We start from the raw sequence: 55,721 nt of genomic DNA, 5'->3' as shown, positions 1-55,721 counted from the left end.
AGGGCCCGGCGCCCGGGGACGGGCCCTGCCTACGGGAACCGCCCCCTTGACGGGGGCGTCCCCGGGGCAAATGGACGGAGCAGGCGGTTGCGGGGCGTGACACGCCCGCTCCGGCAGGTGTGCGGAAGGGGGACGGGCGGGCGACCGCCCGCATACGATGAGCCGCATGGGTGATGTGCTGGCCGGTTTTCATGCCGTCTGGGAGTTCGACACCGACTCCGTACTCATCCGCTTCGAACGGGGGATCCGCAGGCCGAAGCTGTTCCAGGCGCTCGGCGAGCGACGCATTCCGTACGAGGCGCTGAGCGCTGTCGAGGTGACCGAGGGCAGACGGGGCACGGTGGTGCTGCACGCCGTGCCCCGACACGGCGCCGATCCGCTGATGGAGGCGGCGGCCGGGCAGCTCAAGGAGGACGTCGACCCGTACCGGCTGGTGCTGCCGGCCGAGCGCGAGACGCTCGCCGAGTACTACGCCGACGAGCTGCGCACGGCGCTCGGCCCCGACGCCAAGGAGCCCGCCGACCGCCATCTGGTGGCCGCGCCGGCGCCTCCGCTGCACTTCAAGGCGTACGACGGCAAGGCGTCCTTCGACGGCCGCTCGGTCGCCTTCCGCTGGTTTTGGACGGGGGCGTCGTCGGCGAAGTGGAAGTGCGGCGACCAGACCTTCACCGTCGGCGCGCTGGCCGGTGTGGAGTGGCGTTCGCCGGAGATCTTCAACGGCCATCTGCGGCTGCTGGAGCGCGGGGCCCGCGATCCGGGGGCGGGCGCGGCGGACCAGGACCCGGCCGCCGTGGTGTTCGGCCTGGGGTACGGCCCCGTCCATGAGTCGCTGCCGTTCGCGGCCGCGGTGCTGCAGGCCGTACGCGCCGTCGAACCGGCGCAGGAGACGGCGGACGGCGAGCCGGTGCGCCGGCGGGCCGGGGACGCGGGCCGGGATCCGGCGGACATCGCGGACCGGATACGGCACCTCGGGGAGCTGCACGACGCCGGGCTGCTGACGGACGCGGAGTTCAGCGCGAAGAAGGCCGAGCTGCTGGCGGAGCTGTGAGGCCGGGCCGCCGGCCCGCTCCGGGCGGCGGCCCGCGCCGGTGCCGGCCACCGGAACTCATACCGTGGTACGGGGCGAAAGCCCGCACCACGGTATGACGCCCCGGCCCCCGCGCTCCGCTTACATTGGCTCCGCGATGAACGGACGACCCCTGCCCCCACCCCCCGAACCGGCCCGCGGCGCCGAGCCCGAGCCGCTGCGCGCGAGGGCGCTGCGCACCGCGCGGCAGGCGCTGCGCGTCCTCGCCACCGAACTCGGCACACCGACCGAGCCCGGCACCCCGCTCTTCGGCAGCGTCCAGAACCGCTGGCTGCGCCGCGTCCCGTACCTCGTGGCGTTCGTGTTCATGGTGTCGCTGCTGCCGACGACCATCCAGGTCCTCGGCAACGACTACGGCATGAACAGCGGTCTGGCCGGCGCGCTCGCCACCGCGCAGACCGTGCCGCTGCTGCTCGCGGTCAGCCGGCCGCTGCAGGCATGGTGGGTGATCTTCGCGGCGGACGTGGCGGGCGCCCTGGCCCTGGCGGTCACCGACGGCGTCGGCGGCCGCGCCTGGCCCTGGCCGCCGACGGTGATCGTCGGCTATCTCGTGCTGATGCTGGCGCTGTCGCTGCGTGAGCGCCGCCGCACCCTGATCGCCGTCTGGCTGACGACCGGCGCGGTGGGCATCCTCTTCGAGCCGACCGCCCCCGACGGCGTCCAGAGCACCTGGGTGCTGCTGTTCGTGCTCACCGGCGTGATGCTGCTGATGGGCGCCACGCTGCGGGAACGGGGCGACGCCCAGCGGAAGTTGATCGAGCAGGAGACCATCAGCGAGGCCGAGCGCGCCCGCCGCACCCTGCTGGAGGAACGCACCCGGATCGCCCGGGAACTGCACGATGTCGTCGCCCACCACATGTCGGTGATCACGGTCCAGGCCGACAGCGCCCCGTACCGCATCGGCGGGATCCCGCAGGACGCCCAGGAGGAGTTCGCCTCGATCGCGGCCACCGCCCGGGAGTCGCTGGCGGAGATGCGCCGGCTGCTCGGAGTGCTGCGCAGCGAGGAGACCGAGCGGCAGGGCGGCCCGGAGAAGGCCCCGCAGCCCGGTATCGGCATGCTGCCCAGGCTGGTCGAGGCGACCGTACGGGCCGGTGTGCCGGTGGAGTTGACGCTGCCGGCGGAGCCGATGGCGCCCGAACCGGCGGTGGATCTGTCGGCGTACCGCATCGTGCAGGAGGCGCTGGCCAATGTGGTGCGGCATGCGCCGGGCGCGCGGACCCGGGTGTCGGTGACGACCACCGGGGACGGCTCGCGGCTGACGCTGCTGGTCGTCAACTCCGCACCGCCCGCGCCGTCCGCGCCGCTGGAGACCACCGGAACCGGCCACGGCCTGGTCGGTATGCGCGAGCGGGTGCGCCTGGTGGGCGGCTCGCTCGACACCGGTCCGCTGCCCGACGGCGGCTTCCGGGTCGCCGCCCAGCTCCCGCTCTCGCCGCCCTCCTCGACCGCCCCTCTCCCAGCGAAGGATGCCGACTCCGTATGACCACCCGCGTGATCATCGTCGACGACCAGGCCATGGTGCGCGCGGGGTTCGCCGCGCTGCTCGCGGCGCAGAGCGACATCGATGTGGTGGGCGACGCGCCGGACGGTGCGCAGGGGGTGGAGCTGAGCCGCCGGACGCACCCCGATGTGGTGCTGATGGACGTCCGGATGCCGGAGATGGACGGGCTGGAGGCGGCCCGCCGGCTGCTCGATCCGCCCCTCGGCGTCACCCATCGCCCGAAGGTGCTGATGCTGACCACCTTCGACGTCGACGACTACGTCTACGAAGCGCTGCGCGCGGGCGCCTCGGGGTTTCTGCTCAAGGACGCCCCGCCGGCCGATCTGATCTCCGCGGTCCGGGTCGTGGCGGCCGGTGAGGCGCTGCTCGCACCGTCCGTGACCCGGCGGCTGATCGCCGACTTCGCCCGGCGGCCGGCGCCCCGCAAGGACCGGGCCTCGCTCCGGCTGAACGGCCTGACGCCGCGGGAGACCGAGGTGCTGGAGCTGATCGCCCGGGGACTGTCGAACCAGGAGATCGCCGAGGCGCTGATCCTCGCCGAGCAGACCGTGAAGACCCATATCGGCCGGGTGCTCGCCAAGTTGGAGCTGCGGGACCGGGCGCAGGCCGTGATCTTCGCCTACGAGTCGGGGCTGGTGGCCCCCGGGGAGCGGTAACGGCGCCCTCCTCCCTGAGGACGAGGCGCCGCCCGCACCCCCTACCCCGGTATCACCCGGGAGTTGGCGCCCCGGTGTGACGCCGCGTCATACACCTGCTTCCTACGTTTCCCTCCGCCACACCAACGGAAGAGGGAGACACCACCATGTCCGTGCTGCGCACCGCCGTTCGACGCAGCAGGCGCGCGCTCATCGGCGCCGCGCTCGCGGTGGCCGTGGCCGCCGGCACCGGCGGCTGGGCGGCCGGTTCCGCGCAGACCGCCGTCACCGGCCCCGCGCCCGGCGCCGCCGCCTGGCGCGCCGACCACGCCCTCGGCGTCCGGCTGCCGGACCCGGCGAGCGCGCGGCCGGCCGAGGTCGCCCGCTTCTTCGCCTCGCTGACCGGCGCCCAGCAGCGCGCCCTCGCCGCCCGGCACCCGCTCACCGTGGGCAACCTCGACGGTGCGCCCCTCGCCCTGCGGTACGAGGCCAACTCGCTGGCCCTGAAGGCGGAGCGGGGCCGCCAGCTGGCCCGCAGCACCGACCCGGCCGGCACCCTGGAGGACCACCGGCAGGCCCGCAAGGCGGCCGAGCGCTGCGCCGCGCTGCTCGCCCCCGGCCGCCGGATCCTCGCCTTCGACCCGCGCGGCCGCGGCCAAGTGGCCGAGGTGCACGGCGACTTGGCGAGGGCCGAGCGCACCGCGGTGATCGTGCCGGGCTCGGACATCGACCTGGCCTCGTTCGACCGCGCGCGGGACCCGTACGGCACGCCCACCGGGATGGCCAGGTCGCTGCGGGCGCAACTGGCCGCCGACGCGCCCACCACGCGCACCGCGGTCATCGCCTGGGTCGGCTACACCACCCCGGTCGGCCTCGGTCCGGACGCCGCCACCGGGCGGCTCGCCGAGGCCGGTGCGCCGCGGCTGGCCCGCTTCCTGTCCGGGCTGGCCGCCGTCAAGGCCCCGGCCCCGGCCGTGCTGTGCCACAGCTACGGCTCGGTGGTCTGCGGGCTGGCGGCACCCCGTCCGGGCCGCGGTCCGATAGCCGATCTGATCGTGTTCGGCTCCCCCGGTATGCGCCAGGACAGCGTGGCGGAGCTGCGCGGCCCGGCACGGGTCTGGGCGGCGCGGGACGCCTCCGACTGGATCGGCGACGTCCCGCACGTACAGCTGCTGGGGCTGGGGCACGGCACGGACCCCACCGACCCCGCGTTCGGCGCCCGCCGGGTCTCGGCCGAACGGGCCGAGGGCCACACCGGCTATCTCGCGCCCGGTACCGACTCCCTGCAGAGCTTCGCGGCCATCGTGCTGGGCCGCTACGGCGACGTGCGCTGACACCGCGCCCGCGCCTCGGCCCCTTCCCCGCTCCTCACCTCACCGGTTCAAGGACCCAAGGACGCCTCATGGACACCGCATTCCCGGCAGCCCTCGGCGGCGCGGCCCGCAAGGCCGTCCGCGCGATCGAGGACCGCACCCCGGCGGACCGCGACCGGGCGATCGACGGGCTGCGCGCCCTGGCGCTGCTCGCCGTACCCACCGGCCACTGGCTGCTCGGCGGCTTCACCCGCGACGCCGACGGCGCGCTGCACAACGCCAGTCCGCTCTCCTCGCTCTCCTTTCTCGCGCCCGCCAGTTGGGTGCTGCAGATGCTCGGCATCTTCTTCCTGGTCGGCGGCTACGCCTCGGCGCTGTCCTTCAGGCGCGCCATGGCGCGGGGCGGGTCCGCCGGCGGCTGGCTGCGCGGCCGGCTGGTCCGGCTGGGGCGCCCGGTCCTCGGTGTGGCGGCCGTGTGGGCGACGCTGGCGCCGCTGCTGTACGCCCTGGGGGTGCCGGAGGCGACCCTGCGGACCGGGGCGACGCTGGTGATCCAGCCACTGTGGTTCGTCGGCGTCTACGCGGTGATCACCGCGCTGACGCCGTACTGCCTGCGCGCGGCGCAATGGACGGGCGCCTGGGCCGCGGCGCCGCTGGCGGCAGCCGTGGCGGTGGTGGACCTGCTGCGCTACGGGCCGGCGGCGCCGGACATGCCGTCCTGGCTGAGCCTGGTGAACCTGCTCCCCGGCTGGATGTTCGCCTACCAGCTCGGGGTCTGCTGGGGTGAGCGGCGGCTCGGCAGACGGGCCGCGTGGGCGCTACTGCTCGGCGGGGCCGCGCTGTTCGCGGTGCTGCTGCTGTGGTTCGGCTACCCGGCGAGCATGGTCGGCGTCCCCGGTCAGGACCGTACGAACTCCCATCCGCCGTCGCTGCTGGTCCTGGCCCTGGCCGCGGCCCAGTCGGGCGCCGCGATCCTGCTCCGCGACCGGCTCGCGCGGCTGCTGCGCCGGCCGGCCCTGTGGGCGCCGGTGGTGATCGTCAACCTCTCCGCGATGACGATCCTGTGCTGGCATCAGACGGCGCTGCTCTCGGCGGCCGTGCCCGCCTCCTTCCTGGGTCCGGTGCCGGGGCTGACCGTCGCGCCCGACACGCTCGGCTGGCTCCTGGCCCGGATCGCCTGGCTGCCGGTCTTCGCCGCGGCCCTCCTGGTGATCGCGCGGACGACCCGTCGCTTCGAGGCGCCCTGGACCGGCGTCACCCGGCTGCGCCGGGCCCTGGCCGCCGTACTGGCCGCCGGGTTCGCGGCCTTCGCGCTGGGGCTCGCGTGAGCGGCCATCGGGCTGCGGGCGGGCGTGCGCCGGGTCCGCGCCCCGATGGCCGTGCTCACAGCCGGCGGCCGTCGGCGGTCAGCCCCGCCCCGCCGAGGTGAACGACATGTCGGCGTAGCGCGGCCCCGCCACCTCCGCGGCGATCGGCTCCAGCGCGGCCAGCTCCTGCTCGGTCAGCCGGATGCCGGTCGCGGCGGTGTTCTCCTCGACGCGGGTGCGCTTGCGGGTACCGGGGATCGGGACGACGGCCAGGCCGTGCACCGCGGCCCGCTGCTGCACCCAGGCCAGCGCTATCTGGCCGAGTGTCGCGCCGCGGGCCTCGGCGATCTTGCGGATCGGCGCCAGCAGCGCGGCGTTGGCGGCCGCGTTGTCGCCGGTGAACCGCGGCTGGTGGCGGCGGAAGTCGTCCTGGCTCAGCTCCTTGTCGGCGCTGACGAACGCGCCGGTCAAAAAGCCCCGGCCGAGCGGCGAGTAAGGGACCAGGGCGACGCCGAGTTCGGCGGCCGCGGGCACCACCCCGTTCTCGATGTCCCGGCTGAACAGCGACCACTCGGACTGCAGCGCCGCGATCGGGTGCACGGCCTGCGCCGCGCGCAGCTCGGAGCCGGTCACCTCGCTCAGCCCGAGGTGCTTGACCTTGCCCTCGGCGACCAGCTCGGCCATCGCACCGACCGTCTCCTCGATGGGGACGCGCACATCGCGCCGGTGCATGTAGTACAGGTCGATCTCGTCCACGCCCAGGCGCTGAAGGCTGCCCTCGACGGACCGGCGGATGTAGGCCCGGTCGTTGCGGATGATCCGCTTGGTCGGGTCGTCCGGGTCGAGCGCTATCGCGAACTTGGTGGCGAGCACGATCTCGTCGCGGTGCGCCTGGACGAACGGGGCGATGAACTTCTCGTTCTCCCCCATGCCGTACATGTCGGCGGTGTCGTAGAGCGTCACGCCCAGCTCCAGCGCGCGCTCCAGCGTGGCCCGCGCCTCGTCGGCGTCCGTGGGGCCGTAGGCGAAGCTCATGCCCATGCAGCCGAGGCCCTGCACCCCGACCCGGGGGCCGCCGGTGCCCAGCTCGACCGTCTCGATCTTCTTGCTGCTCATGGGGCCTCAGAACCTCTCGGACGCCCGCCGGGCGTCGGCATAGATATCGATCTTGTAGTCGAGTACGTCCAGCGTGCTCTGCAGCTCCGCTATCCGCTGCCGTACGTCCTCGCGGTGCGCGGTCAGCAGGTGCTCGCGCTCGGCGAAGGTGGAGTCGCCGGCCCGCACCAGCTCGGCGTAGCGGACCATGTCCGCGACCGGCATACCGGTCAGCCGCAGCTTGGTGACCAGGCTCAGCCAGTCGAGATCGCGGTTGGTGAAGCGGCGCTGCCCGGTGTGCGTGCGGTCCACATGCGGCATCAGGCCGATCCGCTCGTACCACCGCAGGGTGTGGGCGCTGAGCCCGGTGTGCTCGGCCACCTCGCTGATCGTGTACCGGTCCCGGCCGGCCGGGCGCGGGTGCGGCGGCGCGGTGCCGCAGTCGCGCACCTTCGTCGGCAGTCCGCCGGCCGCACCGCTCGCGACCGGTTCGCTCTGCGTCACCGTCATGCCCCGTCTCCCCTGTTTTCGCCGGATCTCGCCCGGCTCTTTCGCCGGATCCTTCTCGACGTCCTCAACGCTAGAGACTTGGAGCGCACTCCAAGCAAGCGCCGATCACGCACAGACTTGACCGGAATTTGGGACCGTTAGGCTCGTGGGCATGCAGAGCCTCCGGATGATCGAGAACTGGCCGGTGCCCACCGCCGCGGCCGCCGTGGTACGAGCCGACGGGGTGGTGGCCGGCTCGTACGGGCCCCTGGAGCAGCGCTTCCCGCTCGCGTCGGTGACCAAGCTGCTGGCCGCGTACGCCGCGCTGCTGGCCGTCGAGGAGGGCGCGATCGAGCTGGACGAACCGGCCGGTCCCGAGGGCTCCACGGTGCGCCATCTGCTCGCGCACACCTCCGGGCTGGCCTTCGACGAGCAGCGCGCGATGGCCGAGCCGGGGACCCGCAGGATCTACTCCAACGCCGGTTTCGAGGCGCTGGGCGACCACATAGCCAAGGCGACCGACATCCCCTTCCCGCAGTATCTGCACGAGGCGGTGCTCGCACCGCTCGGCATGACCGCGACCGAGCTGGCCGGCTCGCCCGCCAAGGACGGCGTCTCCACGGTCGCCGACCTGGTCCGCTTCGCGGCCGAGCTCCAGGCGCCGCGGCTGCTCGCGCCCCAGACGCTCAGCGAGGCGACGCGGGTGGTCTTCCCCGGTCTGACCGGCGTGCTGCCGGCCTACGGCCATCAGAAGCCCAACGACTGGGGGCTGGGCTTCGAGATCCGCGACGGCAAGTCGCCGCACTGGACCGGCGCGCTGTCCTCTCCCCGCACGTTCGGGCACTTCGGGCAGTCCGGAACGTTCCTGTGGGTGGACCCGGACGCGCGAGCCGCCTGCGTGGCGCTGAGCGACCGGGCCTTCGGCCCGTGGGCGATCGAGGTCTGGCCGAAGCTGACCGACGCGGTGCTGACCGAGCTGGCCCGGCCGGCCTGACGGCCTCCTCGCGTCACCCCGTGCGGGCACCGGGCGTCCGGGGCCCGCAGGCCCGCCTCATCCGTACCGGGGCTCCGCCGCCATCTCCCACACCAGGCACTCCGACGCGGCCAGCCCCGTCAGCTCCAGGCCGGTCCCGTCGGTGATCCGCGCCGCGTCGCCCGCTTGCAGCTCCTGCCCGCCGAGCCGTACGGCGCCCCGCACCACCTGCACATAGGCCCGTGCGGCGTCCGGGACCGCGGTGCGCTCGCCGTCGGCCAGGCGGCGCAGATGCAGCATGGCGCCGGCCCGCGGGACCGCGTAGGGGGTGCCGTCGGCGATGCCGCGCACCACCTCGTAGGACGGCTCCCCGCCGAATTCGGTCGGCGCCAGCCACATCTGGACGAAGCGCAGCGGCCGGTCGGCCGTGTTGCGCTCCACATGCCGTACGCCGCCCGCCGAGCTGAGCCGCTGGAGATCGCCGGGGCGTACCGTGGTCTCGTGGCCGGCCGAGTCGCGGTGGGTCAGCTCGCCCTCGATCACCCAGGTCACGATCTCGGTATCGCGATGCGGATGCTCGTCGAAGCCCGCGCCGGCCGCCAGCCGCTCCTCGTTGCAGGCGATCAGCGCGCCGAAGCGCAGGTTGTCCGGGTCGAAGTGGGGCCCGAACGAGAACGCGTGCAGCGATTCGATCCCGGCGTCCGGATCGCCGCCGCGATAGCGTTCCGCGCCCCTGCGCACCTCAATCATCGGCCCACCGTAGCCCCACCCCCTCACCTCCCCGTCCCGATAGTGCAGGCTTGTCCCGTGTCTGAACCCGCATCGCGCGACGCGCACCCGCACTCCGCGACCCTCCGGCGCCTGGAGAACTCGTCCGGCAAACTGGCCGCCGCGGCCATCGCCCGCATGGACGCCACGCTGCCGTGGTACCGCGCGATGCCCCCGGAGAACCGCTCCTGGATCGGCCTGGTGGCCCAGGCCGGCATCGCCGCCTTCACCGAATGGTTCCGGCATCCGGAGACCCCGCAGGCGATCAGCACCGATGTCTTCGGTACGGCGCCGCGCGAGCTGACCCGGGCGATCACGCTGCGCCAGACCGTGGAGATGGTCCGCACGACCATCGAGGTCATGGAGGCGGCCATCGACGAGGTCGCCGCCCCGGGGGACGAGTCGGTACTGCGCGAGGCGCTGCTGGTCTACGCCCGGGAGATCGCCTTCGCCACCGCCCAGGTGTACGCCCAGGCGGCCGAGGCGCGCGGCGCGTGGGACGCCCGGCTGGAGTCGCTGGTGGTCAACGCGGTGCTGTCCGGGGAGGCCGACGAGGGCGCGGTCTCGCGGGCGGCGGCGCTGGGCTGGAACTCCCCGGAGCATGTGTGCGTGGTGCTGGGCACCGCCCCGGACGGCGACAGCGAGCTGACCGTGGAGGCGATCCGGCGGGCGGCCCGGCACGCCAAGCTCCAGGTCCTCACCGGTGTGCTGGGCTCCCGTCTGGTGGTGATCGCGGGCGGCTCGGACAACCCGCTCAAGGCGGCGAAGGCGCTGATCGGGCCGTATGCGGCCGGTCCGGTGGTGGCCGGTCCGGTGGTCTCGGACCTGCTGGCCGCGACCCGGTCCGCGCAGGCCGCGGCCGCCGGTCTGCGGGCCTGCGCCGCCTGGCCGGACGCCCCGCGCCCGGTCCTCGCGGACGATCTGCTGCCGGAGCGCGCGATGGCCTCGGACCCGGTGGCGCGGGACCAGCTGGTGGAGGAGATCTACAGACCGCTGGAGGAGGCGGGGTCCGCGCTCCTGGAGACGCTGAGCGTCTATCTGGAGCAGGCGAGCAGCCTGGAAGGCGCCGCCCGGATGCTCTTCGTCCACCCCAACACCGTGCGCTATCGGCTTCGACGTGTGACGGACGTCACCGGCTGGTCGCCCTCCGATGTGCGCTCGGCGTTCACACTCCGTATCGCGCTGATTCTGGGGCGTCTGGCTGACGGTGAGGCCCAACCCTAGACTTTTGTCGGAGACCAACAATTACCCCGATGGTTCTTCGTCCCTGTCCCCACGGGCGGGCGGAACCACCCACAAGAGAGAGTGTGAGGGTGCTCGTACTCGTCGCTCCCGGCCAAGGCGCTCAGTCGCCCGGCTTCCTGACTCCCTGGCTCGACCTCCCCGGTGTCGAAGACCGGCTCCGTGAGTGGTCGGCCGCCATCGACCTGGACCTGGTCCACTACGGCACGAAGGCCGGCGAGGAGGAGATCCGCGACACCGCGGTGGCGCAGCCGCTGCTGGTGGCCTCCGCCCTGATCTCCGCCCGTCAGCTGTTCGCGACGGCCGACGACTTCGCCGCGCAGGTCGGCGCGGCGGCCGGCCACAGCGTCGGTGAGCTCGCCGCCGCCGCGCTGACCGGCACGGTCTCCGACGAGGCCGCGATGACGCTGGTCCGCCGGCGCGGCCAGGCGATGGCCGAGGCCGCCGCCGTCACCGAGACCGGTATGGCCGCCCTGCTCGGCGGCGACGAGGCCGTCGTCATCCCGCATCTGGAGCAGCTGGGCCTGACCCCGGCGAATGTGAACGGCGCCGGCCAGATCGTCGCCGCGGGCACCGCCGAGCAGATCGCCGCGCTGGTCGAGAACAAGCCGGAAGGCACTCGCCGGGTCGTACCGCTGAAGGTCGCCGGCGCGTTCCATACTCACCACATGGCACCTGCCGTCTCGGCTCTGGAATCGGCGACCTCCCAGCTGTCGGTCGCCGATCCGCACACGCGTTACGTCTCCAACAAGGACGGGAAGCTGGTCTCCTCCGGTCAGGAACTGGTGCAGCGCCTGGTCGGCCAGGTGGCCAACCCCGTGCGCTGGGACCTGTGCATGGAGACCTTCAAGGAGCTCGGCGTCACCGCGCTCATCGAGGCCGCCCCCGGCGGTACGCTCACGGGTCTTGCCAAGCGTGCGCTGCCCGGAGTGCGGACCCTCGCCCTCAAGACGCCCGACGACCTCGACGCGGCCCGTGCGCTGATCGCCGAAGCGGGATCGGTCGTCTCCGCAGCAGGCTCTGCACCGGCCGAATAGGAGTCCGAAGCGCATGACCTCGAAGATCAAGCCCTCGAAGGGCGCCCCGTACGCGCGGATCATGGGTGTCGGCGGCTACCGCCCGACCCGTGTCGTGCCGAACGAGGAGATCCTCAAGCACATCGACTCGTCCGACGAGTGGATCCGTTCGCGGTCCGGTATCGCCACCCGCCACTGGGCGGGCCCGGACGAGACGGTCGCGACCATGTCGATCGAGGCGTCCGGCAAGGCGATCGCCGACGCCGGCATCACGCCCGAGCAGATCGGCGCCGTGATCGTCTCCACCGTCTCGCACTTCAAGCAGACCCCGGCCATCGCGACCGAGATCGCGCACCGCATCGGCGCCGGCAAGCCGGCCGCCTTCGACATCTCGGCGGGCTGTGCGGGCTTCGGCTACGCACTGACCCTGGCCAAGGGCCTGGTGACCGAGGGCAGCGCGGAGCACGTGCTGGTCATCGGTGTCGAGCGGCTCTCGGACCTGACCGACCTGGAGGACCGTGCGACGGCCTTCCTCTTCGGCGACGGCGCCGGCGCGGTGATCGTCGGCCCGGCCAAGGAGCCGGCGATCGGCCCGACGGTCTGGGGCTCGGAGGGCGACAAGTCCGAGACGATCAAGCAGACCCTCGGCTGGGACGTCTACCGCTCCACCCCGCTCCCCGGGGGCGACGGGCCCGAAGCGCGCCCCGCCCTGGAGGAGATCCGGTACCCCGCCATCACACAGGAGGGCCAAGCGGTCTTCCGGTGGGCGGTGTTCGAGATGGCGAAGATCGCCCAGCAGGCGCTGGACGCGGCCGGAGTCAACCCGGACGACCTGGACGTCTTCATCCCGCACCAGGCCAACATGCGGATCATCGACTCGATGGTGAAGACTCTGAAGCTGCCGGAGAGCGTGACGGTCGCCCGCGACGTGGAGACCACCGGCAACACCTCGGCAGCCTCCATTCCGCTCGCCATGGAGCGGCTGTTGGCGACCGGGCAGGCCAAGAGCGGTGACACCGCGCTGGTCATCGGCTTCGGGGCGGGTCTCGTCTACGCCGCGACGGTCGTTACCCTCCCCTAGGCGAGATCTGCGCAGCACCGCATGTCCTCGGACGTGTCGGCCGCCGCACGGACCTTCACCACAAGTAACGCAGTTTCCCCTTAAAATGACCGAAGGAGCGCCATCATGGCCGCCACTCAGGAAGAGATCGTCAAGGGTCTCGCCGAGATCGTGAACGAGATCGCCGGGATCCCGACCGAGGACGTCCAGGTGGACAAGTCCTTCACCGACGACCTGGACGTCGACTCGCTGTCCATGGTCGAGGTCGTCGTCGCCGCCGAGGAGCGCTTCGACGTGAAGATCCCCGACGACGACGTCAAGAACCTCAAGACGGTCGGCGACGCGACCGACTACATCCTCAAGCACCAGAGCTGATCCAGCTCCCGCGCATGTCGCCACCTGGCGGTGGCGCCGTCGATTCAGACCCCTCTACCCGTGGAGTAAGAATTCCCGTGAACGCGACCAATCGCACCGTGGTCGTCACCGGTATCGGCGCAACCACACCGCTGGGTGGCGACAGCGCTTCGACTTGGGAGGCCCTGCTCGCCGGACGCTCCGGTGTCAGCAACCTCGACCAGGACTGGGCCGCCGACATGCCCGTCCGCATCGCCGCGCAGGCGGCCGTCGACCCGTCGGAGGTCCTCCCCCGGGCGCAGGCCCGCAAGCTGGACCGCTCGGCGCAGTTCGCCCTGATCGCCGCCCGCGAAGCCTGGGCCGACGCCGGTTTCACCGCCAAGGCCGGTGAGCCCGACCCGGCCGCCGGTGCCGCCGGCTCGATCAACCCCGACCGGCTCGGCACCGTCATCGCCTCCGGCATCGGCGGTGTCACCACCCTGCTCGGCCAGTACGACGTGCTCAAGGAGAAGGGCGTACGCCGCGTCTCCCCGCACACGGTGCCGATGCTGATGCCCAACGGCCCGTCCGCCAACGTCGGCCTGGACGTGAACGCCCGCGCGGGTGTGCACACCCCGGTCAGCGCCTGTGCGTCCGGCTCCGAGGCGATCGGCTACGCCATCGAGATGATCCGTACGGGCCGTGCCGACATCGTCGTCGCGGGCGGTACGGAGGCGGCCATCCACCCGCTGCCGATCGCCGCGTTCGGCAACATGATGGCGATGTCGAAGTCGAACGACGACCCGCAGGGCGCCTCGCGCCCCTTCGACACCGGGCGCAACGGCTTCGTCATGGGTGAGGGCGCCGGCGTCATCGTCCTGGAGTCCGCCGAGCACGCCGCCAAGCGCGGCGCCAAGGTCTACGCCGAGGCGGTCGGCCAGGGCATCTCCGCCGACAGCCACGACATCGTGCAGCCCGAGCCGTCCGGCAACGGCATCGCGCACGCGCTGCAGAACCTCCTGGACAACACCGATCTCGATCCGGCGGAGATCATGCACGTCAACGCGCATGCCACCTCCACGCCGCAGGGCGACCTGGCCGAACTGAAGGCGCTGCGCAAGGTCTTCGGCGACGACACCGACCACATGGCGGTCTCCGCCACGAAGTCGATGACCGGTCACCTCCTGGGCGGTGCCGGCGGTATCGAGACGGTCGCCTCGATCCTGGCGCTGTACCACCGGACGGCCCCGCCGACGATCAACGTCGAGGAGCTCGACCCGGAGGCCGACGCGGACGTCGTCCGCGGCGAGGCCCGCAAGCTGCCCGCCGAGGGCCGGATCGCGGCCCTGAACGACTCGTTCGGCTTCGGCGGCCACAACGTCGTGCTCGCCTTCCGCACGGTCTGACGCGGACGACGCGCCGCACATACGCCGAAGGGCCCGCCCGGTGAACCACACCGGGCGGGCCCTTCGCATGCCCCTGGGACGTGCCCTTGGGGCCTGCCCTTAGGGCACGTCCTCCCCCGACCCGTGGGTAAGGCCCCGGTCGTCGAAGCTCGCGAAGTACGCGGCCGCGCCGTCCTCGTCACCGTGGCCCAGCTCCTCGGCCCGGCGAAAGCGCTCGGCGGCGGCCGCCGCCAGGTCCATCCGGACGCCGGCGTCCCGGGCGGCCCCGGTGATGAGCCGGGCGTCCTTGCGGGCCGCGGACACCGTGAAGCTCGCCGGGTAGTTCCCGGACAGGATCAGCTCGGATTTCAGCCGCAGATACGGCACATCGAGCGCCCCGCCGGCGACCGCGGCGAGGAAGTCGCGCGGGTCGACCCCGAGCCCCTCGGCGAGCGCGAGCGCCTCCCCGGTGCCGTTGATGAGGGTCAGCACCCAGCTGTTGACGACGAGCTTGAGGCGGCTGGCGGCCCCGCTCGCGGCGTCCTCGCCGACCCAGTGGGTGGCGCTCCCGACGATGCCGAAGACCCGCCCGGCGCGCTCGCGCACGTCCTGCGGACCGGCCGCCAGGATCGTCAACTCGCCTTTCTCCGCCGGTGCTTTGGTGCCCAGGACCGGGCAGTCCACGAGGCGCAGCCGGTGCTCGTCGGCGAACCGCGCGAGCGGGGCGACCCCTTGGAGGCCCACCGTGCTCGTCTGGAGCCAGACCGCACCGGGCCGGAGCGCCGGCGCCGCCTGCCGCAGCGCGTCGAGGACGGCGTCCCCGTCGTACAGCATGGTCAGGACCACCTCGGCGCCGTCCACCGCGTCGGCGGGGGTGTCGGCGATCCGGACCCCGTCGGCGGCCAGCGGCTCGGCCTTGGCGCGGGTGCGGTTCCAGGCGCGGACGTCGAGTCCGGCCCCGGCGAGGTTGCGGGCCATCGCCGTGCCCATGATTCCGGTGCCGAGCACCGCCACTGAGAGGGTGTCGGAAGAGTTGTTGTCGACCATGGCAGCACGCTAGGTCCTGGAGTGAACTCCAGGGCAAGCGCGACCGGCGTGTCGGAGGCCGGCCGAAGGGGCGTCAGACGACTTGGTGCAGCCGGCGCACGGGCGCCTGGCTCCTCAAACGACCTGGTGGAGCCAGCGCACCGGCGCCTGGCTCCTCAAACGACCTGGTGCAGCCAGCGCACCGGGGCGCCCTCGCCGGCGTACCGGAACGGCTCCAGCTCGTCGTCCCAGGGCTTGCCGAGGAGTTTGGCCACCTCGGCGGCCAGCTCGGTCTCGCCGCGGGCGGAGCGGGCGACCGCGGCGCGCAGCCGGTCCTCGGGGATCAGGATGTCGCCGTGGATGCCCGTGACGGCGTGGAAGATGCCCAGGTCGGGGGTGGAGCTGTAGCGCTCGCCCTCGGCGGTGGAGCAGGGTTCCGCGGTCACCTCGAAGCGCAGCAGATGCCAGCCGCGCAGCGCGGAGGCCAGCTTGGAGGCCGTACCGGCCTCGCCCTGCCAGGAGAACTCGGCTCTCCACGTGCCCGGGGACGCCGGCTGGCGGATCCAGTCGAGGTTGACGCGCACACCGAGGACGCCCGCCACTGCCCATTCGACGTGCGGGCACAGCGCGCGCGGAGCGGAGTGGACGTACAGAACTCCACGTGTCGTCACCGGGACCTCCAGTGCGGTTCGAGGTTCGCCTTCCCCAGCGGCCTCGTGCCCGTTCCGGTTGCGGCCGGGACAGTTGCCATTCTGCCCCAGTGATCACTTCGGCACCAGCATGCGAGGTGACCTACAGTAAACACCATTGGGCGGAATTTGCCGCAAAAGGGACAGGAAATGACGTGATGTAATTTGTCTGTGCCGACTGCACTTGCCACTTTGGGTCACCGCCCGGCAGGCACGGGGCAAAGCTACCGCGCAGTGCCAGGCGAAAGGGTGACGTACCGTCGGTACCCGAAGAGATATCACTCGCACGCCGGAGGGGACAGGGGATGACGCAGATCGATCGGCCCTTTCGCCCCCGGCGCAGCCGCGCAGGCCGCCGAATCTCACGCACCGTAGCCGCCGCTACCGCCCTGCTGATCACCCTGGCCGCCTGTAGTGCCGGCGGCGAGGCCGCCCCGCACTCCAGCGCATCGGGCAAGCAGCGGGCCGAGCAGGCGCCCACGTGGCGGACCGACCCCGGCTCGCTCGCGGCGCTCGGCGACTCGATCACCGTCGGCTTCGACGCCTGCACGGTGCTCTCCGACTGCCCCGAGGTCTCCTGGGCCACCGGCACCGACCCCAAGGTCGACAGCCTGGCCCGGCGGCTGGTCACCCACCCCGCCACCCAGAGCTGGAACTTCGCGAAGACCGGCGCGCTGATGAGCGACCTGCCCGACCAGGTCGCCTCGGCCGTCCGGCGCAAGCCCGAACTGGTCACGGTCCTGATCGGCGCGAATGACGCCTGTCGGCGCAGTGTGGGCGCGATGACCCCGGAGGCTTCCTTCCGTGCCGACTTCGCGCGGTCGCTGGCGTCCCTGCGGCGCGCCCTGCCGCACACCCAGGTGTATGTCGCGGCGGTGCCGGACCTGCTGCGGCTGTGGTCCGAGGGCCGTAAGAACCCGCTCGGCAAGGAAGTGTGGAAGCTGGGGATCTGCGGATCGATGCTGCGCGACCCGGACGATCTGACGAAGCCGGCGCAGGACCGGCGGGCGAAGGTCCGGGCGCGGGTGGTCGCGTACAACGCGGCGCTCGCGGAGGTGTGCGGCAAGGATCCGCTGTGCCGGTTCGACGGTTCGGTCTTCGACTACCGCTTCACCGACCGGCAGTTGAGCACCTGGGACTGGTTCCATCCGGGCGCCCGCGGCCAGAAGGAACTCGCGGAGCTGGCGTTCCGGGCGATCACCCGCCGACAGGCGTAGGGCGTGTCCGCAACGTCCCGCCCGGCCCGGTCGGGGCACGCCTCGGAGACGCCGCGGTAGCCGTCCGCGGTCCCCGGAGGGCACCGGACGGCCGCCCGGCATAGGCTCGCGGCCATGAGCACGCAGGTCGGCAGGGAACCCTTCGGCACGCTGGACGACGGCACCGGCGTCGACCGCTGGACCCTTCAGGCCGGCTCCGGGGCGGGCGCGCTACGGGTGGGCGTGCTGACGTACGGCGGGATCGTGCAGCGCGTCGAGGCCCCGGACCGGGACGGGACGACGGCGCAGCTGGCGCTCGGCTTCGCCGATCTCGGGTCGTACGTCGCGCACGGCGGGTCGTACTTCGGCGCGCTGGTCGGGCGGTACGCCAACCGGATCGCCGGGGCGCGGTTCGCGCTCGACGGCAGGACGTACCCGCTGACGCCGAACGACGGGCGCAACAGCCTGCACGGCGGGCCGGGCGGTTTCTCCCGGGTGGTGTGGGAGGCCCGGGAGGTCGAGGGCGGGGTGGAGCTGCACCGGATCAGCCCGGACGGTGAGGAGGGCTTCCCCGGCACCCTGGACGTGCGGGTGACATACACCGTCTCCTCCGGACCGGACGGTGCGGCGCTGCGGATCGCCTACCGCGCGCGGACCGACGCCCCGACGGTCGTCAGCCTCACCAACCACACCTATCTCAATCTGGGCGGGGACGGCAGCGGCGGCGCCACCGGGCACGAGCTGCGGCTGGCGGCCTCGCGGTACACGCCCGTCGACGGCACCGGCATTCCGCTGCCGGGGGCACCCGCCGAGGTCGCCGGCACCCGCTTCGACTTCCGGGCGGCACGGGCGGTGGACGGGGCCTACGACCACAACTTCGCGCTCGACGGCGGGGTGAGCGAGCAGCCGCGCAGGGTCGCCGAGCTGTACGACCCGCGCTCCGGCCGCGTACTGGAGCTGGCCACCACCGAGCCCGGCCTGCAGCTCTACACCGCCGGACATCTCGACGGCACCCTGATCGGCACCTCAGGGTCCCCCTACGGCCCGGCGGCCGGTCTCGCCCTGGAAACCCAAGCCTTCCCGGACTCCCCCAACCGCCCGGATTTCCCCGGGACGGTCCTGCGTCCCGGTGCCACCTACCGCTCGGAGACCGTGTACGGATTCTCGGTGCGGCCACGCCGGGCCGGCGCGGGGGCCGTCTGAGGGCGGGGGTCCCCTAGGGGAGTGTCATACCGTGCGGTGACGGCAAGGTCATACCGTGCGGCGACGACCGCGGGGCGGCGAGGGCCGAAGATGGGCTGTGATCGGTTCCGATCCGTTCCGACCATCGCCTGCCCCGGGAGAACTCGTCACCATGGCCCGCCTCCGCGTTCCTCATCTCGTCCTGTCCTGTGCGGCGTTGACCGCGCTGGTGACCGGCTGCTCGCTGTCGGGTTTCGGCCCGACGAAGGAGGCGGAGCGCACGTACTCGGTCGACGGCAAGGTCACCGCGCTGTCGGCGACCACGCACGGCGGGGACATCGAGGTGGTCCCGGTCGACGCCGGAGGGTCGGTCAAGGTGCGCGAGAAGTACCGCTACAACGACCGCAAGCCGACGCCGGAGCACGAGGTCAAGGACGGCCGGCTGACGCTGAAGGCCGAGGACTGCGGCATGGGCCGCAAGTGCGAGGTGGACTACCGGGTGCTGCTGCCGCGCGACGCCTCGATAGATCTCCACACCAGCGGCGGCGACATCACGATCCGGGGTACCGCCGGGCGGATCACCGCGGAGACCAGCGGCGGCGACATCACCGTCACGGACTCCACCTCCCGTTCGGCGAAGGTGAAGACCAGCGGCGGCGATGTGGACGTCGCGCTGGACTCGGCGCCCGACGAGGTCTCGGGGCGCACCAGCGGGGGCAATGTGACCATCCGCCTCCCGAAGGGCAGCTACGCGGTGGACGCCTCGACCAGCGGCGGCACCAGCAAGGTCTCGGTGCCCAATGATCCGAAGTCGGAGCACAAGGTGACGGCGCGGACGAGCGGCGGGAATGTGTCGGTGCGGACGTCATGACGGGGGCGATGAAGGCGGCGGCCTCATGACCGGGTGGCGGGGGCGCCCCTGGCCAGGGGCGCCCCCGGATGCGCCCGGGTCAGCCGACGGTGACCTCCGCGGTCAGCCTGCGGTCGGCGACGCTGTGCGCCGCCTCGACGGTGTAGACGCCCTTGACCCGGCGCCAGCCGCGGTCCTGCTCTTCCCAGACCGCGAAGGCGCGGTCCGGCAGCGGGATCTCGGCCTCGGCGCTCTCGCCGGGAGCGGCCTCGACGACGGCGAAACCGGCCAGCCAGCGGGCCGGGCGCTCCGGTGCCTCCGGGGCGGTGTCCGGCGGCGGCGCCAGATAGATCTGGACGACCTCGCGGCCGGGCCGGTCGCCCGCGTTGCGGACCCGGACCCGCACCGAGTCCGGCGTGGTGTCCAGCGACTCGTACTCCCAGTCGGTGTAGCCCAGACCGTGGCCGAAGGGGTACGCGGGGGCGAGCGCGGATCGTTGCCAGGCTCGGTAGCCGATGAACACGCCCTCGGAGTAGTCCAGTCGGCCCTCGCTCGGGGTGACGGTGGTGACCGGGGCGTCGTCGAGCCGGGCCGGCCAGGTGGTGGGCAGCCGCCCGCCCGGCTCGTGCGCGCCGAGCAGGACGTCCGCCAGCGCGGCACCGGCTTCCTGGCCGGGGAACCAGCTCAGCAGCACCGCGGGCACCTCCGTGCGCCAGGGCAGCTCCACCGGCGAGCCGGAGTTGACGACCACGATGGTGTGCGGGTTGACGGCGGCGACCCGGGTGACCAGCTCGTCCTGGCGGCCGGGCAGCCGCAGGTCGCCGCGGTCGAAGCCCTCGGACTCGACCTCCTCCGTGGTGGCGACGACCACGACCGCGACATCGGCGGCCGTCGCGGCGCGGACCGCCTCCTCGATCTCGGCGTCGGGGTCGAGCTGCGGCTCGCTGTGGCCGAGGGCGAAGTGGAGGGCGTCGATGCCCTCGCCCAGGCCGAGCCGGAGCGGGACGAAGCGCAGGGCGACCTCGGTGTGCTCCCCCGCCGTCAGCTCCGCCGTCACCCGCCGCTCGACGGGGTGCATCAGCGTCTCGAAGGGGTCGTTGCCCTCCGGCGCGCAGTGGTCGTCGAAGAGGACCGCGCCGCCGACGGTCAGCCGCAGCTCGCCGCTGCCGACGACGGCGAAGGTGTGGTCGCCGGTGAGCCGCGGGGTGAAGCTCCCGGTCAGTTCGACGGCGGCGAGGTTCTGCCGGGTGACGCCCTCCGGGAAGCCGCCCGTGGCGCGCACCTGCCCGTCGAACTGCGGTGTCTCGGCCAGCAGCCGGCCGTCCGCGGCGCGGTAGCGGGCGCGCAGGGTGAAGCCGTCGCGGGCGTGCGGCAGGCGGGTGCGCGGCTCGGCACCGGCCGCGTAGACGACCTCGACGTGGTCGGGCAGCGCCGTGCGCAGGCCCTCCAGCGGGGAGACGACGGTCTCGGGGAAGACCGTCGCGGAGCCGCCGCCGAGCACCCGCGCCTCGCGCGCACCGGCGCCGATGACGGCGATGCTCCGGACCGCCCCGGAGTCGATCGGCAGTGCCCGCCGCGCGCCGCCGACGGGCTCGTTGCGCAGCAGGACGAAGCCCCGCCGGGCGACCTCGCGGGCCACGGCCCGGCCGTCGATCCCGTGCGGGACATCGGCCGGATCGACGGCGGCCGGCACCCCGTCGAGACACCCCGTACGCGCGGCGAGCAGCAGCACCCTGCGCACCGCGTCGTCGACGTCCGACTCCGCGACCTGCCCCGCGCGGACGGCCTCGGCGAGCGGGGCGCCGAAGACCGTACGGGGGCCCGGCATCGCCACGTCCAGCCCGCCGCGCAGGGCGCGCACGGTGTCGCGGGCCGCCGTCCAGTCGGAGACGTTGACGCCGTCGAAGCCCCATTCGCCGCGCAGCACTTCGTGGACGAGCGGGCGGTGTTCGGTCATCGTCGAGCCGTTGACCTGGTTGTAGGCGGTCATGATGCCCCAGGGGCGGGCCTCTTCGACGATCTGCTCGAAGGGCGCCAGATACAGCTCGCGCAGCGGCCGGGGAGCGATGCGGTTGTCGACGGTCAGCCGGTCGGTCTCGGCGTCGTTGCCGACGAAGTGCTTGACCGTCGTCCCGACGCCGCCCTCCTGCACACCGCGCACATATCCGGCGCCGATCGCGCCGGTGAGCAGCGGGTCCTCCGAATAGCACTCGAAGTGGCGGCCGCCCAGGGGTGAGCGGTGCAGATTGACGGTCGGCGCCAGCAGGACGTGCACACCCTTGCGGCGGGCTTCCTGGGCGAGGAGGTGACCGACCCGGCGGGCCAGCCCGGGGTCCCAGGTCGCCGCCAGTGCCGTGGGGCCGGGCAGCGCGATCGAGGGGTCCTCGGCGCTCCACTCCCGGCCCCGTACCCCGATCGGGCCGTCCGACATCACCAGCGAGCGCAGCCCGATCGCGGGCACGGCCGGCAGCGTCCACATGTCCTGGCCGGACAGCAGCCGGACCTTGGTGTCGAGGTCGAGCGCGGCGAGTGCCCGCTCGACGGCCGCGGTGTGAGCGGCGGCCCGGTCGGTGCCCGGGAGCCGGTCGGTCTCCGGGGTCCGGCCGTTCTCCGGGGTCCGGTCGGTCTCCGGGCTTCGGTCGCGGGCCGGATGCCGGTCGTCGTCGAGGGCGGGGTCGTGGGGATGGGCATCGGTCATGCGGTTCTCCGGTGTTCCCTGAGTGGATCTACGGCCTCCCTGTCCGGAATCCTCCCCTCTCACCTGCCGCACGGTAGGCACCGTTACTTTTCCGTTACTCAGCCCTACGGGATCTCCACTCCGGGGTTACGCTCGGCCGGTGAGTGCACGAGAGCAGCAGGCGCCCCGCGACGGCCGGTCGGGCCCGCGGCGGGCCGGCGGCGGGCGGGAGGCGCAGCGCGCGGAGCGGCGGGAGGCGATCCTGCAGGCCGCCATGGCGCTGATCGCCGAGCGCGGCTACCGCCGTACCTCGATCGCCGCCGTCGCCGAGCGCGCCGGGCTGACCCAGCAGGGCCTGCTGCACCACTTCCCCACGAAGGAGCTGCTGCTGGTCGGCGTGCTGGAGGCGCGCGACCGCTGGGATCTGGCGTCGGCGGCCGCGGCGTCCGGGACCCGGCGTACCGACACCCTCGCCCAGCTCGTCGACTACAACGCCACCCGCCCCGGCATCGTGCAGACCTACACCGTGCTGTCCGCCGACAGCGTCACCGAGGACCACCCCGCCCGCGACTTCTTCGTGTCGCGCTTCCGCTGCGTACGCGCGGCGATGGCCGACGCGCTGCGGGCCGAGTACGGCGACACGCTGCCGGGTGGCCTGACCCCGCAGCGGGCGGCGCCGCTGCTGGTCGCGGTGATGGACGGGTTGCAGCTGCAGTGGCTGCTGGACCCGGACGACGTGGAGATGCCGGCGGCGTTCCGGGACTTCCTGGCGCTGCTCGGAAGCGGCGGCGAGAGCGGGGGCGGTGGGCCGGGCGAGGCCCCCTAGGGCCTGTCCGATGGGTCCTGGCCGGGCCCGCGACGCCTGGCACGGCACCTCGCGGCGTTGCCGAATCATCCCGATAGCTCCGCTATCGAGACGCTCCGGCGCCTTGCGACGCACCGCACCAGACGCCGCGGCCTTTCCGACCCCGACCCATCGGACAGGCCCTAGCGGACCGGCGCGAGGCAGGAGACGGTCGCCTTGTCCGGGCTGTATTCGAGGTCCGCGAGCAGCTCGCCGTCCGCGCAGGTGTCCTCGGGCGCGTCGAGCCTGCGGGTCACCAGGTACTGGGCATCGGCCGAGCCGCATGCCACGACTTCGAGGTCCTGGTCGTGCCAGTCGCCTTCGTTGCGGACGCAGTCGCCGACGGCGAGGGTCGGGCTCTTCCCGATGCCCGCTCCCTCGACGAACGCGCCGAGCACGAACAGGGTGGGGATCGCCAGCACCACGAGCGCCATCGGCACCAGGAACAGCAGCGCCTCGGGGCGGCGCAGCAGCGACCTGCCCGGATCGAGGGAGGGCCGGAAGCCGCCTGCCGGGGCGGCCAGTTTGCGGAAGCGGGACCGCGGGCCGAGGTTCACCAGCAGGGTGATCGGGGTGATGACCACCGACAGCGGGCTCCACCAGCCCTGCCACAGGGTCTTCGCGGACATCTCGCGGTAGGTGGCCAGCCCGCAGGAGCGGCAGAACACCGCGCTCCGGCTGAGGAACCGCATCAGGAAGAGGATGCCCTGATGCCCGCGCACGGTGGCCCGGACGGCGGGCTGGGCACCGCACAACTCGCAGCCGGGGGCGGCGGCGTAGGGCGCGGCGGGGTGCGGCTGCTGGGCGTAGGGCCCCGTGGGCGGTTGGGCGGAGGGCCCCGTGGGCGGTTGGGCGGAGGGCCCCGTGGGCGGTTGGGCGTAGGGCCCCGTGGGCGGTTGGCCATACGGCTGCGCATACGGGTAAGGGCCGTGCGGTGGTGGCGGTGTGGCCACGGTGGTTCCCCCTGGATTCCTCGGAAGTGCCCAACGCCTGGGCGGACCGGACCAGAAACCCTAACCGCGGGCCGCATCGAACCGACCCGTGCCCTCTACCGCCGCACCGCGCGCCCCGTTTTACTCGCCCCATGAGACGCATACGCACCAAGCCGGTCGCACTCGGCATCGCCCTGCTCGCCACCGTCCCGCTGTCCCTTACGGCTCCGGCCGAAGCGGCCGGAGCGGGCGGGCCCACCGCGGCACGGACCGCGGTCGAGCAGGTCACGGTGGAGGAGGCCCGGCTGACGCAGGCCGCGCCGCAGGAGATCCTGCGGCGCAGCGCGTTCGACGACCAGGCGCGGGAGTTCGGGCGCGGGCTGGCCCGCCTGGACACCTACCCCGAGGCCAGGCGCTATGTCGCGGACGCGGGGCGGGCGCTGTGGCGGCGGGCGGTGGACCGGGCGCAGGGGCGCGGGCCCGCGGGCGGCGATCTGAGCCGGGACGACGACCGGCCGCTGTACTGGGCGCGGTTGGGGATGACGAAGGAACTGCGGCAGTGGCGGCCGGACTTCGCGCTGTCCGCCGCCCGGCGTGCGGCGCTGCTCGGTTCGCTGGAGCGCGGCTCGCGCGGGGAGGACGGCATCGAGCTGCCCGCCGGGAAGCAGGTGCTGCGGATCGTGGTCACCGGGTTCGACCCGTTCCAGCTGGACGCCGATCCGCGGCGGAGCAACCCGTCGGGCGCGGCGGCGCTCGCCCTGGACGGGACGACGGTGCGTACCGCGTCGGGCCGGACGGCGCGGATCGAGGCCGCGGTGTTCCCCGTACGGTGGGCGGACTTCGCGGCCGGCACCGTGGAGCACACCCTGCTGCCGCACTTCCGGCGCGGACCGCGGCAGGTGGATCTGTTCACCACGATCAGCCAGGGGCGCCCGGGGAGGTTCGACGTCGAGCGGACCAACGGGGCCTGGCGGGGCGGCTATCCGGACAACGCGCGGGAGTCCCGTACGGAGACGGTGCCGATCCCGGCGGGTGTGCCGACCGTGACGCCGCAACCGCAGTGGACGGCCACCAGCCTGCCGTACGCGCGGATCGTCGCGGCGGACACCGGGCCGTATCCGGTGGTCGACCACACGGCCGTCACCGAGATCCCGGCGGGCGGCACCGAGCCGGTCGACCGGCCGGACGGCCCGACTCCGGGGTCCACGGCCCGCGCCGGTGGCGGCGGGGACTACCTGTCCAACGAGATCGCCTACCGCGCGACGCTGCTGCGGGACGCGGTGCGGCGGCCGGCGCTGCCGGGCGGCCATCTGCACACTCCGGTCCTGGAGTTCGGGCCCGGCAACACCGATCCGGCCGGCGGCCAGGTGACCGATCCGGTCTTCGTGAAGAACCGGGTCGCGATCATCGGGCAGGTGCGCAACGTCGTGGCGGTGGCGGCCTCACAGGAGGCGGCCGGCAGGTAGCGCGGCGGGCCCGGGCAGGTTATCCACAGGCCGTCACACGCCGAGAGCCGCGGCGGCATGATGGAGCAATGATCCTTGCTGCCGCACAGTTCACCCCCGTTCCCGGCGACCTCGGCGCCAACGCCGCGCGGATGGCCGCGCTCATCACCGAGGCCGCCGGGCGCCACGCGGATCTGGTGCTCTTCGCCGAACTCGCGCTGTCGCGCTACGACCTGGAGGCGATAGCGGCCGATCCGGCGGGGATGACGGTCGGCCCCGACGACCCCCGCCTGGCGCCCGTCCGGGCGGCCTGCCGGGCGACCGGCACCGCCGCGGTCGTCAACGCCCCCGGGCGGGCGGCGGGGGACGGCCGCCGCCCGCTCCTGTCCACTTTCGTCTACGGGCCGGACGGCGCCCTGCTCACCCGCTATGACAAGCGGCATCTGTCCGGGGCCGAGAACGACGTCTTCACTCCGGGCACGGCCGATGGCCGCTTCACCCTGGGCGGGATCCGCTTCGCGCTCGCCACCTGCTACGACAACGACTTCCCCGAGGTGCCCGAGCAGGCCGCGGCGGACGGCTGCCGGGTGTACCTCGCCAGTTCCTTCCACGACGACCCGCAGTGGATGGACCGGTACGCGGAGATGGCGCAGAAGCACGGCCTGCACATCCTCCTCGCCAACGGCACCGGCACCGGTACCGGCGTCGACCGCCCCGACCGGCCGGCCTGCGGCCGCAGCGGCGCCTGGCTGCCCACGGGCGAGCAGGTGGCGGCGGCCGGTGCGGGGACGGACCTGGCGCCGGGCGAGGGCTCCGAGCTGGTGCTGACCGATGTCCGCGACCAGATCACGCTGATGGCGGACCCGGCGGTGGCGGCGATAGGGGTCGAGGAGTGCGGTGAGCCGCTGGTGGACGTCCGCACCGCGGCGCCCGCGCTGCTGGTGGCCGCGGACCGGCACGACGAGCCGGGCGCGTTCGCCCATCTGCGGCAGGGGGTGCTGCGACGGCTGCTGGCGGCGCAGGAGTCGCTGCCGGACGGGCTGCGGTTGCGGCTCGTCGAGGGCTACCGCCCGCCGGAGCTGCAGCGCCGCTACTTCGAGGAGTACACACAGGAGTTGCGCGCCGCCCACCCCGGCTGGGATGCCGAGCGCGTCCACCGGGCCGCCAGCCGCTATGTCTCGCCGCCCGACATCGCACCGCACAGCGCGGGCGGCGCGGTGGACCTCACCCTGGTGACGGCGGACGGCCGGGATGTCGACATGGGGACGCCCATGAACGCCTCGCCGGAGGAGAGCGACGGCGCGTGCTACACGAGCGCCCCGGATCTGCCGCCCGCGGCCCGTGCCAACCGCCGCATACTCTCCTCCGCCCTGCGGGCGGCCGGTCTGGTCAACTACCCCACCGAGTGGTGGCACTGGTCCTACGGCGACCGCTACTGGGCGCTGGCGACCGGCGCGGACCATGCGCTCTACGGCCCGATGGAGAGGCGGTGACACCACCGGCCGGCTGACGGTCCCGCAGCCGTACGGCGCCGATGGCCGGGCAACCGTACGGCGCAGGCGACGGCCCCGCGCCCGTACGGCGCCGACGGCCCGGCACCCGTACCGCACCGGACCGGCACCCGTACGGCGCCGGACCGGCCGGCGGGCCTCAGTCCTGCGGCGCCTCCGGCGCCAGGAGCTCCAGCTCGGCCCGGGTCGGATAGGACGGCTGGGCACCCGGCTTGGTGACGGCCGCGGCGCCGACGCGCACGGCGAAGCGGGCCGCCTCCTGGAGCGAGGCGCCGCGGGCCAGGCGGGTGGCGAGGGCGCCGGTGAAGGCGTCGCCGGCGCCGGTGGTGTCCACGGCCTTGACCCGTACGCCGGCGACCTCGCCGATTCCGGCGGCGTCCAGCACCAGCGCGCCGTCCCCGCCGAGGGTGACCACGACCGAGCGGGCGCCCTGGTCGCGCAGCGCCTGCGCCCACTCGGCGGGGGTGCCGTCGGTGCGGCCGGACAGCTGGCGGGCCTCGTGCTCGTTGACCACCAACGGGTCGGCCACGGCGAGGAGTTCGGTCGCAAGGGCCGCCTCCGGAGCCGGCGAGGGATTGAGCACGACCCGGGTTCCGGCCTGCGCGGCGGCCTCGGCGGCGGCCCGTACCGACTCCATGGGGATCTCCAGCTGGAGGGAGACCACCGAGGCGGCGGCGATGACCTCCTTCGCCGCGGCCACGTCCTGCGGGGTCAGGGCGGCGTTGGCGCCGGGCGAGACCACGATGCTGTTGTCGCCGTCCGGGTCGACGACGATCATCGCGGTGCCGGTGCGGGCCGCCTGGTCCACGATGACCGGTGCGACATCGGTGCCGGCCTCGCGCTGGGCGTGCAGCAGCAGTTCGCCGTACGCGTCGCCGCCGACCCGCGCCAGCAGTGCGGTGCGGCCGCCGATCCGGGCCGCGGCGGCCGCCTGGTTGGCGCCCTTGCCGCCGGCCGATTCGACCAGGTCAGTGCCGAGCACGGTCTCTCCCGCGCCGGGCCGCCGCTCGACCCGTACCGTCAGATCCGCGTTGGCCGAGCCGACCACCAGGACGTCATACATGCGCCGTTCTCCCATGTCCGAGCGGCGCGCTCCGATATCCGTGCGCCGCTTCGCCGATTGTTGTCATCTGCCGTCTCGTCCGCCGTCCCACCCGCCGGGCCGTCCGCCGTCTCAGCCGCCGAACCTCGCGGCGTTCTTCGCCGTCACCAGCACCACCGGCACCTTGACCGACTTCGGCAGCCTCTCACCGCGGGCGGCCTTCAGCGCCCAGTCCACGGCCTTCCTGCCCAGGAGTTCCGGCTGCTGGGCGACGGTGGCGGTCAGGGTGCCGCCGCGGACCGCCTCGACGCCGTCCGGTGTGCCGTCGAAGGCCACCACCTTCACGTCCTTGCCGGACCGCCCGCCCAGCGCCTTGGACGCGCCGAGCGCCATCTCGTCGTTGGCGGCGAACACCCCGGCGATATCGCGGTGCGCCTGGAGCATGTTGGACATCACGTCCATGCCCTTGGTGCGGTCGAAGTCCGCGGGCTGGCGGGCGACGACCTGGATGCCGGGGTACTTCCTGATGCCCTCTTCGAAGCCCCGGCCGCGCTCGCGCGCGGCGGAGGTGCCGGGCTGGCCCTCCAGGAAGGCCACCTTGCCCTTGCCGCCGAGCGATGCGGCCAGCGTCCGCGCGGCGAGCCGGCCGCCCGCGACGTTGTCGGAGGCGATGGTCGAGTCGACCGTGCCGCCGTTCACACCGCGGTCGATGGAGATGACCGGCACCTTCGCCCGGTTGGCGACGCCGACGGCCGGGACGGCGGCGTCGGAGTCGACCGGGTTGATGATCGCGGCCCGGACGTTCTGGCTGGTGAACGTCTCCATCTGGTTGATCTGCTGGGTGGGGTCGTTCTGCGCGTCGGTGATGTTGATGTGCAGCCCACGGGCGTCCGCCTCGGCCTGGGCGCCTTCCTTGATGCCGACGAAGAACGGATTGTTCATCGTGGACAGCGCGAGCCCCAGGTCGGTGTCGCCGCCGCGGTCGCAGCCGGCCAGCCCGAGGGCCACGGTCGCGGCCAGTCCGGCCGCCAGCGGCGCCCTGGCCCGGGCGATCGCCCCGCGCCCGACGGCCCTCCCGAGGCGCACGGTCCGTGCCGTCCGGTCCGTCGCCGCGCTCCGGCCCCGGGCGGTCATCGCGCGCTCCGGCGGCGCAGCGTGTCCAGCAGCACCGCCAGCGCGATGACCAGCCCGGTGGCCACCTGCTGCCAGAACGCCGAGACGCTCAGCAGGTTGAGGCCGTTGCGCAGCACGGCGAGGATCAGCGCGCCGATGAGGGTGCCGGACGCCTTCCCGGAGCCGCCGGAGAGGCTGGCCCCGCCGATCACCACGGCGGCGATCGCGTCCAGCTCGTATCCGACCGCGGCCTGCGGCTGGGCGGAGGTGAGCCGGGCCGCGAGCACGATGCCGGCCACCGCCGCGAACAGCCCGGACAGCGCGTAGATGACGAGCTTGCGGCGCTTGACGTCGATGCCGCAGAGCCGGGCCGCCTCCTCGTTGCCGCCGATCGCGAACATCGCGCGTCCGGTGTACGTACGGGCCAGGACCAGTGCGGCGACCAGCCCCATCACGATCATGACGAGGACGGGTACCGGCAGCCAGCCGCCGAGGGTGTCGCCGAGCCGGGCGACCGAGCCGGGGAAGGCGATCGGCGAGCCGCCGGAGACGACCAGCGCCAGACCGCGGCCGACCGAGAGCATCGCCAGGGTGGCGATGAAGGCGGGCAGCCGGCCGTAGGCGACCAGGGCACCGGAGACCAGTCCGGCCGCCGCGCCGACCGCGAGGCCGAGCAGCACCGCCGCCCAGACCGGCAGGCCCCCGCCGCCGGCCGCCCAGGCGACGACGGTGGCGCTGAGCGCCGCGACCGAGCCGACGGACAGGTCGATACCGGCGGAGACGATCACGAAGGTGACGCCGAAGGCGAGGATCGCGGTGACCGACGCCTGGACGCCGACGTTGAGGAGGTTCTGTCCGTTGAGGAAGTCCCCGGACAGCGCGGCCATCACGACGACCAGGGCGATCAGTCCGCCGAGCGGGCCGTTTTTGAGGACCGCCCGGGAGAACCACGGCCCCGGGCCGCCCCGGACCGGTGCCCGTCCCACCGCCTCGGCGGCGGCCGCCGTCTTCACCTCAGCGGACATCGGAGCCCTCCATCGCGCTCTCGTTGGTGTGGTTGCCGTCGGGGGTGCCGTGCGGGGACCGCAGCGCGAGCTCCATCACGGCGTCCTGGGTGGCGGCTTCGGCCGGCAGCTCGCCGACCAGCCGGCCCTGGGACATCACCAGCACCCGGTCGCTCATGCCGAGCACCTCGGGCAGATCGCTGGAGATCATCAGCACCGCGCGGCCGGCCGCCGTCAGTTCGTTGACGAGCCGGTAGATCTCGACCTTGGCGCCGACGTCGATGCCGCGGGTGGGTTCGTCGAGGATCAGCAGCCTGGTGTCCGCCAGCAGCCACTTGCCGATGACGATCTTCTGCTGGTTGCCGCCGGAGAGCGTACGGGCGGGCTGCGCCAGACCGCTCATCCGCACCTTCAACCGCTCGGCGACGGCGGCCGCTTCGCGCCGCTGGGCAGCGCGGTCCACCAGCCCGCCGCGGGTGTCGCGGTCGAGCCGGGCGAGGGTGAGGTTGTCCTGGAGGGACGCGTCCAGGATCAGGCCCTGGCCCTTGCGGTCCTCCGGTACGAGGCCGAGGCCGGCGCGCATCGCGGCGCGCACATCGCCGCCGGCCAGCGCCTCACCGTCGACCTCGACCGTGCCGGCGTCATAGCGGTCCACGCCGAAGACGGCCCGGACGACCTCGGTGCGGCCCGCGCCGACCAGTCCGGCCAGGCCCACCACCTCTCCGGCCCGCACCTCGAAGTCGACGCCCTCGAAGACCGGCCCGGCCGCCGTCCCGTGGCGGGTCAGCCCGCGGACCCGCAGCAGGGGCGCACCCGGCTCGTCGGGGCGCACCCGCGGGTACTGCTCGGCGATGTCCCGGCCCACCATCAGGCGGATCAGCTCGTCCTGGTCGGTGGACGCGGGGACCTCGGCGACCGAGCGGCCGTCGCGCAGGACGGTGACCCGGTCGCCGAGCGCGCCGATCTCCTCCAGGTGGTGGGTGATGAAGAGGATGCCGACGCCGGCGTTGCGCAGTTCGCGGACGATCGTGAAGAGGGTGACGACCTCCTCGGAGGTGAGCACCGCGGTCGGCTCGTCCATGATCAGGATGCCGGCGTCGAGGCCGAGCGCCTTGGCGATCTCGACCATCTGGCGCCGGGCGATGCCCAGTTCGGCGACCGGGGTGTCCGGGGAGACGTCCAGGCCCACGCGGGCGAGCAGTTCGGCGGCGCGGGCGCGCAGGGCCTTGCGGTCGATCAGGCCGAGTGCGGTGCGCGGCTGGCGGCCCAGGAAGAGGTTCTCGGCGACGGTCAGCCCGGGGACGAGGTTGAACTCCTGGTGGATCGTGGCGATGCGGAGGCGCTCGGCGTCCCGCGCGGAGCGGATGTGCACCTCGCGCAGGCCATGGGGCGCGCCGTGCGGCCCGCCGTCGACGAGGATGCGGCCCGCGTCGGGGCGGTGGGCGCCGGAGAGCATCTTGATCAGGGTGCTCTTGCCCGCACCGTTCTCGCCGAGCAGGACGTGCACCTCGCCGCCGCGCAGGCCCAGGTCCACGCCGTCCAGCGCGCGGACGCCCGGGAACGACTTCGTCACCCCCTCCACGCGCAGCAGTTCGCGGCCGCCCGGTACGTCGTCGTTGACGCCGGTCATGCGCTCCCCCTCTCTTCTTCGGGTCCCCTTGTGGCTCTCGGTCCGGACTGCGGCTCGCCGTACCGCTAGGGCCTGTCCGATGGGTCCTGGCCGCCGGTCTCGCCGCAGGAGCGCCGGACCACCAGCCGGGCGGGCAGCAGCACCGAGTCGGCGGGCCGGCCCTCGATCCGCTCCAGGAGGGTGGCGACGGCGGCCCGGCCCAGTTCGCGGGTGGGCTGGGCGATGGCGGTCAGCGGCGGGTCGGTATGGGTGAACCACGGCACGTCGTCGTAGACCACCAGCGCCATGTCGTCGGGCACCCGCATCCCGCGGGCGCGGAGTTCGTCCATCGCGCCCAGCGCCATCAGGTTGTCGGTGGCCAGTACCGCGTCCGGCGGCTCGGGCAGGTCGAGGAAGCCGCTCATCATCCGCCGGCCGCCGGTGGGCGTCAGATCGGGGGTGGCGCCTACCCGCTCGTCGGGCAGGGCGAGGCCGTGGCCGGCCAGCGCCGTACGGAACAGTTCGAGGCGCTCGTCGCCGGTGGGGGTGCCGGCCGGCGCGACGATGATCGCGGGGCGACGGCGGCCGAGGGCGGCGAGGTGGGCGGCGAGGCCGGTGAGCGCGGCGGCGCCGTCGGCGCGTACGCAGGGGGCGTCGACGCCGGGCACGGTGCGGTCCAGCAGGACCAGCGGGGTGCCGGCGGCGACGGCCTCGCCGAGCATCGCCGAGCCGGTGCCGGCCGAGCTGACCAGCAGGCCGTCGATCCGGCGGTCGAGCAGGGTGCGGATGTAGTCGTCCTGCTGCTCGGGGCGCTCGCCGGCGTTGCCGATGACCAGGCTGTAGCCGAGGCTGCGGGCGGCGTCCTCGACGGCGTCGGCCAGCTCGGTGAAGAAGGGGTTGGTGAGGTCGCTGATGATCAGGCCGAGCGTGCCGGTGCGGGCGGTGCGCAGCGCGCGGGCGACGTTGTTGGGGCGGTAGCCCAGTTCCCGTACGGCGGCCAGCACCCGTTCGCGGGTCTCGGCGACCGGGCTGTGGCCGTTGAGCACCCGGGAGACCGTGGCGACGGAGACCCCTGCCCGCTCTGCCACCTCTTTGATGTTCGCCATGGCCCCGCTGCCGTTTCTGTCCGTGCGACCGCCGGCCGCCCAGGAGGGCGCACGACTTCGCGTCCTCGACGTGTAATCGATTTCAGGAGGTTTTCGTGGGGGCTACGAAATCGATTACACGGCTGGTGCGTCAAGACGCCGCGCATGTTGCCTGAGTCACATCGGAGGGGTTGTCGGCGCCGTGCGGACGCTCGGCCCGGGCACTCCCCCGTTGACCGTCCCGCCTCGATGGCGCGCACCGGCCGTGTCCGGACCCGTGGGCCCAGCCCGCCGACTACCGGGCGAACTGCCCCACACACGCGACGACCGCCACCAGCAGGCTCAGCACGCCGAGTACGACCTGCCACCTGTCAGGCGGGGCCCATCGGTCGCTCTCCTGCTCCGTGTCCTGATCGTCCATCGCTCCTCCTCGCTCCTCCGGACAGGCCCCGGAAGTCAGGGCCTCCGCCGGCGGTGACACCGGCGAAGCTGTGGGGAGGAACGCGATGAAGCCCGTTGAGAATAGCGCGAGTTGAGCCCCTCACGGGGCGGAATCCGGCCCGCCCGGGGAACGGGTGTTCCCGGCCGCCCCGGCTCCGGCCCCCACACGCACCAGGGCCGCACCCCTTCGCGGGATGCGGCCCTGGCGGGAGTAGCCGGTCGGCGGCGGATCAGGCGACGGTCAGCTTGACGTCGATGTTGCCGCGGGTGGCGTGGGAGTACGGGCAGACCTGGTGCGCCTTCGCCACGAGGTCCTGGGCGGTGGCCGCGTCGACGTTCGGGATCGAGGCGGAGATCTCGACCGTGAGGCCGAAACCGCCGTCCGGGGTCTTGCCGATACCGACCTTGGCGGTCACCCGGGAGCCCGAGACATCGGCGTTCTCCTGGCGGGCGACGACGCTGAGCGCGCCCTGGAAGCAGGCGCTGTAACCGGCCGCGAAGAGCTGCTCGGGATTGGTGCCGGCGCCGCTGCCGCCCTGCTCCTTGGGCGGGTTGACGACCACGTCGAGCTTGCCGTCGTCGCTGGCGACGCGGCCGTCACGGCCGTTCTCGGCGGTGGCGACGGCGGTGTAGACGACGTCGACGGTCTGGATGGACATACGAGATCCTCCTGTGATTCGCCGCGACTCGCGCCCACGGATCGCGACGGCTTGCCGCCGAGCCTAACGGGCCGGCGCAAGCCCCCGCGGTGCAGGGCGGAGCATGGCGAATTCCTGGTGGGGGGATCCGGGGCGTACGGGCTGGATCCGGCCCGTTCGCTGGAAGCCGTGGCGGGTGTAGAGGTGCTCCGCGGGTGCGTTGCCCTCCGTGACCCAGAGGCGGACCTGGGGGCGGGCGTGGTCGTTCGCCCAGCGCAGCGCCTCGCGGACCAGGAGGTCGCCGGCGCCGCGGCCGCGTGCGGCGGGGCTCACCCACAGGGACACCAGCTCGGCGGCGCCGGGGTCGGTCGGGACGATGCCGATCAGTCCGCAGGCCCCGGCGTCGTCCTCGGCGAGGAACTGGCTGCGGTGGGTGAGCCGCGCGCGCCAGTCGCGCTCCGTGAAGGCCCGTTCGCGGGCCAGGGTGGAGCCGAACGCCTCGGGGGCGTCGGCCAGGGCCGCCAGGCGGACGGTGCGGTAGCGGGCCCAGTCGTCGGGCTCCAGGGGGCGCACGGTGATCTCTGTCATGGGCCGGACCCTGGTGCCGGCCGGCGCCCCCGGCAAGGGGATTTCCGCGCGGCCCGGGCCGGCGTCCGCACCGCGGCCCGCGTCCGCACCGCGGCCGGCGGACTCCCGCGGCCGGGTGCGGATCGGGCGGCCATGGGCCGGGACGGCGCTCAGTCGTCCAGGCTCACGATCATCTTTCCGGTGTTCTCACCGCGCAGCAGGCCCAGGAACGCCTCGACGCCGTTGTCGATGCCGGAGACCTTGGTCTCGCGGTACTTCAGCTCACCGGAGCGGATCCAGGCGGAGACCTCCTGGACGAACTGCGGCTGGAGCGCGTAGTGGTCGGTGACGATCAGGCCCTGCAGGCGCAGTCGCTTGCCGATGACCTGCGCGAGGTTGCGCGGTGCGGGGTTCGGCTCGGTGGCGTTGTACATCGAGATCATGCCGCAGATGGCGACCCGGCCGTGCACGTGCAGGGAGGAGATGGCCGCTTCGAGGTGGTCGCCGCCGACGTTGTCGAAGTAGACGTCGATACCGTCCGGCGCGGCCTCCTTCAGCTGCTTGGCGACATCGCCGTTCTTGTAGTTGAACGCGGCGTCGAAGCCGTACTCCTCGACCAGGAGCCTGACCTTCTCGTCGGAGCCGGCCGAGCCGATGACCCGGGAGGCGCCCTTGAGCCTGGCGATCTGGCCGACCTCGCTGCCGACCGCGCCGGCCGCGCCGGAGACGAAGACGGCGTCGCCCTCCTTGAAGGACGCGACCTCCAGCAGGCCCGCGTAGGCGGTCAGGCCCGGCATGCCGAGCACGCCGAGGTAGGCGGTGAGGGGGGCCAGCGACGGGTCGACCTTGGCGACGCGCTGGGCGTCCAGGACCGCGTACTCACGCCAGCCGAGGCCGTGCAGGACGTGGTCGCCGACGGCGAGGGAGTCGGCGCGCGAGGCGATGACCTCGCCGACCGCGCCGCCCTCCATCGGCTGGTCGAGCTGGAAGGGCGGGACGTAGGACTTCACGTCGTTCATCCGGCCGCGCATGTACGGGTCGACCGAGAAGTGCTTGGTGCGGACGAGGACCTGGCCCTCGCCGACCTCGGGCACCGCGGCCTCGCGCAGCGCGAAGTCGTCCGGGGTGGGCCAGCCGTGCGGGCGGGCGACGAGGTGCCATTCGCGGCCGGTCGTGGGCAGTGCGGACATGAGCGCGGTCCTTCCTAATGCTTCAGGTACTGAAACAATGATGCTCCTCGATATTTCATGCTGTCAAGTAATTGGGTATCCTGGTGCCCATGACAGTGCGCCCGGACCCCTTGACCGTCGAGGTCGTCGATCTCATCGGCACCGTCGTCGCCCGCTACTACGAGGAGTACGAGCACGCCGCCGCCGAGCACTCCCTCACCGGCGCGCAGGCCCGGGTGCTCGGCCTGCTCTGCGTCGAGCCGCTGCCCATGCGCAAGGTCGCCCAGCGGCTGAAGTGCGAGCCGTCGAACATCACCGGCATCGTGGACCGCCTGGAGTCCCGCGGCCTGGTCGAGCGCCGCCCCGACCCGGCCGACCGCCGGGTCAAGCTCGCCGCCCCGACCGCCGAGGGCGCGCGCACGGCCGCGGCGCTGCGGGCCTCCCTCGGCTTCGCCCGCGAGCCCCTCGGCAAGCTGTCGGTCGCCGAGCGCACACTGCTCAAGGAGCTGCTGCAGCGGATGCTGGGCATATCGCCGGAGTGAGACCGGCGCCCCCCCACCGGGCCCGTGCGGGGGCGCGGCGGGAAGTGGCCCACGATCGTCGCGGGCAGGTGGACCGGACGGACCGAGCGGCGGCGTTCTAACCTCACCCCATGACCAACCCGAGCAGCACCCGCCACTCCGTCGACTTCTACTTCGACCCCATCTGCCCGTTCGCCTGGATCACCTCGCGCTGGATCCTGGAGGTCGAGCGGCACCGCGACCTGGACCTGCGGTTCCGGGTGATGAGCCTGTCCGTGCTCAACGAGGGCCGCGAGGACCTTCCCGAGAAGTACCGCGAGCTGCTGGACGCGGGCTGGGGCCCGGTGCGGGTGTGCATCGCGGCCGCCCAGGAGCACGGCGAGGAGGTGCTGCGCGATCTGTACACCGCGCTCGGCACCCGGATCCACAACGACGGCCGCCAGGACACCGCCGCCGTCATCGAGGAGGCGCTGGCCGAGGTCGGGCTGCCGGCCGAGCTGGCCCGCGCCGCCGGCAGCGAGGCGTACGACGACGCGCTGCGCAAGAGCCACCACGAGGGCATGGACCCCGTCGGCGAGGACGTCGGCACGCCCACGATCCACATCGACGGGGTCGCGTTCTTCGGCCCGGTGCTGATGGCGATCCCGCGCGGCGAGGACGCGGTGCGGATCTTCGACGGCGTGCGCCTCCTCGCCGGTTACGACAAGTTCTTCGAACTGAAGCGGACCCGCACCGGCGAGTTCGACTTCAGCTGACGACCTCGGGGGCGGAGGGCGCGGGGGCGGCGGCCGGACCGGTCGCGTCCGCCGCCCCCGGCTCCTCGGCCACCGTGGTGCGCAGGCCGCGCAGCAGCACCACCGACAGCACCGCGGCGGCCGCCATCACCCCCGCGGCGCACAGCACCGCCGTCTGGAGCCCGTCCGTGAAGGCCGTCCGGGCGGCGGCCAGCAGCGCCTGGCCCGCCCGGCCGGGCAGTTCGCCGGCCACCGCGGCGGCGCCCGCCAGGGTCTCGCGTGCCGCGTCGGCCGCCCCGGCGGGGAGACCGGCGGGCAGCGCGTCGGCCATGCGGCCGTGGTAGACCGCGCCGCCGATGCTGCCCAGGATCGCCATGCCCAGCGCGCCGCCCAGTTCGGTGCCGGACTCCAGCACCGCCGAGGCGGAGCCCGCGCGCTCGGGCGGTGCGACGCCGATGGCGAGTTCGTTGCCGAGGGACATCACCATCACCAGGCCCGAGGCGTAGACGGACGAGGCGACCAGGACGTACCAGAGGGCGGAGCCGGGCTCCAGCCAGGACAGCCAGACGAAGCCGCCGGCCGCGACCGCGAAGCCCGCGGCGATGACGTACGCCCGGTCCATCCGCCGGCCGAGCACGGCGGCCAGCGGCGCCATCCCGCCCACCGCGAGCGTCGGCAGCAGGTTCCACAGCGCCGCCTCCAGCGGGCTCATCCCCCGTACGGTCTGCAGGTACTGGGTGAAGAACACCGCGCAGCCGACGACGGCGAACGTCGCCAGCAAGTTCATCAGCACCGACCCGCTGAACCCGCGGTGGCGGAACAACTCCAGGTCGAGCATGGGGTGGCGGGCGGTGCGCTGGCGGTGGACGAAGGCCGCGCCGGCCAGCAGACCGGCGGCCAGGGCGATGACCGGCAGCGCCGCGAGGCCGTCGCGGGCGATCTCCTTGATGCCGTAGACGATCGGCAGCATGGCGAGCAGGGACAGCAGCGAGCCGGGCAGGTCGAAGCGGCCGGCCGCCGGATTCCGGTACTCCGGCAGCAGCAGCGGGCCGCAGACCAGCAGCAGCACCATCACCGGAGCGTTGATCAGGAAGACCGAGCCCCACCAGAAGTGCTCCAGCAGCACCCCGCTGAGCACCGGGCCGACCGCGATCCCGCCCATGATCGCCGTCGACCACAGCGCGACCGCCGTGCCGCGCTGCTTGGCGTCGTGGAAGAGGTTGCGGATCAGCGCGAGCGTGGAGGGCATCAGGGTCGCACCGCCGACGCCGAGCAACGCCCGGGCGGCGATCAGCGTTTCGGCGCTCTGCGCGTACGCGGCGACCCCGGAGGCGAGACCGAAGAGCAGGGCGCCGGACAGCAGCAGCTTGCGGCGGCCGATGCGGTCGCCCAGCGCCCCCATGGTGATCAGCAGGCCGGCCAGGACGAAGCCGTAGACGTCCAGGATCCACAGTTGCTGAACGCTGCTGGGCTCCAGCTCCGCGGTCAGGAAGGGCACCGCGAAGTAGAGCACCGAGACGTCCATCGAGACCAGGAGGCAGGGCAGCAGGAGGACGCCCAGGGCGGTCCACTCCCGGCGTCCGGCCAGCGGCTTGGGTGTGTACGAAGTAAACGACATGGCTGACACGGTAAGCAGATTGCGCTTACGGTGCAAACAGCAGGAGCGATAAGGGAATTGGAGCTGCATCACACTAGTGCACCGCCCTAGTGCGAGGCGCTGGTGGCGCCCCCGCTGCTACGCTCACCGCGAGCAGATTCCCCTGGTGCACTAGTACGGAGGTTGCCCCGTGGAGCAGTCGGCCCCGCCGCCCTACCGGCGGATCGTCGAGGAGATCCGGCGCCGCATCGACGCCGGCGAGCTGACGGCGGGCGACCGGGTGCCGTCGACCCGGCGGATCACCCAGGAGTGGGGCGTGGCGATGGCGACCGCCACCAAGGTGCTGACGACGCTGCGCCAGGAGGGGCTCGTACGGGCCGTACCGGGCGTGGGCACGGTCGTGGCCGAACAGGAGCGGGCGCCCCGAAGCGAGGCCGCGCGCGAGCGCCGGCCGCGCGAGGCGGACGGCGGGCTCAGCCGCGAACGCGTCGTACGGGCCGCCATCAAGGTCGCCGACGCCGAGGGGCTGCGCGGGCTGTCGATGCGCCGGGTCGCCGCCGAGTTCGGGGTGTCCTCGATGGCGCTCTACCGCCATGTCGCCAACAAGGACGAGCTGGAGCTGCTGATGGCGGAGGCCGCGTTCGCCGAGGTCGCGCCGCCCCGGCCGGCACCGGAGGGCTGGCGGGAGCGGATGGAGGCGGGCGCCCGGCTGCAATGGGAGCTCTACCAGCGGCATCCGTGGCTGGCGCAGTATCTGTCGATCACCCGACCGCGGCCGATGCCGCAGGCGATGGCGCTGATCGAGTGGACCATGGCGCGGGTCGAGGGGATGGATCCGCTGACCCTGATCTACATGGCCGTGACCCTGCTGAACTACGTGCGGTCCACCGCCGCCGGCTTCGAGGACGACCTGGAGGCCGAGCAGGAGACGGGGATGGACCAGAACCAGTGGATGGCCTCCATGGACCCGGTGTTCGAGGGCATCCTGCGGTCCGGCTCCTACCCCATGTACGCGGGCATCGACGGGGTCGGGGAGGGCGCGGTGACCCTGGAGACGCTCTTCGAGTTCGGGCTGGCGCGGCTCCTGGACGGCATGGAGGTGCTGGTCGGGCGCCGGGCGGCCGAAGGCGGCGCGGGCGGCTGAACCGGCCGCGGGCCGCCGGAGGTTGCCCGGTCCTCAGGGAGCCGCCGGTGCGTCCGCCGGTCCCGCGCGGCCGGTCAGGTCAGCTCCCCGCGCAGCCGGCGGGCCCGTAACACCAGCTCCAGTTCGAAGCGGCGGTCCGGGTCGTCCATCTCCCCGCCCCATAACTCCCGTATCTGGCGCAGCCGGTAGCGCACGGTCTGCGGATGGACGCCGAGCCGGTCGGCGATCTCCGGGGCCCCGCCGCGGGTCTCCAGCCAGGCGAGCAGGGTCTGGGCGAGCCGGCGCCCGTGGGTGGGGCCACAGCTCTCCAGGGGGGCGAGCCGGCGGCGGGTGAGGTCCTCGATCAGCTCCTCGGGCGGCAGCAGGACCAGCGCCTCGGTGTGCTCGGTGCACTGCAGCAGCTCGCCGGCGGGCAGCAGTCCGCGCTCGGTCAGATCGACCGCCGCCCCGGCCCAGCGCAGCGACTTCGCGGCGTCCAGCAGCGGTACGGCGGGCCCGATGGCGCCCGACCAGCCGGCCGCCGCGCGCGCCAGCAGCTCGCGCCGCCCCGGGGCGTCCGGTTCCGGCACCACCATCCGCGGCCGTTCGCACTCCATGTCCAGCAGGACGTCCGAGGCGACGGCGGGCGCCACCGCCTCGCGGGCCGGCCGCAGCAGGACCGCGACGGCGACCTGCTCGGGCAGCGGCCAGCCGATCCGCGCGGCCCGCTCGGCGAGCGCCGGCAGCAGCGCGGCGGCCCCCGCGGCGCCGGAGCCCTTGCCGCGCCGCCTCCTGCCGGCACCGGCGAACAGCAGCTCCATCAGGCCGCGTTGCAGCCGCAGCCGCTCACCGGCCTGCCGGGCGGCGGCCTCGGCATAGCCGCGTACGGACTCGGCGACCAGTCCGTCGAGGTACTCGAACCCGGACTCGGCCAGCTCGTACATCGCCGGCGCGGGGATGGCGACCTGCTGGCCGATCTCGGCGAGCCGGCGCCAGGCCAGCCGTACGCCCAGCCGGTAGACGGCCTGGAGGGCGTCCAGGCTGCGGCCCTGGATGCCCTCGCCGCGGCCGAACTCCTGGAAGACCCTCGGGTGGACATGCGGACGGTCCAGACCGGCCGTCATATGGGCGACGAAGTGCTCCAGCGACTGGCGGATGCCGACCAGCGCCCTCGGCTCGCCGAACTCATCGTGAACCAAGGGGAGTTGGGGGTACTCCCGGCGGATCTCGCGCAGGATGTCCTGGGCCAGGGACGGCACCTCGTCCAGCGCCAGCGCGGCGAACCGCCGCACCTGGTGGGGCGGGACCTCCCGCCAGGCGGAACGCACGGCGGTCACCACCCGGGCCTCCTTCGCACGCCGCCCCCGCCTACTCGCCGGTCCGGCCGAAGGTCACCAGAGGCACGTTCGGCTGCTCCGGGGTGGCGCCCAGCGCCGCGACGACGCCGAGCGCGACGCCGACGGCCAGTGCGGCGGCGGCCAGAGCGGTCAGTACGGCAGCGAGCATTCGGTGCATGGCGCGGCGGCCCTTCGTCGATGCCTGGAGCGGCCCCAAGACCCTCGGCCGGTCTCCGTCGAGGCTGGTACGGCACACGCACGGCCCGGAGTGCGAGGGATCAGGGCCGGCCCGGCGCCGCGTCCCACAGCGCGGCACCACTTCCGTCGTGGTGCCTGCCGAGTGTGGAAGGGCATTGACTCCCTGTCAAGAGTTCCCTTACGTTCCCGGCCCATGGCGTCCGGGGCCGCCGGGAGCGCACGCACCGGACCGGCCACGGCGCCCCGCACGTGCACCAGAGCGTGATCCCCCACCGCTTCCAGGAGTGCCCGTATGCCCGCATCCGGCAAGTCCGCCACCCCCTCCGCCGCCGCCCGCACCGCCTCGCCGCCGTCCCTGGCCGTCCTCGGACTCGGCGTCTTCCTGCTGGTCCTGGCCCCCCTGCTGGCCTGGTACGTCGCGCCACGGGCCAAGGTCACCCCGATCGACATCGATGCCACCACCGTCTTCACCGGCACCGGCAGCTACTTCGACACCGCCGCGCTGCGCACCAGGGACCGGCAGAAGATCACCATCACCCGGCACGTGCTGGGCGATGTCGCGGCGAGCGAGCGCAGCGGGCGGGCCGTGTGGGACGTCTCCACCACGGTCGACACCCCGCGGACGCTGCCGCTGAAGGACCCGCGCAGGGCCTTCCAGTGGACCACCGAACGCTGGGTCACCGACCGGCACACCAACGCCCCGGTGCACTGCTGCGCGGAGGCCCCGACCCGCTTCGACGGCGACGCGTACCTCAAGTTCCCCTTCGACGTGCAGAAGAAGGGCTACCGCTGGTGGGACAACACCCTGGGCGCGGCCGTCCCGCTCCGCTACGCCGGCACCCGGCACATCCAGGGCTATGAGGGCTACCGCTTCACCGGGACGGTGCCGCCGACCAGAACCGGCAGCCGGCAGGTCCCCGGGCGGCTGGTCGGGCGGGGCGGACAGGGGCAGATCCAGGCCGAGGAGTGGTACGCCAACTCCGGTATCGAGCTGGTCGTCGAGCAGCGCACCGGCCGGATCATCCATGCCGCGATCTCCCCGCTCAAGACCCTGCGGGCCCCCGGCTCCCGGCGCGATGCGGTGGTGCTGCTGCACGGCCGGCAGCTGGGGTTCACACCGGCGACCCAGCGCGCGCAGGTGCGGCTGGCGAAGGCCGACAGCGACAAGCTGGCGCTGGTCGGCCGGACGCTGCCGGTGGGGGCCGCGGTGGCGGGCGGGGTGCTGGCGGTGGCCGGGGCGGGGTGGGTGGCGCGCGGCCGGCGGCCCGGCCGCGGAGCGAAGTGATGAACCGTCAGTCAGGTTCGGACCCGTTTTTGTCACCCCGGTGAGTAGCCGCGGCGCACCGGCCGGGCGAAAACTGTCCACCCCACGGCGCAGCACGGCCCCGCACGACTCAGTACGCAGTACGTCCCCCACCGCCGGTACCGCACCCTGAGACGAGTTGGATCGCTCATGCCCCCGTACGTACGCCCCTCGCCGCCCCCGGCGGCCTCCGCGCCGCCGGCCGGCACTCCCCCTGCCGCCGGCCGACCCCCGCTCCCCCGCCGGATCGTCTTCCTCGCCCGCCGCGACCTGGGCAACCCCGCCGCCGGCGGCTCCGAACTCCTGGTGGACCGGATCGCCGCGGGACTGACCGCGCACGGCCACGAGGTGACCCTGCTGTGCGGCGGGCCCGCGGCCGCGCGGGACTACCGGGTGGTGTCCGCGGGCGGCGACGCCGGCCACTTCCTGCGCGCACCGCGCCAGTTGGCCCGCCGCGCCGGCTCCTGCGATCTGCTGGTCGAGGTCTGCAACGGCCTGCCCTACCTCGCACCGCTGTGGCACCGCGGCCCGACGTTGTGCCTGGTCAACCACGTCCACACGGATCTGTGGCGGCTGCGCTACCCGGCGCCGGCGGCCCGGCTCGGCCGCCGGCTGGAGCACTGGGCGCTGGCCGCCACCCACCACCGCAACCTGATGGTCGCGGTCTCCGGGTCCACCGCGTCCGCACTGCGCGGCCTCGGCGTGGACCCCGGCCGGATCCGGCTCGTCCACAACGGCGTGGAGGAGCCCGGCGCGCTGGCCCCCAAGTCCCCCGAACCGCTGTTCCTGGCCATGGGGCGGCTCGTGGAGTACAAGCGGATCGATCTGCTGCTGCGGCTGTGGGAGCGGGTCCGGCCGGTGACCGGCGGCCATCTGGTGATCGTCGGTGACGGGCCGGAGCGCGCCCGGCTGACCGCGCAGGCCGGCCCCGGCGTCACCTTCACCGGCCATGTCTCCGAGCAGCGCAAGCACGAACTGCTCTGCTCCGCCTGGCTGTTGCTGCACCCCTCGCTGATCGAGGGGTGGGGCCTGGTGGTGATGGAGGCCGCCGCCCGCCGCACCCCGACCGTCGGCTTCGACATCCCCGGCCTGCGGGACTCCGTCGAGGACGGGGCCACCGGCCTGCTGGCCCGCGGCGAGAGCTCGTTCGCCGCGCACTGGTGCACCCTCGCGCTCAGCGCCCCCCGCCGCCAGGCACTGGGCGAGGCCGCACGGCAACGCGCCGACCGCTTCCGATGGAGCCATACCGTCCGCAGCTTCCGCGCGGTCGCCGCGGAAGCCGTCCTCGACGCACCCCCCAGGCGGTGAGGCCCCGGTGCGCGACCCCTCGCTGCGCAGGTCCTACGCCCTCTTCCGCGCCTTCCTCAAGGAGCAGACCGCACCCGAGCACTGCTACCGGCTGCTCGCCCGCGACGCCGCCGACCAGGTCGAACGCCATGCACCGCTCAAGGGCGCGGTGGTCGCCGACGTCGGCGGCGGCGCCGGCCACTTCACCGAGGAGTTCCGGCGCCGCGGCGCCCACGGCTACCTCTTCGAGCCCGACCCGGCGGAGCTGACCGCAGGCGGCCGCAGGCCCGAGGCGGCGGTGGTCGCCGACGGCTACCTGCTGCCGCTCGCCGACGGCGCCGCCGACATCTGCTTCTCCTCCAACGTCCTGGAGCACGTCGCCGATCCGCAGACCTTCCTCAGCGAAATGGTCCGGGTCACCCGCCCCGGCGGGCTGATCTACGTGGCCTTCACCAACTGGCTCTCCCCCTGGGGCGGCCACGAGACCGCGCCCTGGCACTACCTGGGCGCCGAACGGGCCCGCAGGCGCTACCGGCGGCGCACCGGCCGGGACGCCAAGCACACCCTGGGCGTCAACCTCTTCGCCGTGCACGTCGGACGCACCCTGCGGCAGGTACGGGCACGCGACGACGTCGCGATCGTCACCGCGCGCTCCCGCTACGCACCGTTCCTCGCCGAGGCCATCCCCCGCCTCCCGGGCGTCCGGGAGGTCGCCACCTGGAACCTCCTCCTCATCCTCCGGCGGTTGCCATGACCCAGACCCTGCGGCCCTCCCCGTCCCCGGGCACGCCCGACACCGGCGGCAGGACCGACACCACGAGTGCCCCACCGCCGGGCGGGCCCCGCGGCAGACGCTGGTTACTGGCCTTCTGGGCGGCCGCCCTGGTGGGCTTTCTGACGCCCTCGCCGGGGAAGATGACGTTCGAGACCAAACTGGGCGTCACCACCGACCCCTGGAAGTTCCTCGGCGACCTCGGGCAGCTGTGGCACGACCGGGCGGGCTTCGGCGGCATCGCCGACCAGTACTTCGGCTACGCCTTCCCCACGCTCCCCTACTACGGCCTGACCGACCTCGCCCACGTCCCGGTCTGGCTGGCGGAGCGGCTGTGGATGTCGCTGATCGTCACGGCCGCGTTCTGGGGCGCGCTGCGGCTGGCCGAACGGCTGCGCTTCGGCAGCCCGCCCACGCGGCTGACGGCGGCGGCCTGCTACGCCCTGTGGCCCACCTTCACCATCGTCATCGGCTCCACCTCCGCCGCCGTCCTCCCCGGCGCGCTGCTCCCCTGGGTGCTGCTGCCGCTGACCAACCCTCAGGTGAGCGCCCGTACCGCGGCGACCCGCTCGGCGCTGCTGATCCCCTTCATGGGCGGCGTCAACGCGGCGTCCACGCTGGCCGCGCTGCTGCCCGCCGGCCTGTACCTGCTCTCCCGTACGGGGCCGCGGCGCACCCGGCTGCTCGCCTGGTGGCTGCCCGGTGTCGTACTGGCCACCGCCTGGTGGGTGGTACCGCTGCTGCTGCTCGGCATCCACGGTGAGAACTTCATGCCGTTCATCGAGCAGGCCGACACCACCACCGGCACCATGTCCGCCACCGAACTGCTGCGCGGCGCCGGCAACTGGGTCGGCTACCTCGACTTCGGCGAGCCCTGGCTGCCGGCCGGCTGGACCATGACGGCCAACGCCTTCGCGGTGCTCGGCTCGGCGCTGGCCGCGGCGCTCGGCCTGGCCGGCCTGGCCCGCCGCGATCTGCCCGAACGGCGCTGGCTCCTGCTGACCGTACTGGCCGTGGCGCTGATCGCGCTGGCCGGATACGGCGGAGCGCTCGGCGGGCCGCTGCACGAGCTGTGGCAGGACTGGCTGAACGGCTGGCTGCGCCCGTTCCGCAACATCTACAAGTTCACCCCGGGCCTGGCCCTGGCCCTCACCCTGGGGCTGGCGCATCTGCTCGCCGTCGCCGCCGAGCGCCGCGGCACCCGCCGCGTCCCGGCCCGCCACCGCCTGCCCCGACTGACCGCGCTGCTGATCCTGCCGGCCCTCGCGCTGCCCTTCCTGACCGGCACCGTCCTCCAGCCGGGCGCCTTCACCAAGCTGCCCGCCTACTGGGAGCAGACCGCCGGCTGGCTGCGGACCCACACCCCGCACAGCCGCGCCCTGGTCGTCCCCGCCACCGCGCACGGCATCTACACCTGGGGCTCCCCCATCGACGAACCCCTCGACGTGCTCGCCGACTCCCCCTGGGCGCAGCGCGACTTCGTCCCGTTCGGCACCCCGGGCGCCCGCCGGGCCCTGGACGCCGTCGAGCAGGCGCTGCTGACCGGCGCCCGGGTCCCGGGCCTGCGCGACTACCTGGGCCGGGCCGGGCTGCACGACGTGGTGGTACGCAACGACCTCGACCCCGACCAGATCGGCTACGTCCCCCCGCAGACCGTCAAGCGGACCCTGGAGGCGTCCGGCTACCGCAGGGCGGCCGCCTTCGGCCCGCTGACCACCGGCGGCAGGATCCCCGCCGAGGCCCCGGTGCAGATCCAGGGCCTCTATCCGCGCCAGCGCGCCGTCGAGATCTACCAGCCGGTGGGCACCCCCGAGCCCGGCCGCGTCGCCGCCCGGCCGGTCGCGGACACCGCCCAGCTCAGCGGCGGCCCCGAAGCCCTCCTCCAGCTCTCCGCCGATCCCGCCCTGCGCAACCGGGCCACCGTGCTGACCGGCGACCGCCACCCCGGCCTCGGCACCCCGCCGCTCCAGCTGACCGCCGACGGCCTGCGCCGCGCCGACACCCGCTTCGGGCTGGTCAACAGCAACACCTCCTACACCTACACGCCCGACGAGCGGAACCACCCCGACAGCGTGCAGGACCCCGGCCGGCCGCCCCGGCAGATCCTGCCGACCACCGGGATCGGCCACCAGACCACCGCCCAGCTCCGCGGCGCGTCCTCGGTCACCGCCTCCACCAGCGGCAACTGGCTCTTCCACCTGCCGCAGTACGACCCGGTCAACGCCTTCGACGGCAACCCGGACACCGCCTGGGCGGAGGGCAGCGCCGGCGACCCCGTCGGCCAGTGGGTCAAGATCGCCTTCACCCGGCCGACCGGGGTCCCCGCCGCGCTGACCCTCACCCCGCTGCCCGGCGACGGGCTGCGCGCCGCCCCGACGTCCGTCCGGATCCAGACCGACCGCGGCGGCGCCGACTCCGTACTGCGGCCCGACGGCACACCCCAGCAGGTCAAGGCCCCGGCCGGGACGGCGAAGTGGCTGAAGGTGACGATCACCGGCTCGCAGACCCCGCGCGCCGGCCTCTCCGGCGCCGGATTCGCCGAGATCGCCCTCCCCGGCGTGCAGGTCACCCGGCTGCTGCAACTCCCCACCGACGCCCAGGACTCCGACGCGCCCGCCGAAACCGTCTCGCTGCACCGCGGCAGCGACCCGGGCGGGCTGTCGCCGGTCTCCGCCGAGGTCGGACTGCACCGCCAGTTCCGTACCGGCGAGCGCGCCGACTACGCCGTCTCCGGCACCGCGCTGGCCGTCCCCGGCAGCGAACTCGACCGGCTGCTGGACCGGGTCGCGCCGGAGCAGAAGGACCGGATCACCGCCACCGCCGACTCCACCGGCTTCGGCTTCGGGCAGTCGCTCAGCCCCCGCAACCTCGTCGACGGCGATCTGACCACCGCCTGGATCGCCGGCGACCGGCCGACGCTGCATCTGCGCTGGCCCGGCAAGAAGAAGATCGACCAGATCGTGCTGGCCGCGGCCGGCGGCATCTCCACCCGGCCGGAGCAGATCCTGATCAACTCACCGGACGGGGCGGCCACCGCGGGCGTCGACGAGAACGGCCAGGCCCGCTTCGAGGCGATCACCACCGACCGCCTCGACATCACCATCAGCAAGGTCAAGGAGCTGACGATCCACAACCCGGTCGCCGGCCAGGCCCTGCAACTCCCGGTCGGCCTCAGCGAGGTCTACCTGCCGGCGCTCGACGCCTACCGCACCCCGCGGCCCGCCGCCGGCGCCCGCTTCACCGTCGGCTGCGGCCAGGGCCCGATGCTCGCCGTCGACGGCGTACTGCACGCCACCAGGGCCTCCGGCTACGTCCGCGACCTCACCGAACGCCGCCCGATCGACGTGGAGTTGTGCGCCGGACCGGCCAAGGACGGGCGGCTGGAACTGCCGCCCGGCCGCCACCGGGTGGAGGCCGGCGACCAGGGGCCGCTGGCACTGACGGATGTGACGCTGCGCAGGGGAGACGCCGACGGCACAGAGCCGGCGACGGCCCCCGCCGGCCCGGCCCGCAAGGTCACCGCCGAGGACTGGTCGGGGGATCGCCGCACCGTCTCCGTCGGCTCCGGTCAGGCCGTCTACCTCCAGATCCACGAGAACGCCAACGACGGCTGGCAGGCCACGCTCCACGGGCGGCGGCTGACCCCGCTGCGGGTGGACGGCTGGCAGCAGGGCTTCCTCGTACCGGCCGGGGCGGGCGGCACCATCGAGCTGTCCTACGGTCCGGCCACCGCCTACGACCTGGGGCTGATCGGCGGAGCGCTGGGCGTGGTGCTGCTCGTCCTGTCCGCCCTGATCCGCCGCCCGCCGGGCACCCCGCGTCCCGACGTCCCGCCGCCGCCCGCCCCCTCGTGGGTGCTGGGGGTCGTCGCCCTCACGGCGGTGGTGGCCCTGGCCTCCGGGCCGTACGCGGTGATCGTGCCGCTGCTGGCCCTGCTGGCCCGTTTCCGCCCGCGGTTGCTCGTTCCGCTCGCGCTGGCGGCGATGGCGGCCGCCGGGGCCGTCGCGGCACTCGGCGCGGGCCGGCCCCTCGCCGCGGACCAGGGCGCCTTCAGCGGCCTCGCCCAGGCGCTGGCGCTGCTGGGGCTGGCGGCGGGGGTGGTGACCGTACCGACCGGGGCGGCGGAGCCGGTGACGGAGCCGGCCCGGCCGCCGGACCGGGCGGGGCCGGACGCGCCGCCCGGGGCGCCCCTTCCGCCGTTGCCGCGGCGGCCGCGGGGTGGGGTGGGCACGGCACGGTCCGTCAGCAGCCGGGGCTCCGGGGACACTGCGGACACTGCGGACGGGCCCGGTGCGCAGGCCGTCGGCCGTCCCATCGTGGCCCGGGGACGGACCCAGGGCGCCGGTCCGCTGTGGGCCGAGCGGCGCCCACCGGGCCGACCGGCCGCACCGCGGACACCGCGGACACCTCGACCGCCCGCGCCACCGGGTGACGACGGGGCGGACAACCGGGCGGACAACCAGAAGGACAACCGGGAGGACAACGGGGAGGGCACCACCCGATGACCGCACTGCAACCGGCCGCCGCGCCGCCACCGTCGTCGTCTTCTTCGTCTTCGTCGTCCGCATCGTCAGCCTCGTCCGCCCCGTCAGCCCCGTCTGCCTCGTCTGCCTCGTCTTCCTCCCGGCCGTCCGGCCCGTCGGGCTCGCCGTCCGGGCCGCGTCCGGCCCGGCAACCCACCGTCGCCCGCGTGCCGTTCCCGCTCGTCGACGAGGTCTCCCGGCACTGCCTGGAGGACGAGGAGCCGGAGACCGTGCACATCGAGGTGCACCTCCCCGGCCGGGTCGATCCCGCGCGGCTGCGCACCGCGTTCCGGCAGGCGCTCGCCCGGCACCCGCGCATCCTCATGCGCCAGGAGCCGGTCCGCTGGTGGCGCAGCCGCTACATCTGGCAGCTCACCGCCGCCCCGGACGTGGACCCGGTCGCCGTCGCGCCACCGGGACCCGACGCGCTCCGCCACGCCCGGGAGCGCGCGCTCTCCCACTGCCCGCCCCTGGACGCCTCACCGCCCGTACGGCTGGAGATCGTCGGGCGGCAGGGGACCGGAACGGCGGACGGCACGGTGCTGCTGCTCACCATCAACCACACCGCCCTGGACGGCCCGGCCTGCCTCCGGGTACTGGCCACCGCCGCCGAGCTCTACGGCGGCGCCGACAACTCCCCGGCCCCGCCGCCCATAAGGGCCGGCGGCCCCGGGGCGGAGCGTCCGGACGACGCGAGCGCTCCGGGGAGCACCGGCCACCGCTTCTCCCGTCCGGTCCGGATCGCCGCCCACCACGGGGGCGGCGGTGGTACGGGCAGGGGCAACAGCATGCTCATCACCGAGCTGCCGGTGCCGGCCCGTCCACCCCGGGTGGACGGGCGGACCCCGTACACCGTGAACGACCAACTCCTCGTCGCCACCTGCCTGATGGTGGCCCGCTGGAACCGGCTGCATGCCGCCCGCGCCGCACCCGTCGTCGTCACCATGCCCGTCGACGACCGGCCGCGCGACGCCGGGATGCCCATCGGCAACGGCACCCGGCTGCTCTCGGTCGGCTTCGGCCCCGAGGAACGGCGGGACGCCGAGCGGCTGACCGCCGATCCCCCCGACCCGGAAGCGGTGGCCCGGCTGCTGCGACGTACGGCGGCGCGCACCCGCGCCCTCAAGTCGGCGCCGCCCGGCCCGCAACTCGGGCTCTCCGGGGCGGTGCTGACCGCGCCCGTACTGCCCGTCGGGCTGCGCGGCGCCGCCGCCCGCGCGCTGCGCGGCGCCGCCGCGCCCTGGACCTCCACCACGCTCCTGTCCAACATCGGCCGTATCCCCTATCCGCTGGACTTCGGCGACGCCGGACGCCCGACCGCGGTGTGGTTCTCCGCCCCGGCACGGATGCCGCGCGGGCTCACCGTCACCACCGTCTCCGTCGGCGGCCGCATCCAGCTCGCGCTGCGCTGGTCGCACGCCCTGCTGGACGAGGCGGCCGGCGCCCGGCTCGGTGCCCTCTTCCGCTCCTCGCTCGCCGCCACCGGCCGGCCCGACTCCGACGCGCCCCCGCCCCCTGGACAACCGCCGCCCCCCGCCGCCCCGACCGAAGGACGCGCCCGATGACCCGCCCCGCCGCCCCCCGCCCCAGGGACGCCTTGGGAAGCGGCCCGACCGCGCCGCCCACCGGGCTGCGGGACTTCTACGAGAACCCCGCCGTGCCGGTGGCGTCCGGCGCCGCCCGCAGCCGGCGGCAGGCGCGGCTGCTGGCCCGCGCCCTGGGGCCCGTACGCTCCGGCGCCCCACCGGCCACCGTCCTGGACCTCGGCTGCGGCGACGGCACCGCGGCCGCCACCGCCGCCGAGGTCCTCGCGGGCCACCGGCTCATCGGCGTCGACTGGTCCCAGGACGCGCTGCGCCGCGCCCGGTCCCGCATCCCCTCCGTCGTGCGCGGCGAACTGACCGACGGCGGCCTGCCGTTCGCGACCGGCTCCGCCGACGCCGTCCTCTTCAGCGAGGTCATCGAGCATCTCGTCGACCCCGATGCCGCGCTGGACGAACTGCGCCGCGTGCTGCGCCCCGGCGGCCACCTCATGCTCTCCACCCCCAACCTCGCCGCCTGGTACAACCGCGGGCTCCTGCTGGCCGGAGTCCAGCCCGTCTTCTCGGAGGTGAGCATGCGCCGGATCCACGGCCGGCCGGGCAGTCAGGTCGTCGGCCATCTGCGCCTCTATACCGCCCGTGCGCTGCGCGGCTTCCTGGCGGCCTCCGGCTTCGAGGCCGTACGGATCGCCGGCGCCCCGTACCACGATGTGCCGCGCCCGCTGCGCCCGCTCGACCGGGCCGCCTGCCATGTCCCGTCCCTGGCCTCCATCCTGCTCGCCCACGCCCGCCGAAGCGGCCCCTGACCGACCGCACCGGCTCGGCACCTCACTCAGACCCGCGGGGGCCCTCGACGAAGGAGGTGGCGCGATGCTGTGGTGGGGCGTGGCGTCCGCACTGCTCGCCAATGTCCTGTACAGCACCGGCTTCGTGCTGGAGAAGCGCGCGCTGGCCACGCTGCCGGCGCTGAGCACCCGCCGGCCCGCCCGGGTCGTCGGCCACCTCCTGTCCAGTCCGCTGTGGCTCGGCGGTTCGCTGGCGCTGGCCGCCGGGTTCGCCGCCCAACTCGCCGTCTACCGGACCCTGCCCCTCGCCGCCGCGCAGGGCATTTTCGTCTCGGGTCTGGTCCTGCTGCTGCTCCTGTCCTCGGTCGTCCTGGGCGAGCGGACCAGCGGCCGGGAGCGGCAGAGCATCGTGGCGATCCTGATCGCGCTCGTCCTGGTCGTCGCCTCCCTCCAGGGCGAGGACGCCCGCGCCATCGCCCGCACCGCCCCGCCCGCGACGCTGCTCGCCATCGCCGTACCGTCGCTGGCCGCCGGGCTTGTGCTCTACCGCTCGGCCGAACGCCGTGCCCAGCGCCGCCACCGGCTGCCGACCGCCGGCGTCCCCTACGGGGTGGCCGTCGGCCTGCTCTACGGCGTCAGCTCCCTGGCCATCAAGGGCGTCTCCGGCCTGCTCACCACCCACGACCTCGCGGGCGCCGCCGCCGAGCTCCTCCGCTCGCCCTACCCCTACCTCCTGCTCTTCACCGGAGCCACCGGTCTGATCCTGTCCCAGACCGCGCTGCAGCGCTGCCGCGCCTCCGTGATCGTCCCCGTCTGCACCACCGTCACCTGCGTCTTCACCGTCGCCTGCGGCACCGTGGCATTCGGCGAGCCGCTACCCGCCGACCCCCTGCGGCTCGCCCTACGGCTGGGCGGCACCGCCGTCGCCGTCACCGTCCTGCTCGCCCTACCGCGTCATGAGACCACCGCCGTCCCAACCCGCCCACCGGCTAACGGAGTTGAGCCATGAAGCCCGACGACCCGCTGCTGCAGATCCTGGTCTGCCCCCTCGACAAGGGTCCGCTGTCCCTCCTCACCCCCGACGGCATCCTCTACAACCCCCGGCTGCGCCGCCGCTATCCGATCCTCGACGGTATTCCCCAGCTTCTGCCCTCGTCCGGTGAACAGGTCACCGACGCCGAGCACGACCGTCTGCTGCGCCGCCTCTCGGAGCAGGGGGCGCTGTCGTGACGCTCGCCGCGCGGCTGGGGCCCCGGCTGCCGGCCCGGCTGGTGTCGGCGCTGGCGGGCGGGCTCTATCCGCGCTTCGAACCGGAGCTGCGGCGGCTCGCCGACTTCTGCCCGCCGGGCGGCACGGCCGTCGATGTGGGCGGGTGGTACGGCCCCTGGACCCGGCGGCTGGCCCGGCGGGCCGACCGCGTCGTCACCATCGAGCCCGTCCCCCACCTGGCCCGCCTGCTCGCTTCCGTCACCCCGCCTCATGTCGACGTGGTCTCCGCGGCGGCCACCGACCACGCCGGCTGCGCCACCCTCTGGCTGCCCCCGGACGGCCGCGGCGACCGCGGGGTCTCCTCGCTCGTACGCCGCGAGCTGCACACCGCCGCCCTCGACGTGCCCTGCCTTCCCCTGGACGCGCTCGGATTGGCCTCCGTCACCCTGATCAAGGTGGATGTGGACGGTGCGGAGCTGGCGGTGCTGCGCGGCGCGGCGGACACCGTCGAGCGGGACCGGCCGGCGCTGTTCGTCGAGCTGGAGAGCCGCATCCAGCCGCTGGCGCCCGTGCTCGACTGGACGGCCGCCCACGGCTATCGCGGCTGGGTCCTGCCGCACGGCCGCTGGCTGCCACTGGCCGACTTCGATCTGCCGGCCCATCAGTCCCGCACCTCCCATGTCGCCGAACACGGCCTGCTGCGCCGCTCCCTGGCACCGCACCGCCGCTATGTGAACTCCGTGCTCTTCCTCCCCGACGGCGACCGCCCCGGACCCCCCGAAGCCCCCGCCGTCCACGACCATGTCCATCATGAGCCCCGCCACTGACAATGACCCGCCCACCGGCCCCGGCACCCCCTCCGACCTGCCAGGACCCATCGCCTTCCAGCTCGTACTGCTGCGCCGGATGGCCGACCACCACCCCGGCATGGTCGAGGACGCCCTGCGCGAACTGGGCGTTTCCCGCGCCGAGATGCGGGAGGCCAACCGCCGCTGGCAGGCGCGGATGCACGCCCCGCGGGCGGGCGGCGTCCAGCCGTACCGCGCCCTGCTGGGCGTCCCGCGGACCGTCGCCACCCGCCGGATCGGCGACCTGACCTGCGAGGCCCTGACCTGGCCGGTGCCCCTCTGGCCCGACCTGCACTTCGAGGTCCTCACCGCGGCCCGGGGCACGGTCTGGAACGCCTGGCTGGTCCGGGCCCCCGGGGCCCCCTCCCCCGAGTTGCGGACGACCGCGGACCTGGCCCCCTGGTCCTGCACCGTCGACGAGGTCGCCCGCGCCTTCGCCCCGGCCCGCCCGATGGAGGGCAGCGCCCCCACCCGCTGGCGGCTGGCCTGCACGGCTCCGGACCCCGACGGCGCCCCGCGGCCCATCGTCACGGAATTCACCTGGGGGCTCTACCAGCGCCGCGTCGACTGAGCCCCGGCCGTCGGCGCGCCGCCGCCGCGGCTCCGCTCACCCGTATGCCGTAGCCCGCCCCTCCCCGTCCCCCTACCGGACCCTCCCAGCGGGCGTCCCCCTATGGGCGATCAGAGGATGGCGCACGAGCGGTCCGTGCGAACGGACCGTGTGAGCGCTCCGTCCATACCGGCCCACCGGGGAGGAATCACCCATGACCATCAGCCTCGCCCAATTGCGGCGCTGCTCGGCCGCCGTCGACCTCGGCGCGGCCCGGACCAGGGTGTACGTCAAGAATCAGGGGCTGGTCGTCGACGAACCGAGCGTCGCCGCCATCAACACCCGCACCGGGGCGCTGCTGGCCGTCGGCGAGCAAGCCGAGTTGATGGACGGCCGCACCCCCGACCACATCCGCGTGGTCCGCCCGGTCTCCGGCGGCACCGTCGTCGATATCGACATGGCTCAGCGGCTGCTGCGCACCCTGGTCGGCAACGGGCTGCGCAAGACCTGGCGGCGCCGCCCCGCGATGCGGGCCGCGGTCTGCCTCCCGTACGGGAGCGAGCCGCTGGCCCAGCGGGCGGCCGTGGAGACGCTGACCGGACTCGGTGCGCGCCGGGTCGAACTCGTCGACACCCTGGTCGCCGCCGCCGTCGGCTCCGGGCTCCCGGTGGAGCAGCCGGAGGCGACCATGATCGTGATGTGCGGCGCGGGCACCACACAGGTCGCGGTGCTGTCCCTCGGCTCCATCGTGGCCGCGGAGAGCGTGCCGGTGGGCGGCAACGCCATCGACCACGCCGTCATCCAGCATCTGCGCCAGCACCATGAACTGATGCTGGCGAGCCAGGCCGTACGCCCCCTGCATCTGATCCTGTCCGGTGGCGACGACCTCACCCCCGGCTCCACCGAGGTGCACGGCCGCGACGTGGTCAGCGGAATGGCGCGCTCCGTGCATGTCGACACCGAGCGGGTACGGGACGCCATCATCACCCCGCTGACCGCGATCCTCGACGGCATCGGAGCCGTACTGCGGCGCTGCCCGCCGGATCTGGTGGCCGACCTCGGCGAGCGCGGCATCATGCTCGCCGGCGGCAGCGCCCTGATCCCCGGTCTGGAGCCGATGATCCATCAGGCCACCAGCATGCCGGTACACACCGCCGACCGGCCGGACACCTGCGCCGTCATGGGACTCGGCGCCATGATCGAGGGCAAGGTCCAGCCACTGCACCTCGACCCGATGGCGCCGTAGCGGCGGTGGCCTTCGCGCCACGGAGGCGGCTCGCCCGCCCACCACCCGGCGGCTCCGACTCCGCCCCTGGCTCAGCCACTACAGGCGCCGGTCCCGGGCGGCACGGACACCGACCCCGGGCGGCGCTCACAGACTCCGGGCGTTCCAGGCCACCACGGCGGGGCGGTCGTGCTCCGTTCCCAGAACGCCGACGGTCCCGGTCTCGAAGGTGAACAGTCCACCCGCCGCGGCCGGCAGTCCGAGCCTGCGGGCGGCCAGCACCCGCAGGAAGTGCGCATGCGCCACCAGCGCCACATCCCCGCTGTCGGCCCGCAGCTGCGGGGCGATCCTGGCCAGCACCCGGTCGGCCCGCGCGCCGACCTGCTCGGGGGACTCCCCCGGGTGCTCGTCGGGGCCGGGCGCGACACCGTCGGAGAACAGATACCAGCCGGGGCGCTCACGACGGATCTCGGCGGTGGTGATGCCCTCATAGCCGCCGTAGTCCCATTCCCGCAGGTCGGGATCGATCTGCGGAGAGGCGAGGCCCGCCAGCTCGGCGGTGCGCAGCGCCCGCGCCATCGGGCTGGCGTACACCTGCGCGATCTTCCGGCCCGACAGCAGCGGCCGCAGCGCACGGGCCTGCTCCTCGCCATGGGCGGTCAGCGGCAGATCGGTCCAACCGGTGTGCCGACCGTTCCGGCTCCACTCGGTCTCGCCGTGCCGGACCAGAAGTAGCTCGCTCACGGGCCCCGAGCCTACTGGCCCGCCCCGCCCTGCGCCTGCTCGCTCTGCTGGGCCTCGGCGACCGACGCCCGGACCTCGTCCATGTCCAGCGCGCGGGCCTGGCCGATGACGTCCTCCAGGGCCTCCGCCGGCAGCGCGCCCGGCTGCGCGAACACCGCGATGTTCTGCCGCACGATCATGACCGTCGGGATGGACTG

Annotated in this window: 50 protein-coding genes and 1 pseudogene (1 of these 51 running past the window's edge); 31 read left to right on the top strand and 20 right to left on the bottom strand. The window is 73.9% G+C overall.

Translation table 11 applies throughout. The annotated features are described in order from the left end of the window. Positions 1–166: 166 nt before the first annotated feature. The 5 genes from ACZ4NB_RS25585 to ACZ4NB_RS25565 all read left to right on the top strand — a co-directional run bounded on the left by ACZ4NB_RS25585 (position 167) and on the right by ACZ4NB_RS25565 (position 5,867). Positions 167–1,048, top strand: coding sequence for a DUF4429 domain-containing protein (locus ACZ4NB_RS25585; protein ID WP_467665083.1), 882 nt, complete (start codon positions 167–169; stop codon positions 1,046–1,048). 136 nt (positions 1,049–1,184) lie between these two features. Further along, positions 1,185–2,573 carry a sensor histidine kinase gene (locus tag ACZ4NB_RS25580; RefSeq protein ID WP_467665081.1) on the top strand — a complete coding sequence of 463 codons (1,389 nt, stop codon included), beginning with the start codon at positions 1,185–1,187 and terminating at the stop codon, positions 2,571–2,573. Continuing rightward, positions 2,570–3,247, top strand: coding sequence for a response regulator (locus ACZ4NB_RS25575; protein ID WP_467665079.1), 678 nt, complete (start codon positions 2,570–2,572; stop codon positions 3,245–3,247). Before ACZ4NB_RS25580 ends, ACZ4NB_RS25575 begins: the two co-directional genes overlap by 4 nt. Positions 3,248–3,393: 146 nt before the next feature. Next, a complete protein-coding gene (locus ACZ4NB_RS25570; protein WP_467665077.1) occupies positions 3,394–4,560 on the top strand; it encodes an alpha/beta hydrolase in 1,167 nt (388 codons plus the stop codon). A gap of 68 nt (positions 4,561–4,628) precedes the next feature. After that, positions 4,629–5,867 carry an acyltransferase family protein gene (locus ACZ4NB_RS25565; RefSeq protein ID WP_467665075.1) on the top strand — a complete coding sequence of 413 codons (1,239 nt, stop codon included), beginning with the start codon at positions 4,629–4,631 and terminating at the stop codon, positions 5,865–5,867. A gap of 78 nt (positions 5,868–5,945) precedes the next feature. On the opposite strand, the gene ACZ4NB_RS25560 is transcribed toward ACZ4NB_RS25565, so the two are convergent. Then, the gene (locus tag ACZ4NB_RS25560; RefSeq protein ID WP_467665073.1) at positions 5,946–6,962 is read right to left on the bottom strand and encodes an aldo/keto reductase; all 1,017 of its coding nucleotides are present in this window, start codon (positions 6,960–6,962) and stop codon (positions 5,946–5,948) included. Positions 6,963–6,968: 6 nt separating this feature from the next. Then, complete coding sequence (locus tag ACZ4NB_RS25555; RefSeq protein ID WP_467665071.1) at positions 6,969–7,451, bottom strand: MerR family transcriptional regulator; 483 nt, start codon at positions 7,449–7,451, stop codon at positions 6,969–6,971. A 151-nt stretch (positions 7,452–7,602) separates the two neighbouring features. Between ACZ4NB_RS25555 and ACZ4NB_RS25550 the strand changes: the two genes are divergently transcribed. Next, positions 7,603–8,424, top strand: a complete 822-nt coding sequence (locus ACZ4NB_RS25550; RefSeq protein ID WP_467665069.1) for a serine hydrolase domain-containing protein — start codon at positions 7,603–7,605, stop codon at positions 8,422–8,424. Positions 8,425–8,481: 57 nt separating this feature from the next. Here the strand turns inward: ACZ4NB_RS25550 and ACZ4NB_RS25545 are convergent, their stop codons facing one another. Next, positions 8,482–9,153 carry a pirin family protein gene (locus tag ACZ4NB_RS25545; RefSeq protein WP_467665067.1) on the bottom strand — a complete coding sequence of 224 codons (672 nt, stop codon included), beginning with the start codon at positions 9,151–9,153 and terminating at the stop codon, positions 8,482–8,484. Positions 9,154–9,210: 57 nt separating this feature from the next. On the opposite strand from ACZ4NB_RS25545, the gene ACZ4NB_RS25540 reads away from it, so the two are divergent. From ACZ4NB_RS25540 to ACZ4NB_RS25520, 5 genes are all read left to right on the top strand, one after another. Beyond that, on the top strand, positions 9,211–10,395 hold the full coding sequence (locus ACZ4NB_RS25540; protein WP_384427195.1) for a PucR family transcriptional regulator: 1,185 nt from the start codon (positions 9,211–9,213) through the stop codon (positions 10,393–10,395). An 89-nt stretch (positions 10,396–10,484) separates the two neighbouring features. Then, entirely contained in the window at positions 10,485–11,450 is a 966-nt protein-coding gene (locus ACZ4NB_RS25535; protein ID WP_467665065.1) for an ACP S-malonyltransferase, read from the top strand. 13 nt (positions 11,451–11,463) lie between these two features. Then, positions 11,464–12,510, top strand: coding sequence for a beta-ketoacyl-ACP synthase 3 (locus tag ACZ4NB_RS25530; RefSeq protein WP_467665063.1), 1,047 nt, complete (start codon positions 11,464–11,466; stop codon positions 12,508–12,510). 105 nt (positions 12,511–12,615) lie between these two features. Then, a complete protein-coding gene (locus ACZ4NB_RS25525; protein ID WP_016572342.1) occupies positions 12,616–12,864 on the top strand; it encodes an acyl carrier protein in 249 nt (82 codons plus the stop codon). Between the two features lie 77 nt (positions 12,865–12,941). After that, the gene (locus ACZ4NB_RS25520; protein WP_467665061.1) at positions 12,942–14,228 is read left to right on the top strand and encodes a beta-ketoacyl-[acyl-carrier-protein] synthase family protein; all 1,287 of its coding nucleotides are present in this window, start codon (positions 12,942–12,944) and stop codon (positions 14,226–14,228) included. Between the two features lie 99 nt (positions 14,229–14,327). Here ACZ4NB_RS25520 and ACZ4NB_RS25515 read toward each other — a convergent pair whose 3' ends face one another. Beyond that, positions 14,328–15,254 (bottom strand): NAD(P)-dependent oxidoreductase, encoded by a 927-nt coding sequence (locus tag ACZ4NB_RS25515; protein WP_467665059.1) that lies wholly within the window; start codon positions 15,252–15,254, stop codon positions 14,328–14,330. Between the two features lie 155 nt (positions 15,255–15,409). After that, positions 15,410–15,904 carry a DUF3145 domain-containing protein gene (locus ACZ4NB_RS25510; RefSeq protein ID WP_018088059.1) on the bottom strand — a complete coding sequence of 165 codons (495 nt, stop codon included), beginning with the start codon at positions 15,902–15,904 and terminating at the stop codon, positions 15,410–15,412. Positions 15,905–16,227: 323 nt separating this feature from the next. On the opposite strand from ACZ4NB_RS25510, the gene ACZ4NB_RS25505 reads away from it, so the two are divergent. The 3 genes from ACZ4NB_RS25505 to ACZ4NB_RS25495 all read left to right on the top strand — a co-directional run bounded on the left by ACZ4NB_RS25505 (position 16,228) and on the right by ACZ4NB_RS25495 (position 19,171). After that, positions 16,228–17,139 carry an SGNH/GDSL hydrolase family protein gene (locus tag ACZ4NB_RS25505; protein WP_467665057.1) on the top strand — a complete coding sequence of 304 codons (912 nt, stop codon included), beginning with the start codon at positions 16,228–16,230 and terminating at the stop codon, positions 17,137–17,139. 114 nt (positions 17,140–17,253) lie between these two features. Then, positions 17,254–18,321 carry an aldose epimerase family protein gene (locus ACZ4NB_RS25500; protein ID WP_467665055.1) on the top strand — a complete coding sequence of 356 codons (1,068 nt, stop codon included), beginning with the start codon at positions 17,254–17,256 and terminating at the stop codon, positions 18,319–18,321. A 151-nt stretch (positions 18,322–18,472) separates the two neighbouring features. Further along, positions 18,473–19,171: a DUF4097 family beta strand repeat-containing protein gene (locus ACZ4NB_RS25495; protein ID WP_467665053.1), complete on the top strand. Its 699-nt coding sequence runs from the start codon at positions 18,473–18,475 to the stop codon at positions 19,169–19,171. Positions 19,172–19,250: 79 nt separating this feature from the next. Here ACZ4NB_RS25495 and ACZ4NB_RS25490 read toward each other — a convergent pair whose 3' ends face one another. Continuing rightward, positions 19,251–21,848 (bottom strand): beta-glucosidase, encoded by a 2,598-nt coding sequence (locus ACZ4NB_RS25490; RefSeq protein ID WP_467665051.1) that lies wholly within the window; start codon positions 21,846–21,848, stop codon positions 19,251–19,253. A gap of 139 nt (positions 21,849–21,987) precedes the next feature. On the opposite strand from ACZ4NB_RS25490, the gene ACZ4NB_RS25485 reads away from it, so the two are divergent. Continuing rightward, positions 21,988–22,653: a TetR family transcriptional regulator gene (locus ACZ4NB_RS25485; protein ID WP_467665049.1), complete on the top strand. Its 666-nt coding sequence runs from the start codon at positions 21,988–21,990 to the stop codon at positions 22,651–22,653. Between the two features lie 161 nt (positions 22,654–22,814). On the opposite strand, the gene ACZ4NB_RS25480 is transcribed toward ACZ4NB_RS25485, so the two are convergent. Then, the gene (locus ACZ4NB_RS25480) at positions 22,815–23,363 is read right to left on the bottom strand and encodes an LppU/SCO3897 family protein (RefSeq protein WP_467665047.1); all 549 of its coding nucleotides are present in this window, start codon (positions 23,361–23,363) and stop codon (positions 22,815–22,817) included. Between the two features lie 392 nt (positions 23,364–23,755). On the opposite strand from ACZ4NB_RS25480, the gene ACZ4NB_RS25475 reads away from it, so the two are divergent. Both ACZ4NB_RS25475 and ACZ4NB_RS25470 read left to right on the top strand, forming a co-directional pair. Beyond that, on the top strand, positions 23,756–25,069 hold the full coding sequence (locus ACZ4NB_RS25475; protein ID WP_467665045.1) for a pyroglutamyl peptidase: 1,314 nt from the start codon (positions 23,756–23,758) through the stop codon (positions 25,067–25,069). A 68-nt stretch (positions 25,070–25,137) separates the two neighbouring features. After that, positions 25,138–26,541, top strand: coding sequence for a nitrilase-related carbon-nitrogen hydrolase (locus ACZ4NB_RS25470; protein ID WP_467665043.1), 1,404 nt, complete (start codon positions 25,138–25,140; stop codon positions 26,539–26,541). A gap of 157 nt (positions 26,542–26,698) precedes the next feature. On the opposite strand, the gene ACZ4NB_RS25465 is transcribed toward ACZ4NB_RS25470, so the two are convergent. The 8 genes and pseudogenes from ACZ4NB_RS25465 to ACZ4NB_RS25430 form a co-directional block, all read right to left on the bottom strand. After that, a complete protein-coding gene (locus ACZ4NB_RS25465; protein WP_467665041.1) occupies positions 26,699–27,622 on the bottom strand; it encodes a ribokinase in 924 nt (307 codons plus the stop codon). 111 nt (positions 27,623–27,733) lie between these two features. Beyond that, a pseudogene (locus tag ACZ4NB_RS25460) lies at positions 27,734–29,739 on the bottom strand (ABC transporter permease/substrate-binding protein). Continuing rightward, complete coding sequence (locus ACZ4NB_RS25455) at positions 29,729–31,348, bottom strand: sugar ABC transporter ATP-binding protein (RefSeq protein WP_467665039.1); 1,620 nt, start codon at positions 31,346–31,348, stop codon at positions 29,729–29,731. Before ACZ4NB_RS25455 ends, ACZ4NB_RS25460 begins: the two are co-directional and overlap by 11 nt. Before the next feature lie 65 nt (positions 31,349–31,413). Continuing rightward, positions 31,414–32,433: a LacI family DNA-binding transcriptional regulator gene (locus ACZ4NB_RS25450; RefSeq protein WP_467665037.1), complete on the bottom strand. Its 1,020-nt coding sequence runs from the start codon at positions 32,431–32,433 to the stop codon at positions 31,414–31,416. 274 nt (positions 32,434–32,707) lie between these two features. Further along, positions 32,708–32,833, bottom strand: coding sequence for a hypothetical protein (locus ACZ4NB_RS25445; protein ID WP_384427165.1), 126 nt, complete (start codon positions 32,831–32,833; stop codon positions 32,708–32,710). A 250-nt stretch (positions 32,834–33,083) separates the two neighbouring features. After that, positions 33,084–33,512 carry an organic hydroperoxide resistance protein gene (locus ACZ4NB_RS25440; RefSeq protein WP_467665035.1) on the bottom strand — a complete coding sequence of 143 codons (429 nt, stop codon included), beginning with the start codon at positions 33,510–33,512 and terminating at the stop codon, positions 33,084–33,086. Between the two features lie 63 nt (positions 33,513–33,575). Next, positions 33,576–34,079, bottom strand: coding sequence for a GNAT family N-acetyltransferase (locus tag ACZ4NB_RS25435; protein WP_467665033.1), 504 nt, complete (start codon positions 34,077–34,079; stop codon positions 33,576–33,578). A 149-nt stretch (positions 34,080–34,228) separates the two neighbouring features. Then, on the bottom strand, positions 34,229–35,248 hold the full coding sequence (locus ACZ4NB_RS25430) for an NADP-dependent oxidoreductase (protein ID WP_467665031.1): 1,020 nt from the start codon (positions 35,246–35,248) through the stop codon (positions 34,229–34,231). Positions 35,249–35,337: 89 nt separating this feature from the next. On the opposite strand from ACZ4NB_RS25430, the gene ACZ4NB_RS25425 reads away from it, so the two are divergent. Both ACZ4NB_RS25425 and ACZ4NB_RS25420 read left to right on the top strand, forming a co-directional pair. Beyond that, on the top strand, positions 35,338–35,769 hold the full coding sequence (locus ACZ4NB_RS25425; RefSeq protein WP_467665029.1) for a MarR family winged helix-turn-helix transcriptional regulator: 432 nt from the start codon (positions 35,338–35,340) through the stop codon (positions 35,767–35,769). Between the two features lie 110 nt (positions 35,770–35,879). After that, complete coding sequence (locus tag ACZ4NB_RS25420; protein ID WP_467665027.1) at positions 35,880–36,503, top strand: mycothiol-dependent nitroreductase Rv2466c family protein; 624 nt, start codon at positions 35,880–35,882, stop codon at positions 36,501–36,503. Here ACZ4NB_RS25420 and ACZ4NB_RS25415 read toward each other — a convergent pair. Beyond that, a complete protein-coding gene (locus tag ACZ4NB_RS25415; RefSeq protein WP_467665025.1) occupies positions 36,496–38,100 on the bottom strand; it encodes an MFS transporter in 1,605 nt (534 codons plus the stop codon). The two genes, ACZ4NB_RS25420 and ACZ4NB_RS25415, sit on opposite strands and share 8 nt — an antisense overlap. 169 nt (positions 38,101–38,269) lie before the next feature. Between ACZ4NB_RS25415 and ACZ4NB_RS25410 the strand changes: the two genes are divergently transcribed. Beyond that, positions 38,270–39,223 carry a TetR/AcrR family transcriptional regulator gene (locus tag ACZ4NB_RS25410; protein WP_467665023.1) on the top strand — a complete coding sequence of 318 codons (954 nt, stop codon included), beginning with the start codon at positions 38,270–38,272 and terminating at the stop codon, positions 39,221–39,223. A 74-nt stretch (positions 39,224–39,297) separates the two neighbouring features. Here ACZ4NB_RS25410 and ACZ4NB_RS25405 read toward each other — a convergent pair whose 3' ends face one another. Together ACZ4NB_RS25405 and ACZ4NB_RS25400 are read right to left on the bottom strand one after the other, a co-directional pair. Further along, positions 39,298–40,542 carry a PucR-like N-terminal domain-containing protein gene (locus ACZ4NB_RS25405; RefSeq protein WP_467665021.1) on the bottom strand — a complete coding sequence of 415 codons (1,245 nt, stop codon included), beginning with the start codon at positions 40,540–40,542 and terminating at the stop codon, positions 39,298–39,300. A gap of 28 nt (positions 40,543–40,570) precedes the next feature. Continuing rightward, complete coding sequence (locus ACZ4NB_RS25400; protein ID WP_467665019.1) at positions 40,571–40,717, bottom strand: hypothetical protein; 147 nt, start codon at positions 40,715–40,717, stop codon at positions 40,571–40,573. Between the two features lie 312 nt (positions 40,718–41,029). Here ACZ4NB_RS25400 and pgfA point away from each other — a divergent pair, with 312 nt between their 5' ends. From pgfA to mreB, 11 genes are all read left to right on the top strand, one after another. Then, positions 41,030–42,022 carry a cell envelope lipid trafficking protein PgfA gene (pgfA, locus tag ACZ4NB_RS25395; protein ID WP_467665017.1) on the top strand — a complete coding sequence of 331 codons (993 nt, stop codon included), beginning with the start codon at positions 41,030–41,032 and terminating at the stop codon, positions 42,020–42,022. A gap of 168 nt (positions 42,023–42,190) precedes the next feature. Next, complete coding sequence (locus ACZ4NB_RS25390; protein WP_467665015.1) at positions 42,191–43,348, top strand: glycosyltransferase family 4 protein; 1,158 nt, start codon at positions 42,191–42,193, stop codon at positions 43,346–43,348. 7 nt (positions 43,349–43,355) lie between these two features. Further along, positions 43,356–44,081 carry a class I SAM-dependent methyltransferase gene (locus ACZ4NB_RS25385; RefSeq protein WP_467665013.1) on the top strand — a complete coding sequence of 242 codons (726 nt, stop codon included), beginning with the start codon at positions 43,356–43,358 and terminating at the stop codon, positions 44,079–44,081. Further along, positions 44,078–48,604 (top strand): alpha-(1->3)-arabinofuranosyltransferase domain-containing protein, encoded by a 4,527-nt coding sequence (locus tag ACZ4NB_RS25380; protein ID WP_467665011.1) that lies wholly within the window; start codon positions 44,078–44,080, stop codon positions 48,602–48,604. The genes ACZ4NB_RS25385 and ACZ4NB_RS25380 overlap by 4 nt, the downstream gene beginning before the upstream one ends. 185 nt (positions 48,605–48,789) lie before the next feature. Then, positions 48,790–50,187 carry a condensation protein gene (locus tag ACZ4NB_RS25375; RefSeq protein ID WP_467665009.1) on the top strand — a complete coding sequence of 466 codons (1,398 nt, stop codon included), beginning with the start codon at positions 48,790–48,792 and terminating at the stop codon, positions 50,185–50,187. Then, positions 50,184–50,969: a class I SAM-dependent methyltransferase gene (locus ACZ4NB_RS25370; protein ID WP_467665007.1), complete on the top strand. Its 786-nt coding sequence runs from the start codon at positions 50,184–50,186 to the stop codon at positions 50,967–50,969. The genes ACZ4NB_RS25375 and ACZ4NB_RS25370 overlap by 4 nt, the downstream gene beginning before the upstream one ends. A gap of 64 nt (positions 50,970–51,033) precedes the next feature. Beyond that, positions 51,034–51,957, top strand: a complete 924-nt coding sequence (locus ACZ4NB_RS25365) for a DMT family transporter (protein WP_467665005.1) — start codon at positions 51,034–51,036, stop codon at positions 51,955–51,957. Beyond that, positions 51,954–52,178, top strand: coding sequence for a Trm112 family protein (locus ACZ4NB_RS25360; RefSeq protein WP_467665003.1), 225 nt, complete (start codon positions 51,954–51,956; stop codon positions 52,176–52,178). Before ACZ4NB_RS25365 ends, ACZ4NB_RS25360 begins: the two co-directional genes overlap by 4 nt. After that, positions 52,175–52,984: an FkbM family methyltransferase gene (locus ACZ4NB_RS25355; RefSeq protein WP_467665001.1), complete on the top strand. Its 810-nt coding sequence runs from the start codon at positions 52,175–52,177 to the stop codon at positions 52,982–52,984. Before ACZ4NB_RS25360 ends, ACZ4NB_RS25355 begins: the two co-directional genes overlap by 4 nt. Next, a complete protein-coding gene (locus ACZ4NB_RS25350) occupies positions 52,968–53,576 on the top strand; it encodes a hypothetical protein (RefSeq protein ID WP_467664999.1) in 609 nt (202 codons plus the stop codon). The genes ACZ4NB_RS25355 and ACZ4NB_RS25350 overlap by 17 nt, the downstream gene beginning before the upstream one ends. A gap of 193 nt (positions 53,577–53,769) precedes the next feature. Continuing rightward, a complete protein-coding gene (gene mreB, locus ACZ4NB_RS25345) occupies positions 53,770–54,801 on the top strand; it encodes a rod shape-determining protein MreB (protein WP_467664998.1) in 1,032 nt (343 codons plus the stop codon). Between the two features lie 126 nt (positions 54,802–54,927). On the opposite strand, the gene ACZ4NB_RS25340 is transcribed toward mreB, so the two are convergent. Together ACZ4NB_RS25340 and trxA are read right to left on the bottom strand one after the other, a co-directional pair. Next, complete coding sequence (locus tag ACZ4NB_RS25340; RefSeq protein ID WP_467664996.1) at positions 54,928–55,524, bottom strand: histidine phosphatase family protein; 597 nt, start codon at positions 55,522–55,524, stop codon at positions 54,928–54,930. A gap of 11 nt (positions 55,525–55,535) precedes the next feature. Continuing rightward, positions 55,536–55,721, bottom strand: the end of a protein-coding gene (trxA, locus tag ACZ4NB_RS25335; protein ID WP_467664994.1) for a thioredoxin. The gene runs 207 nt beyond the window's last position; only the last 186 of its 393 coding nucleotides appear in the window; its start codon lies beyond the right edge, outside the window; its stop codon occupies positions 55,536–55,538.

This window comes from Streptomyces sp. NPDC026575, assembly GCF_055567415.1.
This window is presented reverse-complemented; position numbering and strand designations above follow the sequence as displayed.

Excerpts from the sequence above, each read along its gene's own strand:
- ACZ4NB_RS25585 (WP_467665083.1), top strand. The coding sequence starts at position 167 with ATGGGTGATGTGCTGGCCGGTTTTCATGCCGTCTGGGAGTTCGACACC.
- ACZ4NB_RS25580 (WP_467665081.1), top strand. The coding sequence starts at position 1,185 with ATGAACGGACGACCCCTGCCCCCACCCCCCGAACCGGCCCGCGGCGCC.
- ACZ4NB_RS25575 (WP_467665079.1), top strand. The coding sequence starts at position 2,570 with ATGACCACCCGCGTGATCATCGTCGACGACCAGGCCATGGTGCGCGCG.
- ACZ4NB_RS25570 (WP_467665077.1), top strand. The coding sequence starts at position 3,394 with ATGTCCGTGCTGCGCACCGCCGTTCGACGCAGCAGGCGCGCGCTCATC.
- ACZ4NB_RS25565 (WP_467665075.1), top strand. The coding sequence starts at position 4,629 with ATGGACACCGCATTCCCGGCAGCCCTCGGCGGCGCGGCCCGCAAGGCC.
- ACZ4NB_RS25560 (WP_467665073.1), bottom strand. The coding sequence starts at position 6,962 with ATGAGCAGCAAGAAGATCGAGACGGTCGAGCTGGGCACCGGCGGCCCC.
- ACZ4NB_RS25555 (WP_467665071.1), bottom strand. The coding sequence starts at position 7,451 with ATGACGGTGACGCAGAGCGAACCGGTCGCGAGCGGTGCGGCCGGCGGA.
- ACZ4NB_RS25550 (WP_467665069.1), top strand. The coding sequence starts at position 7,603 with ATGCAGAGCCTCCGGATGATCGAGAACTGGCCGGTGCCCACCGCCGCG.
- ACZ4NB_RS25545 (WP_467665067.1), bottom strand. The coding sequence starts at position 9,153 with ATGATTGAGGTGCGCAGGGGCGCGGAACGCTATCGCGGCGGCGATCCG.
- ACZ4NB_RS25530 (WP_467665063.1), top strand. The coding sequence starts at position 11,464 with ATGACCTCGAAGATCAAGCCCTCGAAGGGCGCCCCGTACGCGCGGATC.
- ACZ4NB_RS25525 (WP_016572342.1), top strand. The coding sequence starts at position 12,616 with ATGGCCGCCACTCAGGAAGAGATCGTCAAGGGTCTCGCCGAGATCGTG.
- ACZ4NB_RS25515 (WP_467665059.1), bottom strand. The coding sequence starts at position 15,254 with ATGGTCGACAACAACTCTTCCGACACCCTCTCAGTGGCGGTGCTCGGC.
- ACZ4NB_RS25505 (WP_467665057.1), top strand. The coding sequence starts at position 16,228 with ATGACGCAGATCGATCGGCCCTTTCGCCCCCGGCGCAGCCGCGCAGGC.
- ACZ4NB_RS25500 (WP_467665055.1), top strand. The coding sequence starts at position 17,254 with ATGAGCACGCAGGTCGGCAGGGAACCCTTCGGCACGCTGGACGACGGC.
- ACZ4NB_RS25495 (WP_467665053.1), top strand. The coding sequence starts at position 18,473 with ATGGCCCGCCTCCGCGTTCCTCATCTCGTCCTGTCCTGTGCGGCGTTG.
- ACZ4NB_RS25490 (WP_467665051.1), bottom strand. The coding sequence starts at position 21,848 with ATGACCGATGCCCATCCCCACGACCCCGCCCTCGACGACGACCGGCAT.
- ACZ4NB_RS25480 (WP_467665047.1), bottom strand. The coding sequence starts at position 23,363 with ATGCGGTTCCTCAGCCGGAGCGCGGTGTTCTGCCGCTCCTGCGGGCTG.
- ACZ4NB_RS25475 (WP_467665045.1), top strand. The coding sequence starts at position 23,756 with ATGAGACGCATACGCACCAAGCCGGTCGCACTCGGCATCGCCCTGCTC.
- ACZ4NB_RS25470 (WP_467665043.1), top strand. The coding sequence starts at position 25,138 with ATGATCCTTGCTGCCGCACAGTTCACCCCCGTTCCCGGCGACCTCGGC.
- ACZ4NB_RS25465 (WP_467665041.1), bottom strand. The coding sequence starts at position 27,622 with ATGTATGACGTCCTGGTGGTCGGCTCGGCCAACGCGGATCTGACGGTA.
- ACZ4NB_RS25455 (WP_467665039.1), bottom strand. The coding sequence starts at position 31,348 with ATGACCGGCGTCAACGACGACGTACCGGGCGGCCGCGAACTGCTGCGC.
- ACZ4NB_RS25450 (WP_467665037.1), bottom strand. The coding sequence starts at position 32,433 with ATGGCGAACATCAAAGAGGTGGCAGAGCGGGCAGGGGTCTCCGTCGCC.
- ACZ4NB_RS25445 (WP_384427165.1), bottom strand. The coding sequence starts at position 32,833 with ATGGACGATCAGGACACGGAGCAGGAGAGCGACCGATGGGCCCCGCCT.
- ACZ4NB_RS25440 (WP_467665035.1), bottom strand. The coding sequence starts at position 33,512 with ATGTCCATCCAGACCGTCGACGTCGTCTACACCGCCGTCGCCACCGCC.
- ACZ4NB_RS25435 (WP_467665033.1), bottom strand. The coding sequence starts at position 34,079 with ATGACAGAGATCACCGTGCGCCCCCTGGAGCCCGACGACTGGGCCCGC.
- ACZ4NB_RS25430 (WP_467665031.1), bottom strand. The coding sequence starts at position 35,248 with ATGTCCGCACTGCCCACGACCGGCCGCGAATGGCACCTCGTCGCCCGC.
- ACZ4NB_RS25425 (WP_467665029.1), top strand. The coding sequence starts at position 35,338 with ATGACAGTGCGCCCGGACCCCTTGACCGTCGAGGTCGTCGATCTCATC.
- ACZ4NB_RS25420 (WP_467665027.1), top strand. The coding sequence starts at position 35,880 with ATGACCAACCCGAGCAGCACCCGCCACTCCGTCGACTTCTACTTCGAC.
- ACZ4NB_RS25415 (WP_467665025.1), bottom strand. The coding sequence starts at position 38,100 with ATGTCGTTTACTTCGTACACACCCAAGCCGCTGGCCGGACGCCGGGAG.
- ACZ4NB_RS25400 (WP_467665019.1), bottom strand. The coding sequence starts at position 40,717 with ATGCACCGAATGCTCGCTGCCGTACTGACCGCTCTGGCCGCCGCCGCA.
- pgfA (WP_467665017.1), top strand. The coding sequence starts at position 41,030 with ATGCCCGCATCCGGCAAGTCCGCCACCCCCTCCGCCGCCGCCCGCACC.
- ACZ4NB_RS25390 (WP_467665015.1), top strand. The coding sequence starts at position 42,191 with ATGCCCCCGTACGTACGCCCCTCGCCGCCCCCGGCGGCCTCCGCGCCG.
- ACZ4NB_RS25380 (WP_467665011.1), top strand. The coding sequence starts at position 44,078 with ATGACCCAGACCCTGCGGCCCTCCCCGTCCCCGGGCACGCCCGACACC.
- ACZ4NB_RS25370 (WP_467665007.1), top strand. The coding sequence starts at position 50,184 with ATGACCCGCCCCGCCGCCCCCCGCCCCAGGGACGCCTTGGGAAGCGGC.
- ACZ4NB_RS25365 (WP_467665005.1), top strand. The coding sequence starts at position 51,034 with ATGCTGTGGTGGGGCGTGGCGTCCGCACTGCTCGCCAATGTCCTGTAC.
- ACZ4NB_RS25360 (WP_467665003.1), top strand. The coding sequence starts at position 51,954 with ATGAAGCCCGACGACCCGCTGCTGCAGATCCTGGTCTGCCCCCTCGAC.
- ACZ4NB_RS25350 (WP_467664999.1), top strand. The coding sequence starts at position 52,968 with ATGAGCCCCGCCACTGACAATGACCCGCCCACCGGCCCCGGCACCCCC.
- mreB (WP_467664998.1), top strand. The coding sequence starts at position 53,770 with ATGACCATCAGCCTCGCCCAATTGCGGCGCTGCTCGGCCGCCGTCGAC.